At 43.7% G+C, this 57,671-nt stretch carries 38 protein-coding genes, 3 tRNA genes and 3 rRNA genes (1 of these 44 only partly in view); 24 read left to right on the top strand and 20 right to left on the bottom strand.

Going from position 1 to position 57,671, the window contains the following annotated elements:
• Positions 1 to 858 carry the 5' portion of an AAA family ATPase gene (locus DP114_RS05005; RefSeq protein WP_171975601.1) on the bottom strand. The gene continues 144 nt to the left of window position 1, outside the view, so 858 of the gene's 1,002 nt are visible here — the first part of the coding sequence; its start codon is at positions 856 to 858; its stop codon lies beyond the left edge, outside the window.
• Between the two features lies 1 nt (position 859).
• Positions 860 to 1,825: an effector-associated domain EAD1-containing protein gene (locus DP114_RS05000; protein ID WP_169265041.1), complete on the bottom strand. Its 966-nt coding sequence runs from the start codon at positions 1,823 to 1,825 to the stop codon at positions 860 to 862.
• Between the two features lie 129 nt (positions 1,826 to 1,954).
• Between DP114_RS05000 and DP114_RS04995 the strand changes: the two genes are divergently transcribed.
• Both DP114_RS04995 and DP114_RS04990 read left to right on the top strand, forming a co-directional pair.
• Positions 1,955 to 2,161 (top strand): hypothetical protein, encoded by a 207-nt coding sequence (locus DP114_RS04995; RefSeq protein WP_171975600.1) that lies wholly within the window; start codon positions 1,955 to 1,957, stop codon positions 2,159 to 2,161.
• A 75-nt stretch (positions 2,162 to 2,236) separates the two neighbouring features.
• A complete protein-coding gene (locus DP114_RS04990) occupies positions 2,237 to 3,061 on the top strand; it encodes a DUF4351 domain-containing protein (RefSeq protein WP_171975599.1) in 825 nt (274 codons plus the stop codon).
• Positions 3,062 to 3,279: 218 nt separating this feature from the next.
• Here the strand turns inward: DP114_RS04990 and DP114_RS04985 are convergent, their stop codons facing one another.
• From DP114_RS04985 to DP114_RS04975, 3 genes are all read right to left on the bottom strand, one after another.
• Entirely contained in the window at positions 3,280 to 3,420 is a 141-nt protein-coding gene (locus tag DP114_RS04985) for a hypothetical protein (RefSeq protein WP_169265038.1), read from the bottom strand.
• Between the two features lie 11 nt (positions 3,421 to 3,431).
• Entirely contained in the window at positions 3,432 to 4,076 is a 645-nt protein-coding gene (locus tag DP114_RS04980; protein WP_169265037.1) for a Uma2 family endonuclease, read from the bottom strand.
• A gap of 214 nt (positions 4,077 to 4,290) precedes the next feature.
• On the bottom strand, positions 4,291 to 5,688 hold the full coding sequence (locus tag DP114_RS04975; RefSeq protein WP_171975598.1) for a TldD/PmbA family protein: 1,398 nt from the start codon (positions 5,686 to 5,688) through the stop codon (positions 4,291 to 4,293).
• Positions 5,689 to 5,866: 178 nt separating this feature from the next.
• On the opposite strand from DP114_RS04975, the gene DP114_RS04970 reads away from it, so the two are divergent.
• Positions 5,867 to 6,223, top strand: a complete 357-nt coding sequence (locus DP114_RS04970; protein ID WP_171975597.1) for a Dethiobiotin synthetase — start codon at positions 5,867 to 5,869, stop codon at positions 6,221 to 6,223.
• 107 nt (positions 6,224 to 6,330) lie between these two features.
• On the opposite strand, the gene DP114_RS04965 is transcribed toward DP114_RS04970, so the two are convergent.
• The 7 genes from DP114_RS04965 to glyQ form a co-directional block, all read right to left on the bottom strand.
• Positions 6,331 to 7,359, bottom strand: a complete 1,029-nt coding sequence (locus DP114_RS04965; RefSeq protein WP_171975596.1) for a 1-acyl-sn-glycerol-3-phosphate acyltransferase — start codon at positions 7,357 to 7,359, stop codon at positions 6,331 to 6,333.
• Between the two features lie 106 nt (positions 7,360 to 7,465).
• The gene (locus DP114_RS04960; protein ID WP_171975595.1) at positions 7,466 to 8,650 is read right to left on the bottom strand and encodes an aspartate aminotransferase; all 1,185 of its coding nucleotides are present in this window, start codon (positions 8,648 to 8,650) and stop codon (positions 7,466 to 7,468) included.
• Between the two features lie 168 nt (positions 8,651 to 8,818).
• Positions 8,819 to 9,994 carry an iron-containing alcohol dehydrogenase family protein gene (locus DP114_RS04955; RefSeq protein WP_171975594.1) on the bottom strand — a complete coding sequence of 392 codons (1,176 nt, stop codon included), beginning with the start codon at positions 9,992 to 9,994 and terminating at the stop codon, positions 8,819 to 8,821.
• 66 nt (positions 9,995 to 10,060) lie between these two features.
• Positions 10,061 to 10,582 carry a Ycf51 family protein gene (locus tag DP114_RS04950; protein ID WP_171975593.1) on the bottom strand — a complete coding sequence of 174 codons (522 nt, stop codon included), beginning with the start codon at positions 10,580 to 10,582 and terminating at the stop codon, positions 10,061 to 10,063.
• Positions 10,583 to 10,666: 84 nt separating this feature from the next.
• Positions 10,667 to 10,751: transfer RNA gene (locus DP114_RS04945), tRNA-Ser, on the bottom strand.
• Positions 10,752 to 10,802: 51 nt separating this feature from the next.
• A complete protein-coding gene (locus DP114_RS04940) occupies positions 10,803 to 13,160 on the bottom strand; it encodes a ComEC/Rec2 family competence protein (RefSeq protein ID WP_171975592.1) in 2,358 nt (785 codons plus the stop codon).
• 292 nt (positions 13,161 to 13,452) lie between these two features.
• Entirely contained in the window at positions 13,453 to 14,346 is an 894-nt protein-coding gene (gene glyQ, locus DP114_RS04935) for a glycine--tRNA ligase subunit alpha (RefSeq protein ID WP_169265029.1), read from the bottom strand.
• Positions 14,347 to 14,679: 333 nt separating this feature from the next.
• On the opposite strand from glyQ, the gene DP114_RS04930 reads away from it, so the two are divergent.
• The 6 genes from DP114_RS04930 (at position 14,680) to DP114_RS04905 (ending at position 22,043) form a co-directional block, all read left to right on the top strand.
• A 16S ribosomal RNA gene (locus tag DP114_RS04930) occupies positions 14,680 to 16,170 on the top strand.
• A 158-nt stretch (positions 16,171 to 16,328) separates the two neighbouring features.
• A tRNA-Ile gene (locus DP114_RS04925) sits at positions 16,329 to 16,402 on the top strand.
• 84 nt (positions 16,403 to 16,486) lie between these two features.
• A tRNA-Ala gene (locus DP114_RS04920) sits at positions 16,487 to 16,559 on the top strand.
• A 274-nt stretch (positions 16,560 to 16,833) separates the two neighbouring features.
• Positions 16,834 to 19,720 (top strand): 23S ribosomal RNA (locus tag DP114_RS04915).
• Positions 19,721 to 19,815: 95 nt separating this feature from the next.
• Positions 19,816 to 19,933, top strand: a 5S ribosomal RNA gene (rrf, locus tag DP114_RS04910).
• The 16S, 23S and 5S rRNA genes sit together here with 2 tRNA genes alongside, the layout of an rRNA operon.
• Positions 19,934 to 20,162: 229 nt before the next feature.
• Positions 20,163 to 22,043, top strand: coding sequence for an ABC transporter ATP-binding protein (locus tag DP114_RS04905; RefSeq protein ID WP_169265049.1), 1,881 nt, complete (start codon positions 20,163 to 20,165; stop codon positions 22,041 to 22,043).
• Between the two features lie 68 nt (positions 22,044 to 22,111).
• On the opposite strand, the gene DP114_RS04900 is transcribed toward DP114_RS04905, so the two are convergent.
• From DP114_RS04900 to DP114_RS04885, 4 genes are all read right to left on the bottom strand, one after another.
• Positions 22,112 to 22,321, bottom strand: coding sequence for a hypothetical protein (locus tag DP114_RS04900; protein WP_169265028.1), 210 nt, complete (start codon positions 22,319 to 22,321; stop codon positions 22,112 to 22,114).
• 54 nt (positions 22,322 to 22,375) lie between these two features.
• Positions 22,376 to 23,530, bottom strand: coding sequence for a hypothetical protein (locus tag DP114_RS04895; protein ID WP_169265048.1), 1,155 nt, complete (start codon positions 23,528 to 23,530; stop codon positions 22,376 to 22,378).
• 101 nt (positions 23,531 to 23,631) lie between these two features.
• A complete protein-coding gene (locus DP114_RS04890; RefSeq protein ID WP_171975591.1) occupies positions 23,632 to 27,048 on the bottom strand; it encodes an acetate and sugar kinases/Hsc70/actin family protein in 3,417 nt (1,138 codons plus the stop codon).
• A 360-nt stretch (positions 27,049 to 27,408) separates the two neighbouring features.
• The gene (locus DP114_RS04885; RefSeq protein WP_171975590.1) at positions 27,409 to 29,979 is read right to left on the bottom strand and encodes a dynamin family protein; all 2,571 of its coding nucleotides are present in this window, start codon (positions 29,977 to 29,979) and stop codon (positions 27,409 to 27,411) included.
• A 394-nt stretch (positions 29,980 to 30,373) separates the two neighbouring features.
• Here DP114_RS04885 and DP114_RS04880 point away from each other — a divergent pair, with 394 nt between their 5' ends.
• From DP114_RS04880 to DP114_RS04855, 6 genes are all read left to right on the top strand, one after another.
• Positions 30,374 to 31,813 (top strand): response regulator, encoded by a 1,440-nt coding sequence (locus tag DP114_RS04880; protein ID WP_171975589.1) that lies wholly within the window; start codon positions 30,374 to 30,376, stop codon positions 31,811 to 31,813.
• Positions 31,814 to 32,160: 347 nt separating this feature from the next.
• Positions 32,161 to 32,553: a response regulator transcription factor gene (locus DP114_RS04875; protein ID WP_169265024.1), complete on the top strand. Its 393-nt coding sequence runs from the start codon at positions 32,161 to 32,163 to the stop codon at positions 32,551 to 32,553.
• A 71-nt stretch (positions 32,554 to 32,624) separates the two neighbouring features.
• Positions 32,625 to 33,158, top strand: coding sequence for a chemotaxis protein CheW (locus tag DP114_RS04870; protein WP_171975588.1), 534 nt, complete (start codon positions 32,625 to 32,627; stop codon positions 33,156 to 33,158).
• Positions 33,100 to 37,311 carry a GAF domain-containing protein gene (locus DP114_RS04865; RefSeq protein ID WP_246163057.1) on the top strand — a complete coding sequence of 1,404 codons (4,212 nt, stop codon included), beginning with the start codon at positions 33,100 to 33,102 and terminating at the stop codon, positions 37,309 to 37,311. The genes DP114_RS04870 and DP114_RS04865 overlap by 59 nt, the downstream gene beginning before the upstream one ends.
• A gap of 359 nt (positions 37,312 to 37,670) precedes the next feature.
• Positions 37,671 to 40,826, top strand: coding sequence for a hybrid sensor histidine kinase/response regulator (locus tag DP114_RS04860; protein WP_171975586.1), 3,156 nt, complete (start codon positions 37,671 to 37,673; stop codon positions 40,824 to 40,826).
• Positions 40,826 to 41,284, top strand: a complete 459-nt coding sequence (locus DP114_RS04855) for a chemotaxis protein CheW (protein ID WP_171975585.1) — start codon at positions 40,826 to 40,828, stop codon at positions 41,282 to 41,284. Before DP114_RS04860 ends, DP114_RS04855 begins: the two co-directional genes overlap by 1 nt.
• Before the next feature lie 88 nt (positions 41,285 to 41,372).
• Here DP114_RS04855 and DP114_RS04850 read toward each other — a convergent pair whose 3' ends face one another.
• Entirely contained in the window at positions 41,373 to 41,618 is a 246-nt protein-coding gene (locus DP114_RS04850; RefSeq protein ID WP_169265020.1) for a peptidoglycan-binding domain-containing protein, read from the bottom strand.
• Between the two features lie 135 nt (positions 41,619 to 41,753).
• Positions 41,754 to 42,578, bottom strand: a complete 825-nt coding sequence (locus tag DP114_RS04845) for a SirB1 family protein (RefSeq protein WP_171975584.1) — start codon at positions 42,576 to 42,578, stop codon at positions 41,754 to 41,756.
• Between the two features lie 497 nt (positions 42,579 to 43,075).
• Between DP114_RS04845 and DP114_RS04840 the strand changes: the two genes are divergently transcribed.
• The 7 genes from DP114_RS04840 to recF all read left to right on the top strand — a co-directional run bounded on the left by DP114_RS04840 (position 43,076) and on the right by recF (position 51,464).
• Positions 43,076 to 43,657, top strand: coding sequence for a (2Fe-2S)-binding protein (locus tag DP114_RS04840; protein ID WP_171975583.1), 582 nt, complete (start codon positions 43,076 to 43,078; stop codon positions 43,655 to 43,657).
• Positions 43,658 to 43,689: 32 nt separating this feature from the next.
• The gene (locus DP114_RS04835) at positions 43,690 to 44,688 is read left to right on the top strand and encodes an FAD binding domain-containing protein (RefSeq protein ID WP_171975582.1); all 999 of its coding nucleotides are present in this window, start codon (positions 43,690 to 43,692) and stop codon (positions 44,686 to 44,688) included.
• A complete protein-coding gene (locus DP114_RS04830) occupies positions 44,685 to 46,997 on the top strand; it encodes a xanthine dehydrogenase family protein molybdopterin-binding subunit (RefSeq protein WP_171975581.1) in 2,313 nt (770 codons plus the stop codon). The genes DP114_RS04835 and DP114_RS04830 overlap by 4 nt, the downstream gene beginning before the upstream one ends.
• A 377-nt stretch (positions 46,998 to 47,374) precedes the next feature.
• A complete protein-coding gene (locus DP114_RS04825) occupies positions 47,375 to 47,626 on the top strand; it encodes a hypothetical protein (protein ID WP_171975580.1) in 252 nt (83 codons plus the stop codon).
• Positions 47,627 to 47,956: 330 nt separating this feature from the next.
• Positions 47,957 to 49,405: a F0F1 ATP synthase subunit beta gene (gene atpD, locus DP114_RS04820; protein ID WP_169265014.1), complete on the top strand. Its 1,449-nt coding sequence runs from the start codon at positions 47,957 to 47,959 to the stop codon at positions 49,403 to 49,405.
• A gap of 166 nt (positions 49,406 to 49,571) precedes the next feature.
• Positions 49,572 to 49,985 (top strand): ATP synthase F1 subunit epsilon, encoded by a 414-nt coding sequence (gene atpC, locus DP114_RS04815; protein WP_171975579.1) that lies wholly within the window; start codon positions 49,572 to 49,574, stop codon positions 49,983 to 49,985.
• Positions 49,986 to 50,264: 279 nt separating this feature from the next.
• Positions 50,265 to 51,464 (top strand): DNA replication/repair protein RecF, encoded by a 1,200-nt coding sequence (gene recF / locus DP114_RS04810; protein WP_171975578.1) that lies wholly within the window; start codon positions 50,265 to 50,267, stop codon positions 51,462 to 51,464.
• A 71-nt stretch (positions 51,465 to 51,535) separates the two neighbouring features.
• Here recF and DP114_RS04805 read toward each other — a convergent pair whose 3' ends face one another.
• Positions 51,536 to 52,234, bottom strand: coding sequence for a hypothetical protein (locus tag DP114_RS04805; protein WP_171975577.1), 699 nt, complete (start codon positions 52,232 to 52,234; stop codon positions 51,536 to 51,538).
• 448 nt (positions 52,235 to 52,682) lie between these two features.
• Positions 52,683 to 53,153, bottom strand: coding sequence for an MgtC/SapB family protein (locus tag DP114_RS04800; RefSeq protein ID WP_246163056.1), 471 nt, complete (start codon positions 53,151 to 53,153; stop codon positions 52,683 to 52,685).
• A 295-nt stretch (positions 53,154 to 53,448) separates the two neighbouring features.
• Here DP114_RS04800 and DP114_RS04795 point away from each other — a divergent pair, with 295 nt between their 5' ends.
• Positions 53,449 to 53,919 (top strand): hypothetical protein, encoded by a 471-nt coding sequence (locus DP114_RS04795; RefSeq protein ID WP_171975576.1) that lies wholly within the window; start codon positions 53,449 to 53,451, stop codon positions 53,917 to 53,919.
• Positions 53,920 to 53,991: 72 nt separating this feature from the next.
• Positions 53,992 to 56,793: a putative PEP-binding protein gene (locus tag DP114_RS34705; RefSeq protein ID WP_246163055.1), complete on the top strand. Its 2,802-nt coding sequence runs from the start codon at positions 53,992 to 53,994 to the stop codon at positions 56,791 to 56,793.
• Positions 56,794 to 57,671: the final 878 nt, after the last annotated feature.

The raw sequence follows: 57,671 nt of genomic DNA, 5'->3' as shown, positions 1-57,671 counted from the left end.
TACCGCTTCCAAATAACCCACCCAGTCCAGCAGTTCACTTAAACCTGGTCGCTTGCTAAGATCAAGTTTGCGAAGTTCTAACAAAACTTTGATAGCTTTTTTGCTCAATTCTTGGTTAGAAATCTGGTGAGTTGCTAAAACCTGTTGCAAATCCTCCTCTGTTTCGGGAAATTCCACGTAGTGAAAAATGCATCGACGCAGAAACGCAGTTGGTAATGCTTTTTCTTCATTGTGCGTGACAAACACAATTGGACGTAATGCTGGGTTGTCGCCAACAGTGTAAGATATCTCTGGAGCTTCAGTAACGCGAAATTCCAACCGATCCAACTCCCATAACAAATCGTTGGGAAAGTCGAGATCAGCTTTGTCGATTTCATCAATTAGCACCACAGAACGACGCCCATATTGAGCGCGTGCGATCGCTCTTCCCAATGAACCTAAATGAATATAATTGCGAATGTCTCGACTACGCGATCCTTCAGTCCCTAACTGAGCATCATAAAGGCGATTGACAGCATCGTAAGTGTAAAGTAAATCCTGAGCACGACTGGTAGACTTGATATAACTGACTTCCAAAGGTAAGCCCAAGGCATAAGCGACAGCATAGGCTAACCGTGTTTTACCACAACCAGGTTCGCCTTGTAATAGTAAGGGGCGACCAAGGGCGATCGCCAAATTAACTGCTTCAACTAACTTGTCATCAGGTAAGTAGGGTTCCTTATATATTGTTATCGTCTTTTTTGCAGGGTTTTCTTCAGATACTGCGATTTCCAGAGTTTCGATTTCACGAGAGTCCTCCAAGGATTCGTAAGCGATGGTAGAGAAGCTGGTAGAGGTATCAATAGAGCGTTTAGACATCTCAAATCTCAAGTTCTTGTAGAAAAGCTTCTGCTGTATGGTTTTGTTGCAAAAGTTTAATAGCGTGGTCTAAATGCTCATAAACTGACCTAATATTTAAGCATTCACTCTCAAGACATTCATCAATCATATATCGCTTCCACTTATTTCTATCTTCTTCTCTCCATCCCAAATTATCTGTCACCTCAAGAATCCATTCATGAGCATCCGCTTTCGTGAACTGTGGAGGTGTTAGCTGAGTGACACCTTGTGGAAAAAATTTGTATTCACTGCTCACCATAATTATGATGAAGCGGTGTTCAAAAGAATTTTGAGGATCTTGAAATTCAGCCGAAATTTTTTTCCAGAATTCATGACTTGAATTGGGGTCAGAGACAGCAACTCGAATTGGACAAATGACATCGCCTTTTTGTAGAAGTTTTTTGTATCGTTTCATTGTCGTTACTGCTGTGTCTACAGAAGTGCGATAATTATCCAATGTCAAAGGCTGTTTGTTGTCAGTGTGACTTTTACCAATTCTTTCCTTCAGACGTTCGCAGAAGTATATCAAAAAAGGATCTTGGTTATAGGGAACAGCGAGTCCAACAAGTCCTTGTTTGTCTTCTAATATGTTCAAACAGCTTCTAATTAATTCGCCCAAGTCAAATGTGCATGGATTCATCAATCTATAAGATTGTTTTGTTGTAGCTTGCTGTTGTCGCAGTTGTTCACAAAATAACATTAACTGAGAATTCCCAGGCTTTTCACTACATCCCGCAGAAATCAGTTCTCTCAACTTGCCTTCAGATTCAGCCCATGTAATAAGCTTGAATATAACATAAGAATAATTCGCGCCATTAGCAACCGCAATTGTGTTAAGACTTTCATTCAGTTTGAATCTAACTAGCTGTTCTAATTCTCCTTGGTCAGGAAAAGCGCTGAGTAAGGCATCTTGTAACTGTTTTAACTTTTCACCATCTAACTGCATTGTGCCTGAGTCAGGTTAGTCTGTATATACATTCATAAACTAAAACACATCCAAATTGCATATTTTCGGTTATGTACAAGTGTGAATTCTTTGTCTAGCCCTTAAGACTCGGGGCTTCAGTTGAAACCAATGAGCATGTTGTGCCCCTACCTTGTGGTGTATGCTTCCATTTTAGAACTCGAAACTTCCACTTCAGAACTTCAAACTTCCACTCTTCAACCTCAGTCTTGGGTTTTGTTGGGTTGGGCTATCTGCTTACGCAAACGCAGTGGCGATGCTCCTGAAGCAGCCGCCAAGGGCGATCGCTTAACCCAACCAACGATTCTTCTGAACTAGGTTATTTCTATTGAAAAATCTTGTTGATAGCAACTAAGTAATAAAATTATATCAGTGTAAATTAGATTTTAATTTGTGAGCTACGACAACGTTTGTAAAATCTTAGCTGAAAAGTATCCAACCGATTTTGCGCGTTGGTTGCTAGCGGTTGAACCACGAAGCATCGAAGTCTTAAAAACAGAATTGAGCATTGAACCAATTCGCGCTGATTCCTTGACATTTCTGCAAACAGAAAACCGCATTTTACACATTGAATTTCAAACCATAACAAGATCTAAAACACCGATTTCTTTTCGGATGTTGGATTATTCTGTCAGATTGATACGTCAGTATAAAGTCCCTGTAACCCAAGTCGTCATTTTTTTACAACAAACAAATGACGAAATTGCCTTCACCGAAGAATATCGCAGTGAGACGACAACTCATCGCTATCGCGTTTTGCGGATGTGGGAACAAGATTCCGTGCAATTTCTCAATAATCCTGCACTCTTACCGTTAGCACCCTTAACGCAAACAAACTCACCCCAAGGATTATTATCGCAGGTTGCCCAGAGCGTTGCTAGAATTTCGGATAGGGAGACGAGGCAGAATATTGCAGCTTACACAGAGATATTAGCGGGTTTGAAATTTGAGAAAAACTTGATTCGTCAATTTTTGAGCGAGGATATTATGCAAGAGTCAGTTATTTATCAGGATATTTTCCAGAAGGGAGAACAGAAGGGAGAACTTAGATTGTGTCTGTCTTTACTTAATGAACGCTTTGGTGAAATTGATTCGTCAATTCTTGAGCGAGTTCAAGTTTTCAACAAAGAACAGTTAGAAGCTTTAGCTAGAGCGCTTTTTAGAATGTCATCAATCGCTGATTTAGTGACTTGGTTAGACGAGCGGGCAAGCAATTAACTTCTAGATAGTTAAATTATAGGAGGCAGAGCCTCCTTTTAGGCACTCCCACGCAGAGCATGGGAGCGAGACAATCGTGTTTAAATATACTCAAACCTTAGCTCCAATTTTAGTCCATTTTAATGGACTTCGCCTATTAGCCTGGGACTTTCAGTCCTAGGCGGATGAGAACGGAGTGAAATCAAATGTAATTATTTTGACATTTGATTCTTCTGAGGTCACGAAACCTCAGCATTTTTCCAGAAGTCTTCATCAAGCGGTGCAATATCAGAGTAATCGATTTCTTCCTCCGACATTTCAACGAGCTTTCTATGACGTTCCTCAGGGGAGATATCAGCTGAGAAGTTTGTTTTGCTCATAGTACGCCCTTTTATGGATGTATGATAGCAATCTGCTGTTTGACCCAAGCACGAAAAGCGCGTGTTGTTGCCATTTCTCCATTCTTTTTAGTTTCTTGAATAAACCGGGGAATTTCCTTTACTGGTACGGATGCAAAAGTCGGGCTAGTTTCAACTTCTGTGTATTGCCCATCATTAAGTATATAAATTCGCAATGCACTGCCGTTGTACCGCCAGAATTCTGGCACACCAATTGCTGTATAAATTTTTGACTTATCAACTTTGGGTTTGGAGTATTCAACTTCCAACACTAAGTCTGGCGGTGGATCAATTGCTAAATCTATGTTTTCTCTGTTCCTGACTCTAGATTCATTCTGAATATAGTAGCTGCTATCTGGTTCACTTGCTCGTTCTAAATTGTCTCGTATTAAAGTTAGTGAACCAGCACGTTTAAACTCCAAGCCAAACTCTTCACACAACGCAACAACAAAACCTTCGATCACACGGTTGGAGTTTTCGTGCGGCATCAGTGGTGTCATAATTTCTAATATTCCATTGTCGTAAGCAAGTCGGTTTTTTCGCTCCGAACCCATTTCCGCCAGCATAATTTTAAATGTTTGCCAGCTGATATTCGATAGTATTGTCCTAGTTTCTGCTGGTATTGCCGTTGTAACCATAATTCACCTTCCTCATTCCCTGGTTCTGTCAAGGGATGCTTAACTGTGGGCTGCTACCTTAATATAATTATGAAAGGCAGCCTCGTATATGGCACTCCCACGCAGAGCATGGGAGCGAGATAACCTACCCTTTAAATGACTTTTACCCCCCTTTTTAACCAGTAGGGGGGATCTAAATGATCTAATGATTAAAACAATACTTCTGAAACATCCTCTAAGCCGCTTCTCCTCCCACCACCACATCACGTATCCTTAAACTAGGACCACCGCAACCTACAGGCAAACCATTTTGTCCACCTTTACCGCAACCGCCCGACTCATCCCAGTAAAAGTCATCGCCGATCGCCTCAATATCTGCCAAAGTTTGAAAAACGTTCCCTGAAAGCGTCACATCTTTAACAGGTTCAGCAATCTTCCCGTTTCTAATCATCCACGCTTCCCCAGCGCTGAAGGTGAACATTTCTCCATTCGTCATTCCACCCAACCAGTTACGGGCATAAACTCCTTCTTTTATACCATTGAATAAGTCCAAAACCGGTGTTTTTCCCGGTTTTATCCAGGTATTTGTCATCCGTACAATAGGAGGATAGTGATAACTAAGACAGCGTGCATTACCTGTCGGCGCTTCGTCCAATTTGCCAGCCGTTTCGCGCGAATGTAAACGTCCTGTCAAAATCCCATCTTCTATAAGTTGAGTTGTGGTTGCAGGTGTGCCTTCATCGTCGTAAAAATAGCTACCTCGATGTCCTTGGGGCGCTGCACCATCAAAAATCTGTAGTTCTTGTGGTCCAAATCGCCGCCCAATCGTCATCACTTCCAACAAATCTGGGTTTTCGTACGCCATATCTGCTTCGGAAAGATGCCCAAAGGCTTCGTGAACAAATAACCCGGAAAGAATCGGATCTATCACCACAGTATAAGTATTACCTTTCACCGATGGCAGATATAAAGCTGCAACTGCTCTTTGTGCAGCTTCTTTGACTTGTTCATCCAAAGTCGTCAAATCTTCAAAAGCTTTGCGCGAACCTGTGGTTTCTCTTCCAGTTTGCACAGTTTCGCCGTTTCTGGCTGTGGCGGCGAAGCGCATTTCCATATCTACCCAAGATTGCTCAATCAAAGTTCCTTCACTGGTGGCGAGGATAACTCTTTGGGCACTGTCTCCATAACGAACAGAAGTGGTGGTAATCCGGCTGTCAACGCTTTTGAGTAATTCGGTGTAGCGATCGCACAATTCTTTTTTCTTTTTCAACGAGATTTGCCGGGGGTCGCTTCCAGTTAGTGGCATGTCGCACACTGCTTGCACAATGTCAATGGGAGCTAAGATAGTTTCTTCTTCACCAACGATTTTGGCGGCGGTGATGGCTTCTTCAATGCGATCGCTAATTGTCGACAGTTGGTTAAAGCTGCTAAACCCCCATCCACCTTTGTGACAGGCGCGAATCTGTCCACCAATGGAAATACCTTCGCTAAGGGTTTCTACCTGGTCGCCACGTAAGAAAATATCCGTTCCTTCAGCTTCTTCAAGACGAATCATCAAATAATCTACACGGGATGAGTAGCGCTTGAGTAAGTCAGAGAGTAAGTTTTGAGCGTCAGCAAGTAAAGTCGGCATTTGTCGGACAACAACAATCAGGAACTGCCTTCATTGTGCAATTATGCCAGTATTACTTGCCACTGAATCAGGGAATTCTTTTTATATGACACGTTTGTAGAGCTATCAAGGTAAAATGTTAATCCACGAGTCAAATGTTGCAATAGGTAGGCAAAGGTGTAATGGATGCCCCTCGAACATGAATTACCAAACCGCTTGCAAATTTTTGATTGACCAAACACTTTATAACGAGGAAAACCCTGATGCCTTGTTGATACGTCTACAGCGGGGACAATCACCAATACCAGGTCAGATTACCTCGATTTTGTTGGCATTGAAAGTGGTGTTTGAAGCTGTAAAAGATACTGCTGTTGTAGACAAAAAATTAGCTTACGCCTTGTATCTATTGAGCATAAAGACTCAACAACTTTTTGCCGCAGGGCGCAAGGCGGGCGTTCAATGGTCGCCTTTACTACTGCAAGATTTGCTGAGAATCGCGACTGCAACTGAGTCTATCTTTTCTGGTGAGTGGCAAAATTTACATTCAGACTTATGATCTGTCATACCCAAAACGTAAAGGAGAAATGTGAACATACTCAGCAACTTGAAAAATAAGTGAGCGCACAGCCCAATGTTTTGGGCTTAACCGAACCATATTGCATGCTACCCCTGACTTAACAACTGGTTAATTTGATTTTGCAACTTTTCTCGTAACTGTTGTGCTTGACGATAAATTTCTGTTCTTTTCGTCTTTTCACCATTTAACTCAGTTGTACACAAAGGTTGAATAAAGTAACGCAGGCGAGTTCTCATCGCCCAGACTCCCATTGATGGAAACAGAATAAATAATGGCATCAGAGGTGATATTGGCAAAAATGGTAAATTAAATAACCTCTGCAATGTTTTTATATTTAAAGTCCAAGGATGTAAATTCTCACTACCAATGCAAATAACAGGTAAGATCGGAATTTGATAACGTTGGCTTAATTGAATGAAACTCAAATCAAACCTTTCTAGTTGATAGCGTTGTACCCAACCTTTTCTAGGTCCGCGTAAACCTTCTGGTGCATACAAAAGAATTTTACGTTCTTGCATTACACTCTTAAAATCATTTAATTCTGCTCTCACACCACCCAAAACTTTTGACCATCCAGGTGGTAACCACCAGGTGATCCAAAGATGATCAAATAAAGAAACTCCAGCTAACGGTTGCACCAACCATTCTTGTGTTTTACTTAACAAGTAACCTAACGTTAAAAAGTCCCATGGGAAACACATTCCTGCATGATTTATTGCCACAATCATTGGACCTGTTTGTGGCAAATTCTCAATTTTCTGTAACTCACCTCGAAAATAATATTTAACAATAGGAGCAATTATTTCGTCTCGAAAAGCTTTTTGATAATTTGGATCAAATTCACCTATTTCCCGACGAGGTGAACGACAGCCAAGTCGCAACCAACGAATCAAAAGTGCCAAGTAAAATCCGCACGGAATCAAAAATAACCCGTATTCTAACCAATTCCAACCATCTGGATCTTTGTGATAATGCTGCCAGTGTCGGTTGAATAAAATCAGCCAGCCAGGAGGATACCAAAGACAAAACCAATCAAACCAGCTAAATTTATAACCCTCAACTGATGTTTTTTTTAGTTGAAGGTTTAACAGGTTATCAGAGTGTTGATTAATCACAATAGCTGAGTAGCTTCCCAAAGAATTGGATTAATCGGTAATTATAGCTTTAGAACTTTTAGTTGCCATCTTACTCTGGACTCATAGAGTTTGGATGATTAGTCTGTCAATCGAAGCGGATATTAGCTTGCTTTAAACGGTGCAAAGCTTCACCCAAGCGATCGCACTCCGCAATTAAGCTAATTCGTACATACCCTTCACCCCCAACCCCGAAAGCATTACCTGGAGTAAACACAACACCAGTTTGCTGTAGGACTTTGAGAGCAAATTCTGTAGAACTCACGCCAACAGGACAAGGAATCCACAAATACATCGTCGCTTTGGTTTTACTCAGATTCCAGCCTAACTCGGTTAAGCCTTGAATGACAAAATCACGGCGAGTACGGTAACGTTCTTGTACCTCATGTAAATAATCATCGCTCAGCTGCAATGCGGTTTCGGCTGCGGTTTGCAATGCTGCAAAAATGCCATAATCCAAATTCGTTTTTAGTGTCCGCAAACCTTGAATGATATGGCGGTTACCAACTACAAAACCGACGCGCCAACCTGCCATATTGTAGGTTTTGGAAAGAGTATGAAATTCAAGGCCAATGTCTTTCGCCCCAGGAATTTCTAACAAACTCGTTGGTTGATAGCCATCAAAAGCTAACTCAGCGTAACACAAGTCATGTACGAGCAGAATCTCATATTTACGCGCGAAAGCAACAATTTCTTCAAAAAATTCACGGGGTGCAGTCGCAGCTGTCGGATTACTGGGATAATTAAAATAGAGAATCTTTGCTTGTTCGGCAACAGCATCAGGAATTGCAGCCAAATCAATCAGCCAGTCATTTTCGGGTTTGAGAATTAAGCTGTGAACTTTGCCTCCAGCAATAATTGGACCACGAAAATGGACAGGATAGGCAGGAGAAGGTACTAAAATCAAGTCACCAGGATTAATATAGGCTATGGCAAGATGAGCCAATCCTTCTTTAGAACCAAGAAGCGGTAATGCTTCACTATCTGGATCTAAATCGACTCCATAACGACGACGATACCAGTTCGTGATAGCTTGGCGAAAATTAGCTGTACCTTCAAAAGGAGGGTAGCCATGATTTGCTGGATTTTGCAAAGCTTTGATCGCCGCTTCTATAACGGGTTGCGGTGTTGCACCATCTGGGTTTCCCATGCCCAAATCAATCAAATCTAGCCCTTGCTCTCGTGCTTTCGCTTTGAGTTCATCTAGACGAGCAAACACGTAGGGTGGTAATTTCTGTATCCGTTCCGCTGGAGCAATCCAATCTGATCTCATCGAAGGAATTATGGTTTACAAATAATAAATTATAAAAGCTGAAAAACAAAGAGTCATAACTCGTCATTTATCTTTTGCATTCTGGATTTTATGCCATTCAGCAGTTATCAGTTATCAGTTCTCAGTTCTCAGTTTCTGTTCAGTGTTTACTGTTCACTGATTTGATCATTACTCATCCTTATTCATAGTTGACGTTAAACCCGTATGGGTTCGTCCTTCCACTGGTGCAGTGGTGGAAACCATAGCCGCCATCAACTGTTCTAGTGCAACTTTAAATGGAAGTCGGTGAATGTCAGAATGAGTTTCTAAGGCAATTTCAGCGGCTTTTTGTAATTCATTTAAGGTAATATTGCCTAATCCTAAATCACTCAATTTTTGGGGTAATCCGATCTCTGCATAAAACTTTAATAATTGTTGTCGTGCAGCTGCTGCGAGCTGATTGCCCTGTATTATTTCTTCTAAACGCAGTTGCACCAAAATACCATAGGCGACTTTTTCACCATGAATGCTGCCACTTTCACAAATGTGAGTTAACCCATTGTGTACAGCATGAGCTGCAACGGTACGACACTGTGCGCCTCCTAATCCTCCGATGACTCCTGCAAGGAGAACTGTTGCATCTACAACTTGTTGCCAAGCTTCGCTACCAGGTTCTTTAAGAGCTATACTAGATTTTTGGAAAAGGATATCCCGTAAAACTCGCGCCTGTTGTACTGCAGCGATAATTAGGGTTTGTTCCGAGTGTCCGCTACTGACTGAAGCTTCGTACCACTTAGCGATCGCATCCCCAATTCCCGCTACAAGTGTTCGTTGTGGTGCTGTTTTCACTAACTCGTAATCGAGTATCAGTAAATCAGGACACTTTGCCAATCCGACATCATAGAGAAATGCCCCTTCATCAGAATAGACATTCGAGAGGGCTGTCCAAGCCGCACACGTAGAGGCTGAAGTGGGAATTGTGACTACTGGTAACTCCAACTTGTAAGCAACTAACTTAGCTGTATCCAGTGCTTTACCGCCACCAACTCCAATTATCACATCCGCTTTGTGCTCTTTTGCCGCTTTGTGTAAAGTTTTCAAGCTGGCTTCACTACAATCGGGACTATAACAGGCTTGGGCAACATGCAACCGTTGCTGTTTGAGAAGTTCTTGTAGACTTTCCTGGGTGACAGCAAGAGTACGTTCACCTCCTATAATTAGAGGACGACTTCCCAACTGAGAAATTGCATCACTTGCCTGTGTCAATATATCCGAGCCACGGATAACCCTTGCTGGAGCTACAGAAACAGTGAGTAACGGACTAGAGGTTTGAGTAGACAAAGTTTTAGTCGATTGATGATACATACAACTAATTAATAAGTTAACACTACCACTTTTCTATGTGTTGGAGAACCTCTTCACCCTCACTTTTCAAGATGTCGTTTGTGGTAATTGAGCAAATTTCTCCCGGTAAATCTCGATAGTCATTTGAGAATCTTCACGACTAGCAAGCGATCGCTTCACTTTACCTAGGTAAAGTGGCACAGAAATTTCTGGTTCTGGGTGGATAATGGTGCGTGCTCGAATTGTCAACTGATTGTCTGTTAGTGCACCCAAACGACCATAAGAATACAAATCACTAGCCGCTTGACGCAAGGTTGCTTCTAATTGTGTGGTGGTAATTTGTTTTGGGATGGCTATAACTGTTTGAGCTCCTCCGTTGTCATAAACCAGATTATACCGTACAGCACCTGGAATCACAGTGCGAGACAAAGGAGCCAATGATAAAGCAAATAGACCACCTGTCAGTACTACCATAAAGCCAGTTGAGCCAACAAGCCGAAAGCGAATGCCCCATTTGAAAACAAAACTCGCAATCGCCAAGGCAGCAAATACTAATGTTGCAATACCCGACCACTGGGTGTATTTGAGAAATTCAGCAGGTGTGAGCATAAAGGTTAGCTACTAGGCGTGTTTTCTTTTTTCGTTTTTGCTACACCTATTTTAGTGAGTTGTGTCCACATTATTACTATTAAACGGAGAAGGGGGGATTCGAACCCCCGTTAGGTTGCCCTAAAACGCATTTCGAGTGCGCCGCATTCAACCACTCTGCCACCTCTCCAGAGGCATAACAAGCCTATTATAAGGAGTTTATCATGGATGTGCGAATTTTTTACAAAATAGATGTTTTGTTTTCACCTGCTGGGATAAAAGTCTCAAACTGTCCGTTGGGTGTCCACTGGATAGCGCCATCTTTACTTGTAAAGAATAATTTTGTCTGAGTTTTGCTCAATTCAGATAGTGTTTTTTGGTCAACATTGGTGGTGGTTGCGATCGCCACCTGCGGTTGCAGGACAGGAATTAATTCTTTTAAAGATTCACCAGGACACCATAAGACTTGCGGACGCACTACACGTCCACTATTCAGAAGTTCAAGCACTTGAGTTGTTTTGGTCTGACCGACCAACAGCCAATTTTGCCCGAAAATTTGCAACTGTAAGATGGGCAATTGGTTGTTGGTTAATTGCGCGACTACCGAACCAGTAGTGATAGTTTGACCAACTGACAAAGGTTGGTAAATTCCTTTACTGTTTTGCACTTCCTTTTTAATGACTTGATTGGTTGTGTCATTGTCAGACGTGGGAGAATAGTCATAGAAAGTTCCAATTGGCAAACGTTGCAATACCTCCAACCAAGCATTATTGCCATTGTGTTGAAAATCAGAAGCGATCGCCCAATCTACTTTATTCACAGCTTGCTGTTGTAAAAACGGCAGTATAGTGAAGCGTCCCGTACCTTCATCTCCACTATTTATCAGTATGACCTTTCCTTTGTCTTGAATCACTAAAACTGGTTCCTCGCCTGCTGCTAACACTGTTACCCGAAACAGGGTGTTTGCAGAATGCCAAACAGGAACAACAACCAAACCCAATGCAATTATGGCAGAAAACCACCACCGCTGTTGCCACCAACGCACCACCCATGCCAGGATAATCAATATATACATTGCTAGCATTTGACCAAGGGATATGCTACCTACAGCAACTGTACTTCCTGGTAAGCTCCCAAAAAACTCCACCAAGTTAAGCAACCAGTGGGTTGGATGATATAACAAATTAGCCAAGCTGCTTCCAAGCTCTGGTGAAATTAAGCTGACTAGAGCGCTTATCATTCCACCGATACTGATGATAGAAATAAATGGTGTGGAGATAATGTTGGCTGGTAGAGTGTAAATCGCTACTACATTAAAGACGTACAATAAAAGAGGTAATGTCCAAATTGCAGCGGCTAGTGGAACTGCAATTGAAGATGTGATCATAAGTGGCAACCAATCAAAACGTTTTGTGATTGGGGATCCTGTCACAATTAACCCCAGTGTTGCCAGAAAACTGAGTTGAAATCCCAAATCCCAAATCCACAGAGGATTAAAGAGCAATAATAAAACTGCTGCAACCAATAATGAACCTAATTGTTTGACTGTGCGCCTTAATCCTATTCCAATAAGCGCGGCAAAGCCCATAATTACGGCTCGAAGTACCGATGCTTGTAAACCTGTTAAAGTTAAGAAAAGAAGCAGAGCTATGCTCCCGAGTATAATTTGGGTTCCCTTTTTGGCTTTTGATGTCAATCCTAGAATGACACCTAAAATTAACGATGTTTGAAACCCTGAGGCGGCTAAAGCATGAGCAAGTCCCACCTGCACAAAACGGTCTTGGGTTTCGTAAGGTAAATCAACGACTTTGCTACCCAAAACCATTGCACTTACAAGTGGACCTTCTGGAACACCTAACGAACGAACTTGCGATCGCACAATTCGTTCTCGAATTTTCCACCATCCCCAACTTTTTCCTTCATCCAGAATATTGACTTGCCGTCCACTCAAACCAGCAAACGCACCTTCTTGCTGGAGAAATTTTTGAAAATCAAAACCACCGGGATTTAATGGTGGTTTTGGTTTGTACAAAACCCCAGTCACAGCAATTTGTTGACTGGGATGCAACCCAGTCGTTTGAAGTAAAGGCATAGTCACATATAACTTTCCTGTCACTCCTTTACTTGTACCAGCTGGGCCATTCTCATTTTTAACCTCATTAAGCTCAGTTGCTTGTAACCACAACTGTCCACGCTGACTCCGAGTCATGCGGGGTTTAGTAAGCACCTTACCCCGAACAATAAAAAGTTGTTCTTGATTATTGGCATTTTCTAACGGGAGGAATTTACTGATATCGTTGGCTTCTGGTATCGGAACTCGCGATTGAAAATAGAAACTAGCGAATAATCCTACTACGCCAGCAATAAGCCACACTCTAGGGTGAGGAGTGGTTTGCGATAATTGTGGCGCTGTCTTAGTCTTTGCTTGGGAATTATCCTTTTTTGGCAGATGTTTCCGTATGTTTTGGCGTTGTCTTCCAAAAAAGATAGCTCCCACTATGCCCAAAGCGAATACCCAAAAGCCACCCCACGGAATTGCTGTAAACAGTAATCCTAGAATGTAGCCAAGACAGATTATGACACCACTTACCTGATTCATCAGAGTTTTTGGACAAACACCTGGCAGATACAATTTGTAGCTATGTAGACTAGAAGCCAAAAAGTTTTCTACGCAAGAAAACTACTATGTTAAGCCTGCGTAGATAAACTTTCTTTGTATAGCCCCAGACTTCCAGTCTGCAAGTGCATCACAATTTTGGCAATAGGTTTACCAAAAACTCATACCAGCAGTGCATCTAGTCTGAAATGTTGGGTTTTTCTAGATTTTTCACAAAAGAAGCACGGGACAACCTTTATCCGTGAGTTAGGTTTTAAGGTTTTCTTTGAGGTCATTAGTGAGCATGCACTATACTTGCTGACTTATTCAAAAGCGGAAAACCCAGCTTTTCTCGCTGTTCCACATATAATTGTGCGACCTTCCGCGCTAAAACTCGAATTCTTGCAATGTAGCGAACTCGCTCTGTCACAGAAATAACTCCTCTGGCATCTAGTAAATTGAAAGTGTGTGAACATTTCAAAACATAATCCAACGTAGGTAAGACAAGTCCACGTTCGGTTAATTGCTGCGCTTCCTGCTCGTACAGATTAAATAATGTAAGCAGCATTTCCGGATTTGAGGCTTCAAAGTTGTAAACACACTGCTCAATTTCTCCTTGCAGGTGAACATCTCCATATGTGATGTTGTCCGTCCATTGAATATTGGTGATTGCTTCTACTCCTTGAAGATACATCGTCAATCTTTCCAAGCCATAAGTCATTTCAATAGACACTGGACGGCAATCAATGCCTCCGCATTGCTGGAAGTATGTAAATTGAGTGATTTCCATTCCATCTAACCAAACTTCCCAGCCAGTTCCCCAAGCTCCTACCGTTGCATCTTCCCAATTATCTTCTACAAACCGAATATCGTGGTCTTCAGGACGAATTCCCAAAGCTCTTAAGGAATCAAGATAAATTTCTTGAATATTATTTGGCGAAGGCTTAATCAGAACTTGGTACTGGTAATAGTGTTGGAAGCGATTGGGGTTTTCGCCGTAACGTCCATCAGTAGGACGGCGACAAGGTTCAACATAAGCGACAGCCCACGGTTCTGGTCCCAAAGCTCTTAAAAAAGTGTGAGGGTTTTTAGTGCCTGCTCCCTTTTCAATGTCGTAGGGTTGGGCAATTAGGCAACCGCGATCGCTCCAGAACTTATGCAATATAGCTATAACTGACTGAAAATTCACAACGACTTTTCCTTAATAGAGTGAAAGTGCATCTCCCATTTTTGCCTAAACCCGTCACAGTGAGGAGTTTTGAGCACTCTCAAAAAAAATCTCAAAAAAGTTTCAGAAAATAGTTGACAGGCAAGAGTAGGTTCGCTATATTGAATAAGTGCCTGAAGCGCGGACACAAAAACAAGTCACCGCCGAGGGCGACGAACCTTGAAAATCCTATAGTTTGAAAGCTAGTATACACTAAAAGCCTTGCGATAGTAAAGAATAAACCGAGGCTGACGGTAAAATCAGCTAAAAGAGCAAGTAGATGAGTGATTAGTTCACTTATCTACAGACAGAATCAAAACGGAGAGTTTGATCCTGGCTCAGGATGAACGCTGGCGGTATGCTTAACACATGCAAGTCGAACGGAGTTCTTCGGAACTTAGTGGCGGACGGGTGAGTAACGCGTGAGAATCTGGCTTCAGGTTCGGGACAACAGTCGGAAACGATTGCTAATACCGGATGTGCCTAACGGTGAAAGATTTATCACCTGAAGATGAGCTCGCGTCTGATTAGCTAGTTGGTGTGGTAAGAGCGCACCAAGGCACCGATCAGTAGCTGGTCTGAGAGGATGACCAGCCACACTGGGACTGAGACACGGCCCAGACTCCTACGGGAGGCAGCAGTGGGGAATTTTCCGCAATGGGCGAAAGCCTGACGGAGCAATACCGCGTGAGGGAGGAAGGCTCTTGGGTTGTAAACCTCTTTTCTCAGGGAATAAGTACTGAAGGTACCTGAGGAATCAGCATCGGCTAACTCCGTGCCAGCAGCCGCGGTAATACGGAGGATGCAAGCGTTATCCGGAATGATTGGGCGTAAAGCGTCCGCAGGTGGTTATTCAAGTCTGCTGTCAAAGAATCTGGCTCAACCAGATAAAGGCAGTGGAAACTGAGTGACTAGAGTATGGTAGGGGTAGAGGGAATTCCTGGTGTAGCGGTGAAATGCGTAGAGATCAGGAAGAACACCGGTGGCGAAAGCGCTCTGCTGGACCATAACTGACACTGAGGGACGAAAGCTAGGGGAGCGAATGGGATTAGATACCCCAGTAGTCCTAGCCGTAAACGATGGATACTAGGCGTTGCCCGTATCGACCCGGGCAGTGTCGTAGCCAACGCGTTAAGTATCCCGCCTGGGGAGTACGCACGCAAGTGTGAAACTCAAAGGAATTGACGGGGGCCCGCACAAGCGGTGGAGTATGTGGTTTAATTCGATGCAACGCGAAGAACCTTACCAGGGCTTGACATGTCCGGAATCTTCTGGAAACGGAAGAGTGCCTACGGGAGCCGGAACACAGGTGGTGCATGGCTGTCGTCAGCTCGTGTCGTGAGATGTTGGGTTAAGTCCCGCAACGAGCGCAACCCTCGTTCTTAGTTGCCAGCAATTCGGTTGGGCACTCTAGGGAGACTGCCGGTGACAAACCGGAGGAAGGTGGGGATGACGTCAAGTCAGCATGCCCCTTACGTCCTGGGCTACACACGTACTACAATGCTGTGGACAAAGGGCAGCAAGCTAGCAATAGCAAGCAAATCCCATAAACCACGGCTCAGTTCAGATCGCAGGCTGCAACTCGCCTGCGTGAAGGAGGAATCGCTAGTAATTGCAGGTCAGCATACTGCAGTGAATTCGTTCCCGGGCCTTGTACACACCGCCCGTCACACCATGGAAGCTGGTCACGCCCGAAGTCGTTACCCTAACCTTTCGAGGAGGGGGACGCCGAAGGTAGGACTGGTGACTGGGGTGAAGTCGTAACAAGGTAGCCGTACCGGAAGGTGTGGCTGGATCACCTCCTTTTTAGGGAGACCCGACTCAATTCAAAAGTAAAAATTCAAAGTTCAAAAACAAGAAAGAGTTTTTGGAAATTTAGAATTATAAAACTTTGAATTGGTTTTATCCCGAGGTCGGTCGTAAGGTAAGTGTAAGCTTTCAAACTATAAGTTAGGTTCGGATATGGGCTATTAGCTCAGGTGGTTAGAGCGCACCCCTGATAAGGGTGAGGTCCCTGGTTCGAGTCCAGGATGGCCCACCTGAAAACAGTGAACAGTGTGCAGTAAACAGTGGTCACGAAAAAATGATAACTGTGAACTGATAACTGTGAACTGAAATTTAGGGGGGTATAGCTCAGTTGGTAGAGCGCCTGCTTTGCAAGCAGGATGTCAGGAGTTCGAGTCTCCTTACCTCCACCTGCGCCCTAAGTAATTAACTTTTGTGATTCCATCTTTGTTGAGTGTACTCAAATAGCAGCAAAGGCTAGAGTGCAGGCAAGTGAGAAAAGCAAAAGCAAAATTATCATCCGATAATTAATTGGATAAGATTCAGCATCTTGTGATTGAAAGCAAGAATGCTGGGGCATTTCCAGCAAAAGAACCTTGAAAACTGCATAGAAACGCGAAAAATGTCAGGTAGTTAACTGTTATTAACAGTTAAAACTCCAAGCAAAAAGCAATGATTGTTTGTAGTCAAGCAATGAAAGGCGAATGGTGGATACCTAGGCACACAGAGGCGAAGAAGGACGTGGTGACCGACGAAACGCTCCGGGGAGCTGGAAGCAAGCATAGATCCGGAGATGTCCGAATGGGGCAACCCCAAGAACTGCCTGTTGAATATATAGACAGGAAAGAGCCAACCCAGCGAATTGAAACATCTTAGTAGCTGGAGGAAGAGAAATCAAAAGAGATTCCCTAAGTAGTGGTGAGCGAAAGGGGAAAAGCCTAAACCAAAAAGCTTGCTTTTTGGGGTAGTGGGACAGCAACAAGGAATCCTTATGTTAGACGAAGCAGCGAAAAACTGTACCAGAGAAGGTGAGAGTCCTGTAGTCAAAAACAAAAAGATACTAGCTGTATCCCGAGTAGCATGGGGCACGTGAAATCCCATGTGAATCAGCGAGGACCATCTCGTAAGGCTAAATACTACTGTGTGACCGATAGCGAAACAGTACCGCGAGGGAAAGGTGAAAAGAACCCCAATGAGGGGAGTGAAATAGAACATGAAACCATTCGCCCACAAGCAGTGGAAGTCCGATTCAACGGATGACCGCGTGCCTGTTGAAGAATGAGCCGGCGAGTTAAAGGCACTGGTAGGTTAAGGTGAAAAACTGTAGCCAAAGCGAAAGCGAGTCTGAAGAGGGCGCGAATCAGTGTTTTTAGACCCGAACCCGGGTGATCTAACCATGTCCAGGATGAAGCTTGGGTAACACCAAGTGGAGGTCCGAACCGACCGATGTTGAAAAATCGGCGGATGAGGTGTGGTTAGGGGTGAAATGCCAATCGAACCCGGAGCTAGCTGGTTCTCCCCGAAATGTGTTGAGGCGCAGCGGTTGTGATTATAGTCTGGGGGTAAAGCACTGTTTCGGTGCGGGCGGCGAAAGCTGTACCAAATCGAGACAAACTCAGAATACCAGATGTACACACAACCAGTGAGACGGTGGGGGATAAGCTTCATCGTCAAGAGGGAAACAGCCCAGACCACCAGCTAAGGTCCCCAAATCATCGCTAAGTGGCAAAGGAGGTGGGAGTGCACAGACAACCAGGAGGTTTGCCTAGAAGCAGCCACCCTTAAAAGAGTGCGTAATAGCTCACTGGTCAAGCGCTCCTGCGCCGAAAATGAACGGGACTAAGCGATGTACCGAAGCTGTGGATTTTAGTAAAAAGTTATCAGTTATCAGTTATGAATGAACCAAAAGTTTGTAATAACTGTTAACTGGTAACTGAGAACTGAACTGGTAGGGGAGCGTTCCGTATTAGGAAGAAGCACTAGCGGCGAGCAGGTGTGGACGAAACGGAAGTGAGAATGTCGGCTTGAGTAGCGAAAATATTGGTGAGAATCCAATACCCCGAAACCCCAAGGGTTCCAGAGCCAGGTTCGTCCACTCTGGGTTAGTCGGGACCTAAGGCGAGGCGGAAACGCGTAGTCGATGGACACAGGGTCAACAATCCCTGACTATTGAGTGGGAGCATTTGCAGTGCGCATGAAAGTAAGCTACGCCCTGACTGGATTGGGAGACTTCTACGGAGGTCGTGTAGTTATGTTAGTGCCAAGAAAAGCTGTGAATGTGATGAAAGCTCAGTACCCGTACCCGAAACCGACACAGGTGGGGGAGTAGAGAATACTAAGGGGAGCGAGATAACTCTCTCTAAGGAACTCGGCAAAATAGCCCCGTAACTTCGGAAGAAGGGGTGCCCACGTGAGTGGGTTGCAGTGAAGAGGCCCAGGCGACTGTTTACCAAAAACACAGGTCTCCGCCAACTCGTAAGAGGAAGTATGGGGGCTGACGCCTGCCCAGTGCCGGAAGGTTAAGGAAGCTGGTCAGCCGAAAGGTAAAGCTGGCGACCGAAGCCCCGGTGAACGGCGGCCGTAACTATAACGGTCCTAAGGTAGCGAAATTCCTTGTCGGGTAAGTTCCGACCCGCACGAAAGGCGTAACGATCTGGGCACTGTCTCGGAGAGAGACTCGGCGAAATAGGAGTGTCTGTGAAGATACGGACTACCTGCACCTGGACAGAAAGACCCTATGAAGCTTTACTGTAGCCTGGAATTGGGTCCGGGCTTGGCTTGCGCAGGATAGGTGGGAGGCATTGAAGCATTCCTTGTGGGGAGTGTGGAGCCAACAGTGAGATACCACTCTGGCGAAGCTAGGATTCTAACCCGTTTCCGTGATCCGGAAAGGAGACAATTTCAGGTGGGCAGTTTGACTGGGGCGGTCGCCTCCTAAAAGGTAACGGAGGCGCACAAAGGTTCCCTCAGCACGGTTGGAAATCGTGCTTTGAGTGTAAAGGCAATAAGGGAGCTTGACTGCAAGAGCAACAACTCGAGCAGGGTGGAAACACGGTCTTAGTGATCCGACGGCACAGAATGGAATGGCCGTCGCTCAACGGATAAAAGTTACTCTAGGGATAACAGGCTGATCTCCCCCAAGAGTCCACATCGACGGGGAGGTTTGGCACCTCGATGTCGGCTCATCGCAACCTGGGGCGGAAGTACGTCCCAAGGGTTGGGCTGTTCGCCCATTAAAGCGGTACGTGAGCTGGGTTCAGAACGTCGTGAGACAGTTCGGTCCATATCCGGTGCAGGCGTAAGAGTATTGAGAGGAGCCCTCCTTAGTACGAGAGGACCGGGAGGGACGCACCGCTGGTGTACCAGTTATCGTGCCAACGGTAAACGCTGGGTAGCCATGTGCGGAGCGGATAACCGCTGAAAGCATCTAAGTGGGAAGCCCACCTCAAGATGAGTACTCTCATGGCATTAGCCAGTAAGGTCACAGGCAGAACACCTGTTAATAGGTGGGAGGTGTACACGCAGTAATGTGTTCAGCCGACCCATGCTAATAGACCGAGGGCTTGACTTCAACAACAATTGCTAATCGCGTTTCTGTGCAGTCTTCAGGGTTTGAAAAAATTCAAAATCAACTAGATTTGAATTTTGAATTTCCCCCAAGGTTTTCCTGGTGTCAATGGCGCGGTGGAACCACTCTGATTCTATCCCGAACTCAGGTGTGAAACGCTGCAGCGGCGACGATAGTAGGTGGGTAGCTGTCTGCGACAATAGCTCGATGCCAGGATTTGATTTCAACTAACAACAAAAGGGTGTTGCGCTATATCGCAACACCCTTTTGTTCGTTGACATCCAAACCTCTATCCACAAAATTTCTCTAAATAACCGCTACATTCTTTCTTTAGTGCGTTGACATCGTTCAATCCAGACGAGATCTAAAGGTAAAGTATCTCTAAAGTATTGAGGGTAGAAATGCGAACACTTTAGGTTGTAAAAATTAATATAATGCTCTTATGATGAGCACCTCCAAACCTCGGAAAAAATCTGACACAGGTTACCGTCGGCGTGAAAATGACTGGCGGTTATTTTTGCGTCTACTACCTTATGCCCGCCGTCGTGGGCGATTGCTAGCGCTTGCTATGTTACTGTTGGTGCCAATAGCGGTTGCTAATGCTGTGCAACCACTGCTTATTGGACAAGTTATCTCCCTGATTCGCCAAGAACCAAGCACCTATGAGTTTCTCAGAAATCGTCCGTTGTCACAAGGGCTAAATATCATCGAAGTCTTGTTGCTGATAACGGTAAGTGTACGACTGATATTTACAGGTTTTCAGGGTTATTTGGTACAAAAGCTAGGTCAGCAAATCACTGCTGAAATTCGTCGAGACTTGTTTCATCATGTCACATCCTTGGCGGTGCGTTTTTTTGATAGAACACCCGTAGGAAAATTAATCACCAGGCTCACCAGTGATGTGGAAGTATTAGGAGATGTCTTTTCCACTGGAGCTATAGGGATTGTGTCAGATTTATTTTCTATGCTGGTGATTCTCAGCTTTATGTTTTCTATGCAGTGGCAACTTGCTTTTTTGCTATTGATGGTTCTCGTACCAATAACAGGTATTATAGTCTACTTACAAAAGCAGTACCGCAAAGCAAACTATAAGGCAAGAGAAGAACTTTCTGGACTGAATTCTCAGTTACAAGAAAATATTATTGGCATCAATGTCGTACAATTGTTTCGACGAGAAAAATTCAATGCAGGGTTGTTTCGTTTTGAAAATGAACGTTACATCAACGATGTAGATCAGACTATCTTTTATGAGTCAGCAGTTTCCGCAACCCTTGAATGGATTGCCCTGATAGGTATCGCAGGCGTTTTGTGGGTGGGCGGTTATTTACTACTGCAACAAAGCTTGACTTTTGGAACCTTATCTGCATTCATCTTATATGCCCAGCGCTTATTCGATCCATTACAACAGTTTGCGGAAAAATTCACTGTTATTCAAGCTGGTTTCACCGCGATAGAACGCGTGAGTGAAGTTTTGGATGAACCGATAGAAATACGGGATCGCGCTAATCCCAGATTCTCAATTTTGGATTCTCGCTTGGGTTACATAAACGAAATAACTGATAATTCGGAATTCCCAATCGAAAATTCCCAACCTGAATTGGGAGAAATCCGGTTTGAACACGTCTGGTTTGCGTACAAAGATGATGATTATATTATCAAAGATTTGGACTTTACCATTCATCCTGGTGAGAAAGTCGCGTTAGTAGGTCCCACAGGTGCGGGCAAAAGTTCTATTATCCGTCTTTTGTGTCGCCTTTACGAACCCAACCAAGGACGCATTTTGGTAGATGGTATAGATATCCGAGAAATCCCTCAAGCAGAACTGCGGCGTTACATGGCGGTGATTTTGCAAGAAGGCTTTTTGTTCGCAGGTGATGTCAAAAGCAACATTACCTTAGGAGATAGCTACAGTTTTGAGCAAATTCAACAAGCAGCAGAGAAAACTAACATTGCTGAGTTTATTGAACAACTGCCTCAAGGTTATGATACTCAACTTAGAGAACGAGGTACAAACCTTTCTAGCGGTCAAAAGCAACTCTTAGCATTTGCTCGTGCTAGTATTCGCAAACCAGAAATTTTGGTACTGGATGAAGCAACAGCTAGTCTGGATGTAGGAACGGAAGCTTTGATCCAAGAAGCTTTAGACAAACTGTTAGTAAAACGTACTGCGATCATTATTGCTCACCGCTTGTCCACCATTCGTGATGTGGATCGAATTTTCGTACTCAAGCGCGGAGAATTAATAGAACAGGGAAGTCATGAACAGTTGCTGGAACAAGGAGGAATGTACGCGACTTTGCACAATTTGCAGATGTTAGGAACTTGACGTCTGTGGCTATGTGTAAACACGCCTTCGTTATCCAAAGAACCTAATAAATCGCTTACTATTCCAACTCATGTCACCAAATCAAGTGTAAACACGCCTTCGTTATCCAAAGAACCTAATATTTTTATACCCAGGGAAGCCTGATTTTTTGGAAAGGAAGCGATGGTTAGCTGAGAATGGGGCGACAAGTTATTACTTTTAGGAATTCGGGGAGTGGTGCGATGGTAGGGAGTGCGCGCCCCTTTGGGGCGATCGCGCAAAGCAAGAGATGCAATCATGCGTATCGCTTTTCATATCACATCCAGCAATAGCCTAACAAGAAAATCCCTTACTCAAGAAGAACGAAAAAGAACTCTTCCTGGAAGCACCTCATCATTAATCTTGGCATAAACCCGCAAACATGCAGACACCTCGCCGCGCACTCCACCAATATCTAATTGCAAGTCGTCCTTTGACCAATTAAAAACATCAGCATAGGTTCCCCATAATGGACGAATTTGCACATGATAGCCAGCATGACGAGTTTTCTCAACCATTGAGTCCAGAGTACGCCGTGCTTCTTGTTGCAATTTACCCCACCAAGAATAACGTTCAGCACATGGCAAATACACCAAAGAGTGTATTGCTTCATCTAAATCTAGTCTGGCACGCAAAGCAACAACTGGATCGACATTATCAGCAGTGGTTTGTACCCGGCGAAAACGGTCTATCAGTGCTGTAATATATTTAGACTTTTCTCGTTCATCGTTTAAAGACCTCACACCGAATCTATCAACACTTTTGAGCGCATGGTACAAAGATGAATCGAGTTCAAGAAATTTCAGATAAATAGAAACTACTGCAGCTAACAAATCAAGTTCACCATCGTGTCTTTGCACCATTAATCGTGGATCAAAATCAACTTGGTCTGATAAGTATAAGCCAGTCGCTTCTACCTTCCCTTTCAAACCAGGATAGATATATTCATTGCGGATCAAAGGTAGTGATAAGTGCGATCGCCTATCTTCTGTTGCGCCCAGTTGACTTGCTTGTGTTAACATTTGCTCTTGCCAAATATGAGCTATCTTCTCAGGAACGCGTAAAAGCAAACGTTGCATCTCGTTCCACAAATCACTATCATGAGTGCTGAGAATTTGGTAATCCCCGATATAATTTGATATTTCTCGGTCAGATAGCAAAACTTCACTCAGTTGTCTTAATTTGAGTTCGTCTTTTACTTCACTGCTGACTGGTTCTAACACATCTTCCCAACAAGAATTCTCCTGTGAGGACAAGACAGTTTTCTCACTCAAAGTCTCCTGTTGAAATGCTTCTTGCAAAAGTATATCTAATTCCCTCAGCAATTCTTGACAAGCAGTGCTTCCTGGATCTGTAGTTGCTGTTTTTAAAGCTTCCTGTAATTGAGTCCGCAATCCGTGCAAACTCAACCGCAGTACCCAAGCTAAATTTGAGTTGTCAATTTTTAATAACTTGCTGAGGTGCTGCATATATCCTCCGTTTTGAGTTTCAAATTTCTCTCGTTCCCAAGTTCTCCACACTGAACAGTGAACAGGGACTGATAACTGTTCACTGTTCACTGATAACTGTTTCAATGTTCTCCAGAAAACGGATCACGTTCTGCCTTTACATCGTTAGGCTGTGGTTGGAGATTATCTCGAAAAACACATCCTTCTTGCTGAAGACATTCTGGATTTTTTGAGGTCAAATAAGGTACTTCAAATGCATGTACTTTCAGGATACCTTTTTGATTGAGAGAGACATAATATCGGCAAGGATATTCACTTTTGACTTCTGGTTCGGGTAATTCGCCAATCAATTCCCATTTATTAGATTTGGGATTGTGAAATTGAAAGTAGAATGTATGTTTACCACTCGTAGGAAAGGGAGGTAATTCACTAATTAACCCCATCATTTGTGGTTGTATAGCACCATCATCATATCGAAACACTCGCAAATTACTGCTATAGTTTTTATCCGCTTCAAATACGACAGTATGAGCATCTGTTTTGAGAGCATTTGCCGATTCAGCGACATTTACAGCAATATCACATACCACCTGAGCATCATCAGAAATAACATTTGGTATTCCTATAACTTTCGCCGCATCAAGACAGGGAATATTTACAGGAATTAAATAGTGAGGATTTCCCCGACAAAGTAGTAAATCAATATCAAGCTTTTGATTAATTTCAAACTGGACTTTGATAGAGTTTTTAAAATCTTCCTCACTCATTTCTAGTTTCTTTCTCAAAGCATCGCCGTTATAACTACCCCAAAGTTGAGGTTTGATATTCTCAAAATCCTGACGAATGATGTTGTTAGTTAACTGCATACCTTGCCAACTACTGCGGTATTTCGCCATTGCATCGTCAACTTTGAGTTGATAAAGTTCTTGACCTGACTGAAAAATTGGATCTAAAGTTCCTCCAATAACCTCTCTTTTAAAAGAACATGGTAAAAAATAAAAGAGATTTTTGACATCAATATAGAGTTGATTAGCTCCTCTACGTAGCAATTCTTTAGATTCTTTCGGCGCAAAACCCAATTGTCTTAGTTTTTCTGCAAAGCAGGCTCCAGCCGAGGTTGCAAGCTTTGTATATTCGGGTTCAAAGGTGACTCTATCTTCATTCCAAACAAAATAGTCAGACTTGCTAAAAACTCGATAAAGTTCACGTTCAACTAATTCAAGGTTGCAAGTTTTTCCAGACAGAATCAACCAGTCAACTTGCTCTTTGCTGGTTTGAGAATTTAGGGAATGGGAAAGCTTGTTTTCTAAAGCATTTTCGAGCAATCCTTGACCAATACCAACTGCTTCTCGAATCACAGGAGATACTGATCTTTCAAATTGCTGTACTGTGAGTGTTACACTTAGGTTATCAACAACTTCAGTTGATAACTCAATATCGTTTTGTTGCAGCAGTTCAGAGATTTTTTGTCCATCAAGAATGAAGATAGGTTCGGGTGCATCTTGTTGGCGTTTTTGACCTAGTGCTATTTTTGCATTTTCTGCTTGTTCCCAAAGAGTGTAGAAAGTTTGTGCGCGAGATGATGAATATTTCCAGCGAGTGGGAAGTACTTTTTCGGCTGCATTTAAAGCATCTTTGTAAGCATCGCCTTCTCGAATTTCTTTATCTACACAACCCAACAAGCTACCGGGTAAGAATTTGCTGTTATTAAGAAAGCGATCGCTCAACTCTTCTGGCTGCACTTTCAACGCATCTTTTGGCAAACGTTCTTCAGTTACGGCTGTGAGTAAACAGTCTGCGATCGCCGCCTTCAACAACAAAAACAACCGCAAAGTAATCAACTCCCCTCCCAACTGCAAATGTCCGGAAGAACCTAATAATTTAGGAGTTAATTTATAATACCGTCCACCGTCGCCTCGGTCTTCCCCAGGTTCAAAAGGATTAATTTCTTCCAACGTCAGGCGAATAAGTGCTAAATCAGTGGTTCCGCCACCAATATCCAAAACAAGGACATTTTGCCACCATTTATCCCCATTGTAACGGCAACGGGTTTTGAAAGATTCAATCCCCACATTCAAATCACCGCCAAACTCTCGCCATAAAAAGAAGATGGCGACCGAAATCGCTTCGTCATAAGCCATCTGCACATCTTCGATATCCAGTTGTTTCACCAGCTTCTCAATCTCGCGGCGCACAAATGGTGAGGCGATCGTTGGGTAAGTCACCACTGCACGGTAAAATTTACCCTCAGAACACTTACCTGGGTAACGTTGACGATAATTCTGCGTCAGCGAAATCAGCTCAGCATAAGCAGCTTGAAGGAGCTTGTTAACCTCAATTGTATCTTCTTGATCATCTAGTGTAATTTTAAAAGAACGTTCTTGACCAAAATAGCGCTTGGGTGAGTGGAGGAACCTCCCTTCAATTTCCTCCCCATTTCCAATCGTGTCTAATCTGTGCTGTCTAGATTGTTCACCCAAGACAACTTTCACCTTTGCGGAGTCATCTTTTGACAAAGAAGGTTCCAGATTAACAACTTCTAACTCACTAGGAATTTCATTAAGACGACGGTCTTTATCCAATTCTACTGGAATCAAACTTTGCCATTCCAGGGGTGGTACGCGGAAAACTTCGTGATATATTTGATTCAACCGTTGACTAGCAGCCCGACGAAACCAACCGAGGCGTTTACTCAAACAAATTTCTATCTGTCGGATAGCTTCCAACAACTTAATACTCTCAACACCTCGAAAAAGTTGTTCTCCTAAATTCTTGTTCACAGAATGAGGAACTGAAACAAAATCCTTACTCAATTCAGTTAAAAACTTTTGCCATTCCTGTTCCCAAGCACTCCGACTGATACCCGGTACATCATCCACAGGACGCTGATTTAACCATAGTGCCATACGTTCCCGTAGGCGAACCTCTTGCTCGCTAGGTAAACTATCTGGAGTGACAATGACTTTGGGATCGTAGAGTGTAACTGTAGAATTAGAGGTGCCGAAATCGATAGCAAACCAGCCTGGATAGGTAATTTCTGGCTTTTTGCTTTCTTGAGGTGATTGGGGTTTGTAAAAAGGTTCTGGTAGTGGCAATGGTAGCGTATCTCTCACTGACATTTGTATTACGGTATCTTCAATACCTGCATAAGTCCATATATTGCACTCAGCCGTAGAGTTTTTGCTCGTAGATAAATTAGGATTACCTATTTCATCCGAATCAAAATACTCAACAATGACTTGCAAAGTGCAATTCACACCTGCTGGTAGTGGTTCATTCCACCTACACTCAGTTTGCTTTAATCGCTGTGGTGTAGAAAGTCTCAGAAATCTACTAGCGCTAAAGTTAACACTTTTATAAGCAGATTGTAATTGTGCTGCTAACTTTTCTGGCGTTCCACTGACAACAATATCAATTTTGGAGATATGAGGTAAATTAAAACTCTCAGTAGGTTTTATTTCAATAACTGGCAGAAGTAATAACTCATCATCTTTCGTACGCAGTTGGTAGCGGTTTAAAAGCTCAATTTTTACACCCATCTCATGTATTCCCTGAAATTTAAATATAGTTAGTCGTTAGCAATTAAACCTCAAGCAATCTTGAAAAACATGTAATTAGAAACATCCCTTCTCATATCTTTAGCCAGAAGTCTATTAAAAAATTACTACAGCTTCTTCCTCTTTTCTTTCTTCGCGACCTACCCTATGGCTGACGCCACGCCTTACGGCTATCGGGAAGCCACTGAGTCCCAAGGGGACACGCTGGGCGTTCGCCCTCTGGGCGTGCGCTTGCGCTTACGTGTCTATGCGCTCTTTGCGGTTTGTTTTTATCTTTTTTGTTCACTAGCTATCTGGAATTGCTGTAGTATTATTGTTAACAACTAACAACTAACCAATTAACTAATGACTCATCTCCTGTGGATAAGAAATTGTTGGAATTTGAGAAAGAGTTTCTAACCACGGTGGAACAGGAGTCGAGGTTTCCTCTTGTGCAGATGCTATGTATCTGAGTAAAGGTTCATTTTTCGACTTTAAAAGTTCTTGCAAATTATCTACAATTTCTTTCAACGCTCTCGAAAAAGAAGATTTTACCTGTTTAGTTAACTGACTCACATACTGCACAAGATGCAACCCTGCACTAGCAGTTATTTCATCTCGCAGTCGCAAAACGGCAATTTGGTGATTGAATGGTCTAGGGGGAACACGAAACTGTTTATCAGGACTCCAGTCAAAGATTTGACCATTTTGATGCTTGTCGTCCTTGCGTGCTAAAGGGAATAAAATGTCAGCATTAATAGGAGCAGCACTACTAGCCAGTCCACTGTGTTGAATGATCAGATTTTGCCATTTCTTAGCAGGATCAACACCACGCAAGAGATTTCTGAAAAAGCGGACTTGACTTTTTCCAAATTTTTGTTCAATTTGCTTTTCCTTTTCTGGTAGCAAAATTGAACTGAGTTTTTCGCGTTCTAGTTGTACATCAGTAGATAATTTATTGAATAAGTCTGTTACAGCCTCTGTGGTTTGCTCATGGGCAAAACCTTGCATCTCTTTAACAGTGTTGACAAATGCTGCATAAAAATCATCGCTTTTTGTCGGAATAGTATCGTCCACTTCATCTTCATCAAAAATGCTTTCACTTTTGCTTAGAGATATTGTGCCATTTTGGGTTCGATCAAAAAGCAAAGTCCATTCGCTCCAATCAAAGAAGATTTTATTTGTTAATTCATTTTTTACAACTTCGCTCACCGCTATACTATGACGGTTTTTTAAAATCGGCTGCTTCTCTAAATCTTCTTGAAATCGTCTGTAGGTTGTGACAACATTCTCAATTGCTTCCCGCAGGGTGAAAAAAGTAGAACTTTCCTCAACTGGTATGTAAGCGGGGATTTCTTCAAGCAAATTGTTGAGATTATTCTGCTCTTTGCGCAAAGCCTCAGCAGCTCTTTGAGTGTCTTCTAGAAGTTGCTTCATACCATGAAGAGCAACATGTTCTTTCAGTAATGAACGTAATCTTCCAATACCACCATCTTCGGCATAGTCACTCAATTGTTTGTGTAATATACTAGAAGAAGGTAGCATTTCACTTAATTGCTGCCATTTCTGCCGCAGTTCAGTTTCCTCTGGTTTGTTGGGTTTGTCCAGTTCGCTTAAGAATTCTTTTGAGCAAACTTGTACAAGAGAAGAAAGTTCTGCGAGTTTTGTTAATCCATAAAGTTGGGACAACAAAACAATATTCTTTTTTTCTGTCGTCAAATTGTTGGCGCTGGCGATCGCCAATTTCAGAATACCGAGTTCATCAAGAACAACTTCTTCTGAAAGTAGCATCTCATACAAAAGCTCATCAATAATCCGTTCATCGCTGCTTGTCAGGGGAAGTTGATTAAAGCGCCCTACACCTACAATAATACGGTCTCTCAGGTCTTGTCCCTTATCCCGTTCTAGCATACTGCGGATTTTCGCTGCGGTTGCACCACCAGGATATCTACCGTTAAGCAGCAACAGAATAGTTTGTACATCTGTGAGTTCTCGTAAAGATAAAAAAGCATCTCGCACACCAGAGTCAGCAGATCCCAATCCTGGAAAATCTAAAAGAATAAATTCATTAGTCCCTTGTAAAGAAGACAAATCCCAAATTTCTTTTGATATTTCAACCGTCACATCTACACGACGAATCAGCGAGAAGCTATTTTGCAAATCTTGAGCTGATGGCTGTGCTAAATTCTCCCAGCGTTTGGGAGCAGGCGGCAAATGGTCAAAGCTAAGTTCTAAAATATTTATCGGCGCTTGTGCAAGTCTTAGTCCTTTGTGAGCAGTCGTGTTGTCAATTTGGTAACTTTTACCACAGATATCTTCTTTATAAGCGCTGTAGGTACGGACAAAAGCAACCAGTTCCTTAAGCACAGAGCGTAGTTCCAAACTTTGCAGCTTCCACGCTTGCTCGCACCATCTTAGGATACCGTTAATGTCAACTTCTCGCGTGGGGTGTAAACTTTTTAAAGCATCAAGCTGTGAGTCAGGAAGTTCTGTAGCTTTTGCTCGTTGCTGCGCTTCCTCTAAGATAAAGCGCAGACACTCTTTTACTCCTTCATTAGAAAGATATTCAACTGTAAACTTGCCAAGTTTCGTTGTTTGAAAGTTTGGTTGTTGAACAAGGTGGATAGCAGTCACATTTCCTGTCGTGGGGGTTTCACTGACTGGTAAAGCATCTGCGTAACCAATCAAACTGCCTAAAAGTAAAGTTTTTCCACTACTGAATTCCCCCATGATACCGATTTTGACTGGCGAGGATGCAAGTTGCACCGTTCTTTGAGCAGACTGCTGAAGGCGCTGGATACTTTCATGAAGATTACTAGGAACCCAACTTTCTTGAGGAGGTGGGTTTTGTGAAACCAACTCAAGGCTTTGGATGACAGATTCCCCATACTCTTTGTAGCGGCGCAATTTTTCTACTGCTATATCGCTGTTCATATAATTTGCTGATTCCGAACTCAAATAATTTTTCTGTTGTATCTTATGTTTTTACATAAAAATTTCCAGTTTACCAATTTCAGCAATTTGTTCCTTCTATCATGGCAGTAGTATAGCGAGCTTATGTAGCTGAGCGACTGCTTGTGATCCAAAATCACACTCATTCTAAGAGTGAAATGAGTTAATTTGCTTAAGACTTTCTTCATAATTCTTTAAAATTTGATTGTTTTTACGTAATATTGCTGATCTATCATTGGAATAACATTTGTCTACCACAAGTATTGAGCCGAAGTATTGCTGTTTAGCAGTAAAAACCGAAACCTAATATATTAAAAACCACTGGGTGCAACTTCCAAGAGAAAATAAGTAACTTTTCATGAAGGAAAATTGCCTAATGCAACCAGTCCCTCCAAGCTTCACGAATATTGCTCAAAGCTTAGCAGCGTTAAGTCAGCAACGAGCTAGTGGAGAACTAATTTTTTCATCAGGGGCTAACGAGTGGCATCTGTATTTCTTCTTAGGACGTTTGCTATATGCTACGGGAGGAGTTCACCGTGTTCGACGTTGGTATAGAGCACTAAAGCAAGATTGCCCTAACTTGATATTTGATGCTCGTAATTTGAAAGAGAATGAACTGTGGGAATATCACTTACTGAACGAAAGTATTAATAAAAACCAGATAAGTCTGACGAGTGCAAAAAGTATTATTGAAAAAATAGTTGAAGAGGTTTTATTTAGCTTAGTAGCTCATTCAGACTTGAAAAGCGTTTGGTTGCCTAAAAAACTGTATCCTATTGCCCTAATAGAAGTAAATCAATCGTTATACACAGCCCTTGATCTGTGCAAGCAATGGCGAAACATGGGTTTAGGAACACTTTGCCCTGACATGGCACCGATTTTTAAACAATTTACTTCTGAACAAAATTTAAAAATCTCTAAAACTCTCTTCCGTCTCAGGCAACTCATTAATGGTGAAAACACAATTTGGGATATCGCCTTACACACCAGACAAAGTGTGACAACTGCGGCAACAATTGTACAGGATTTAGCCCATCAGGGTGTTATAGAACTCTTAAACGTCCCAGACTTAAGAGTTCCCAGAGCAACGATATCAGCGCCCTCCAGGCAAAAACAAACCCAAGCTTCAGCTGTTTTAGTTGGGAACAAAACACATACTTCATCGTCTCAAATCTTACCCAACCCCTCAACAAAAACTGACTCCCATCAAACTCCAAAGTTAATGGGACTGAGTACGGATAACACTACTCCTGACTCTATCTTTGACTCTCCAAAAATAGACTTGATTCAACCTAAAGAGATTACCTCCTTTCAAACTCCAGAGTTAACGGAACCGAGTAAGGAGAACAATCGCCCTCAGTCAACCTTTGACTCTCCAAAAATAGAATTGATTCAACCTAAAGAGACTGCCTCAATAGTCGCCTACATAGATGATAGCCAAAGCGAGAATCTCATAATGAGCGAGATTCTAAAGCTAGCTGGCTATAGGTATGTCAATATTCAAGACCCAGTCACAGCACTGCCAATTTTGCTAGAGTACAAACCAAATCTCATTTTCTTAGACTTAATCATGCCGATCGCCAACGGGTATGAAATCTGTACTCAAATTCGCCGCGTATCAGCTTTCAAAAATACGCCAGTAGTTATTGTTACTAGCAGTGACGGTATAATTGATAGAGTGAGATCAAAGATAGTTGGCTCCTCTGGCTTTTTAGCAAAGCCCATTACCAAAGAAAAGGTACTAAAAGTTTTACAGAAGCATCTACCAACTCCTCTGGCTGTGCAATCAACTCATCTACAAACAGTTCAAGTTTAGTTTTTAGATAAGTAGATTTCTATCCAATTAAATTCACTAGTCATTAGTCATTAGTCATTAGTCATTAGTCACTGGTCATTAGTCACTGGTCATTAATCACTGGTCATTAGTGAGCCAGCGCTATGCAGTCCTTGTTTTCCACTGGCTCAAGCGACTGGCGCTCATCGCAAAGCGCAGGCTACGCATGAACGTTTACGACGTTTTGCAGGCATACCCGATAGCCTTTTGGCGTGGCGGAGCGCCACAGGATCATTAGTTATTAATAGACCTTTTGCAAAAGTGAGATTTTACGAGGTTCTGTTAAGAGTTAACAGTTCCCTATTCCCGAGTATACAGGAACGTTTTTTATGACCACAGTGCTTTTAGTTGAAGATAGCTTGACAGAAACTCAAGTGTTAACTAGTTATCTCAAGCAAGCAGGTTTAACGGTCGTCACTGCTATCAGCAGTGAAGAAGCACAGCTAAAATTGCAATTTCAGACGCCTGATTTGGTTATTATTGATGTCATTTTACCAGGACAAAGTGGGTTTGAATTATGCCGTGAACTGAAGACCAATGCTAATACCCAAGGAATCCCAGTCGTGATGTGTTCAACCAAAGGAACAGAAGCTGATAAACTTTGGGGTTCGATGTTGGGAGCTGATGCTTATATACCTAAACCAGTAAACCACCAACACTTAGTTCAAACAATTCAGCAATTAACTTCACAGCTTCAATATTGGCGTAGAAAAATCACTTAGTTATTCGCAATTTGGGATTAAAAAATTAATCGAATAGCAATTTGTAACGATAATTTAGAACTAAACAAATTATGCAGACAGAACCGAAATCTGTACTCGCAGTGACTAGTTTTGAGCCACTGGAACTAAATCCACTCCTCCCAGAAATTAACCTTTCTAAATTGCTTCGCTTTCCCCTTGGACTTCAGGATAGTGGACTATTACCTCTAGAACAAATTGGCGAAATATCGCGGGTTAATTTAGCATCCATTCTACCTATTCCTGAAATGCCAAGTTGTATTTTGGGAATTTGTCACTGGCGAGGAGAAATGCTGTGGCTTTTAGACTTAAACCATCTTATTGGATATCCTCATCTGACGATGCAGGCAACTCCTGTGGCAATAGTCGTTAAGGTCAACGAACAAGCTATAGGTCTAGTAGTACCACAAGTTGATGACATTGAATCATACGACTTGCAACAACTGCAAAAAGCAGCACCTGGCTTATTTCCTCCTAAACTCCTACCTTTTGTTCTAGGAGCTTTGCCAAATGGCAATATTGTGTTAGATGTCACAGCAATTACTCAGTATCCCCTGTGGCAAATACACCGAACAACAGTTTCTTAGCAATCATCAAACGATAATCTTCAAGGATGTAAACATGGTTTTACAGGATTTTGAGCAAACCAAGCAGATATTTGATTCCCAGTCCCAAAATGGTAATGTAAAAACAGCAGAGTTCATCGGTTATTCTGAGTTACATCAAGCTTCTGAATTAGTGAATGCTATTAAAGCAGATCTTCTAGGAGATTCACTAAAACCTGAAGCTCAGCAAAAAGTTCTTCTGCTGGAAAAGTGCGTTCAACAGTTGCAAACAGAATATCAAACTCATCTGGCTGTCGCTTGTGAGCAACATACGAAGCAGACTCGGCAAAAATTATTCAGCATTTTCGCTCAGATGCGTCAAGCAGAAAATGTTGACACCTTGTTAAGAACTACAGTCATTGAGGTTCGTAAGCTTTTACAGGTAGATCGGGCGCTCATTTACCGTTTTCAGTCTGAAAGGCATGGCATCGTAGCAACAGAATCAATGGTAGCAGGATATACTCCAAGCCTGGGGGAATCTCTGAGTGCGATCGCCTTTGGCAGTGAAAATCAACACAGCTACCAACAACAGCAAGTCGTTATCCAAGACGATGTTTACGAAAACGTCAAGAGTGCTTATCAACTCCAACTACTCAAACATTACCAAGTCCAAGCCAGTCTGAGTTTGCCCATTGTCATAGATGAACAAGTCTGGGGCTTGCTTGTAATGCAGCAATGTTCAGCTTCTCGTCAATGGCAAGAAGCTGAAGTTAGCCTGCTTTACCAAATTGTCACTGAACTGAGGCTAAATTTACAAACAGTAGAACTTCTTAGCCAACAAAAAGAGGAGGCTAAGCAAGAAAAGGTTTTAGCTCAAATCTTGGAACAAATACCACTATCTTCTGATACAAGCGTTATCCTTGGCAACATCACCCAAGAACTGCGACAGTTTCTCAAGGCTGACCGAGTCGTTGTTTATCGCTTATACCCTGATTGGAGTGGCGCATTTATTGCTGAATCTCTCGCCTCGGGCTGGGTTGCTTTGATGCAAGAGCAAGAGAAAGACGTCAGTTTGAAATCAAAAGATACATTGGATTATGACCGCTGCACGGTGAAGATGTTTGGCAATGTTGCTAGGTTTGACAGTGACACCTACCTGAAGGATACACAAGGAAGATATTTTGTCAAGGGCAAGATAATTAATCGTGTGGACGACATCTATGCTGCTGGTTTTTCTGAGTGCTACATCAAAACTCTAGAGAAATACCAGAGTAAAGCCTACATCATTGCCCCAATATTTGAAGGGGAACAACTCTGGGGTTTACTAGGTGTGTATCAGAACTCTGGACCTCGACGCTGGCAAGATTCTGAGGTTGCTTTGTTGTCACTAGTCAGTAGTCGTCTCAGCATTATTCTCAGGCAGATTAAAGCAGCAGCTCAACTAAAACTGAAATCAGAGCAACTGGCGGCCCAGCGGGAGCAAATCGTGGCGAATGCGATCGATAGAATTCGTCAATTATCTGACATTAACACCATTTTCAAGACGACAACTTATGAAGTCCGAAATATCCTCAAGGCAGAGCGTGTCGTTATTTATCGCTTTAATTTAGATTGGAGCGGTGAGTTTGTTGCTGAGTCGGTATCGAGTGAATGGAAATCTGTAATGCAGGAGCAATTTGACAACCCCATCCTGCTAGAAAACATTAGCGAGTGCAGTGCCAAAATTCTTGGTGGAGGAAAAGCCAGTATTACAGACACCTATCTCCAACAAACTCAAGGGGGACGATTTTCCACTAAAACAAACTTTCGGGTTGTCAGCGATATTTACCAAGCAGGATTTTTACCTTGTTACATTGACACTTTGGAGCGGTTGCAAACAAGAGCTTACGTCATTACTCCGATTGTCAAAGGAGACAGGCTTTGGGGTTTATTAGCGGCATATCAAAACTCTAGTCCGCGTGATTGGCAAGAGCATGAAATTAAGGCGATGACCCAAATTAGCAATCAACTAGGGATAGCCATACAGCAGGCAGAGTACCTCAAACAACTACAGGAGCAAGCCACTCACATAGCCAGAACTGCAGAGCGAGAACGAGGCGCAGCCAAGGTTATTGAAAAGATTCGTCAAACATCGGATATAGACACCATTTTTAAAACAGCAACACAGGAAATCAGGAAACTTCTGGGTGTAGAGCGATTGGCTATCTACAAATTTCGTCCAGATTATTTCGGTGACTTTATCGTTGAGTCTGAGTCCGGCGGATGGCCTAAATTAGTTGGTAGCGGTTGGGAAGATAGCTATGTGCAAGAACATCAAGGTGGTAGATTACGTGACAATGAACCTTATTTTGCGGATGATATCTACAAAGCCAATCTATCTGATTGCCATATAGAAACCTTAGAGGGATTTGGGGTTAAATCGTTCTTAGTGGTTGCTATCTTCCAAGGACAAAAACTCTGGGGCTTGTTGTCAGCGTTTCAACACAGTGGACCAAGGCACTGGGAAGAAGCTGAAATTAAGGTACTGATGCAGATTGCCTCGCAACTGGGAGTCGCTTTACAACAGGCAGAGTATATTAAAGAACTGCGTGTGCAATCACAGAAGTTAGCCAAGTCAGTTGAACAGGAAACACTTTACAGCAAACTGGTGTATAGACTCGGCTTAGCTCTGATTCAAGAGAATTTTTCACTTGACAACCTGCTCAAGATGGCTGTCTCGGAATTACGGAGACTGCTTAAAGCTGACCGAATCGCTATCTTCCGCTTTGATCCTGACTGGAATGGTGAATTTATCGTTGAGGATGTTGGCAGCGATTGGGTTAAAGTTGTGGGAACTGAGCTAGCTCGAGCTGACGATACTTGTCTTCAAGAAACAAAAGGTGGTCGGTTTCGCCGTAGAGAAACTCTCAGCATTGATAATCTCAGAGCTTCTGGATGCGATGAATGCTACATTGAACTCATAGAAAGGTGGGGAACAAAGGCTTCTATAGTTGCTCCTGTCTTTAAGGGCGACCAACTTTGGGGATTATTGGGAGCTTATCAGAATGATGCACCACGTCATTGGGAGCAAATAGATCTCAACTTGGTAGCTCACGTAGGGGTGCAAGTTGGTCTTGCTTTACAACAAGCAGAATACTTGGAGCAACTAAAAACTCAAGCACAGCAATTGGTTCAAGCAAGCGAAAGGGAAAGAGCAGCTAAAGAGCAACTTCAACGAGAAGTTATGCAGTTGCTGTCAGCAGTGCAACCAGCATTACAAGGGAACCTGACTATTCGCTTACCTGTGACCGAAGGTGAAGTAGGTACGATCGCCGACGTTTATAATGTCACCCTGCAAAGCCTGCGAAAAATCGTCATGCAGGTGCAGACAGCATCGAGACAACTCGCTCAAACCTCTCAAGCAAACGAATCTTCTATCGTTGGTTTAGCCACCCAAGCGCAGCAGCAGTTTCAATTCTTAACTCATGCTTCGGAGCAAATCCAAACGATGGTCAATTCCACAAAAGCCGTAACCACAAACGCCCAACAGGTGGAACAAGCAGTGCAGGTGGCAAACCAGACCATCCAGCAAGGGGATGCAGCGATGAACCGCACTGTGGATGGAATTCTTGACATTCGGGAAACAGTGGCAGAAACCAGTAAGCGCCTTAAGCGCTTCTCGGAATCTTCTCAAAAGGTTTCCAAAGTCGTGAATTTGATTAGTAACTTTACAACTCAGACTCAACTGCTTGCCTTAAATGCAGCGATTGAAGCAACCAGAGCCGGACAGTATGGACGTGGTTTTGCTGTTGTCGCCGATGAAGTGCGTTCTTTAGCGCGTCAGTCTGCGGAAGCAGCAACTGAAATAGAGCAGCTGGTTCAAGAAATCCAAAAGGGCACAGCAGAGGTTTCTGTAGCTATGGAAAATGCGATTCAGCAAGTTGCAACAGGAACAACGCAGGTACACGAAGCTCGCCAAAATCTAAACGCCATTGTTGCAGCCACGACTCAAATCAGCCAACTTGTGGAAGGTATTACGCAAACAACACAAGTACAAAGTCAGCAAATCCAATCAGTCACACAAACTATGACAGAAGTGGCAGATATTGCCAACAATACAAAGGAGGATTCGATGGAAATTTCCACATCCTTTAAGGAAATCCTAGCAATGGCTCAAAATCTCCAAGCCAGCGCTGACCAGTTCAAGGTCGATTGATGAATAAATATTAGTCATTTGTTGCTTTTTGAAAAGAATACAGTGGTCAGAATCACCAACTCAAAATCAAGGAGATGCTACGTTTTTGCGTAGGGTACCTGTAGGGTATATTCCTACTCTGCGGAGTTCTTTCTTGGTTATTTATTCTTTTGTGTAAGTACTTATGACTAATAATACCAAGTTGCAATCAAAAGTATCACCTGTCATTGCGAGTGAAACGAAGTGAGACCAGCGCTGCAGGAGGGTTTCCCGACAGAGGCGACTGGCGAACCCGAAGGGTGGAACGAAGCAATCTCCCCTAAAGCGCTACTACAAGAGAACGCAACTTGGTATCACTAATAACTAACGACTAACCACTAATGACTAACGACCCAAACATTCAAGAGCAAAGCTACCGCTACTTTCTCCAAGAAGCACCAGAACTGCTGCAAGTGATAGAACAAGAATTGTTCAGTCTAAGAGTTGACTTCAGTGTCAATAAAGTTTATACGCTGATGCGTGCTACTCATACCCTCAAAGGAGCAGCAGCCAGCATCTGTTTGGAAGCGATTACAACCGTAGCTCACACGTTGGAAGATATTTTTAGAGCAATTTGCAAACCTGACTTATCGATTGACCAAGAAGTTGAAGCTTTACTATTCGAGAGTTATGAGTGTTTGCGCTTACTCCTAACTGCTGAACTGACAGCAGGGTGGGTGAATGATGTTGATATTCTCGACCGAATCGCCAGTATTTTTGCCCAACTGCAAGAAAAGTTAGGAGACTGTTTTAGTCAAGAAGTTTACCTTCCCAGTTCACAAGAATTGGGCTTTGATTTAACGCAGTCCATCTTTGAAGTTGGAGTTACTCAACGCTTAGATCTGCTAGCGACAGCCATAAGCAGTGGTCACTCCGAACAAGTTGCTACTACGCTGAGGGTACAAGCAGAGGTTTTCTTTGGTTTAGCTGAGTCGCTAAATTTACCAGGGTTTGGAGCTATAGCTCAAACGGCGCTGACTGCTTTGGACAACTATCCCGAGCAAGCGATGGTTGTTGGCTACATTGCTTTGGCAAACTTCCAAGAAGCACGAAAAGCCGTGCTAAACGGTGACAGAAGTCAAGGCGGTCAAGTATCCTTAGCGTTAGAAAAACTGGGGGAACGACTCCAGCATTTACCTCAAGCGTCCCGAAATGAACCAGTCCATGCTCAAGAGGAGGTGAGGCAGTCCAACAGAGAGGAGCTCCCCCAGGAGCAACTGTCGTTGGGCCAGCGTCTGCACAGGAGATACACCGAACGAGTAACTCAAACGACACCTGAGACTGAACCAGATACTGAGGAATCAGCGTCTGATTATCAAAATACTCATCAACTCGACTCTTTTCCTTCATGTCCTGTGGAATTTGAAGCCAAGCCTCACCAGGAGGTGACGCTAACGCAGGAACAAGAACCAGTGCGGACTTCTTCCCACCTTCTGATCTCCTCACCTACCGAACCTGCCATATCCTCCTCAAATCGTACTGTGCGGGTTAATGTTGGGGAGTTAGAACAACTGAATTACCTCATAGGAGAATTGCTAACAAACCAAAATCGCCAATTTCTCCAGAAGGAACAACTGTCGGCTGCTGTTCGAGTACTTCTTTTAAAACTACAACAACATCAGCAGTTGCTTCATCAGTTACAAGATTTGTCGCAACGCCAGTTCAGTGTTCCAGAACAAAAGTGGTTATTTCGCAATGGGCAAGACAAAGGATATTTCGATTCTCTGGAACTAACGACTAGTTACAGCGAGTTTCATAATCTTGTTCAATCACTTCTAGAAGACATGGTGCAATTGGGAGAAACAACCGATGCTATTGAAATGTTTAATCGTCAGTCCCAGGAGACTTTGGAAAAACAACGTCGGTTATTAACTCATACCCATGATTCTTTCATGGAAGCCCGGATGTTGCCCTTGGGACACTTATTTGAACGCTTTCCCAGTATCTTGCGTCAGCTAGAAGTTATACACAAAAAGCAGGTAACACTGAATTTATCTGGAAGTGACACCTTAGTTGACAAAGCAGTGGTTGACAAACTGTATGACCCCCTGTTGCATCTAGTTCGCAATGCTTTTGACCACGGAATTGAATTGAACTCAATCCGACAAAAACGGGGCAAGCCAGAGAAAGGTCAGATTGAAATCTCTGCTTATCATCAGGGTAAGTACTTAGTGATTGAAATTAGGGATGATGGTCAAGGATTAGATTTTGAAAAGATTCGCGCCAAAGCGGTAGAACGTCAACTTGTCTCACCAGAACAAGCTAGCAGTCTAAATGAAGCTCAGCTAACAGAGTTCATTTTTCAACCAGGCTTTTCTACAGCTTCTAGTATCAATGACCTCTCTGGACGAGGAATTGGTCTGGATGTTGTTCGCATTCATTTGCAAAAAATTAAAGGTTCTGTTGAAATATTTTCTCAACAGACTCGAGGTACAATGTTCAGACTGCAAATTCCTCTGAGCTTAACGCTGGCCAACTTACTGCTTTTTCAAGCTGGCGACCAAATCTACGCCTTATTTACTAATTCTATCGAGGAAGTTCTTATTCCTAAAGCAGACCAGATTCGCTCCTGGGAAGAAGGCAAAGTCCTGCGGTGGGGTCAGGGTGCTTCTATGAAACTGATTCCTTGTTACCAACTCACCAAAGTCCTGAATTATTTCTCATCTGTCAGTCAACCTGAAGTATTTAATACCAAGCCGAATGGTGTTTCTCAGAAGCTTGAGTTGCCAATTATTCTGATTCGTTCTCAAGATAAACTTTTCGGTTTGGAAGTAGATCAGCTCATCGGTGATCAGGAATTGGTTATCCGTCCATTAGGAGCAATGATTGTCCCTCCCCCTTACATCTACGGGAGTAGTATTCTACCTGATGGTCGGCTAACGCTAGTACTTGATGGGTTAGCATTGATGGAATGTTTGTCGCAACGGCAAAAACAGGATAATAGTCATTGGGCAAGGAACAGCGCTTTTAGGGGCGAACGGCTGGGCGTGAGTTCAACGCCCCTGATGTTCACCTCCAGGATAGAACAGCCGCGATTACTATCCCAAGCGAGTACTGCCCTGCCAGAAGCACCAACTCTAAGTCACCACAAACCAAGACCAAAAAAAACTATTCTCGTAGTGGACGATTCCATTACCGTCCGCCAAACTGTAGCTTTGACCTTAGAAAAAGCAGACTATCAAGTACTTCAGGCAAAAGACGGTTACGAAGCAATTGAACGACTCCAAGCTCACACAGATATTCATCTAGTATTGTGTGATATCGAGATGCCACGAATGAATGGGTTTGAGTTTCTCAAAGATCGTCAGCAAGACCCAACTTTGGCAAATATTCCTGTTGTGATGCTAACTTCCAGAAGTAGTGAGAAGCACCGCCAACTTGCTTTAAAGTTGGGAGCTAACGCTTATATTATCAAACCTTATCTGGAGCATATACTGTTGAGCACACTGACAGATGTCCTTGAGAAAAATACTGGAGTTCTTGCTAGGAGAGATTAATGCACAACAACGAGTCACAGTTAGACAAGTTTCTTGTTTTTAACATTGCAGATTATCTCTTTGCGCTCCCGATGAGTGATGTGCTCAAGGTAGTGAATTTATCATCTGCAAATAGCAAAAGCCTGCCAACAATGGGGCTAGTGCAGATCGGTAAGTACATGATTAAGATTTTGGATCTACATCAATACTTAGGCGAAGATAATTTCCTTTACTCATCTGATCACCCATCTTTTTTGCTGGTTGCACACAATTCACAACGGGAACTCTACGGAATTTTGGTAGATGAACCACCCGATATAGTGGAATTATCTAAAGAAACGATTCGCTTTTTACCAAGGTCTAGCAATTATCGTAAACCTATTATTGAGATGGTCAGTCATGTCGCTGTTTTATCCGAAGAAGAAGTTGTAAAAACAATCTTTCTGCTCGATTTGAAGCGTATCGCAGAACCGGTTTAACTAATACACAGGTACTAAAGTATGAAAAAATTCCCACTATTCTAGTCGAAAGACAAAGGTGGGATGATCCACCTTTTGTAAACACTAATTATTCTCTATTAGCTAAAGCCTCCCAAGTTTGATAACCCACAACTCCTGGAGGATCATTAATAAAGTCACGAGAATTTTGAAAGTCTTTGACAGCATTTTCTGTATTTGAACCAAAAATGCCGTCAACACCAATAGAGTATCCATGAAAGTTGTCTAAAAGTAGTTGTAAAATCTTGACAGCTTCACCTTGACTATTTTTGCTTAATTTGGGCATGTTTACAGTACCTAGAGCTTGTCCTGACATAAGTTTTAACTCCGTGAAAAAAAGGTCATTCCGTCAAAAAGTTCTTTCTAGTTTTAATAGATGTCAGTAAAATTTACTTATGCAGTGTAATTAAAATTTAAATATTTCTACCCCCTTCCAATGGTGGAGTATAACTTAAGACATTCTTTTAAGCAAACTCAGTATCTGTCGAATTGTAACAGCATCCTCGGCTTGGGGAGCTTTTATCAGATAAGTTTCCAAGTCGTTAGCAGCTTGAGCAAATAGACGGAGTTCATAGCACAAAAGACCGCGATCGCGCAATTCTAATGCCGCGCCAGGAAACAGTAGTAAAATCCGTTCAACGGCTGCTAAAGCTTTTTCCAACTCCTGCTGATTCAGGTAAATATATTTCAAATTCGCCAATATCCGTGCTAAAAACTGCTTCTTACTCACTGTTGCCAAAAATTCCGGTTGCAGCGGCACGGGTTGTTGATAAACTTGATTGAGGCGTTCTTGACAATCTTGTGGAAACATGACTTCCCCAAAATTGAACGCATCAATGAAAATCTCCGTATCTGGAATATCAGGACGAATCAGAAAATGTCCTGGCATTCCTACTCCTACTGTAGGAAAGTCTATTCTTCGGGAGACCTCCATATAAACAAGTGCTAAGGTAATAGGAATTCCCAAGCGACGATCAATGACATTATTTAAAAAGCTGTTGCGAGGGTCATAGTAATCTTTTTGATTTCCAGCAAATCCCAGATCATCATAGAGATACTGATTGATACTTTGAATAACTCGCAGGGGATATCTCTGGGATGGTAAGCGTTCTTCTAGCTCCACAGCCATTGTATCAAAAGCATTAAGATATTCCTCTGGGTCGATGTTGGGATATTCTTCCTGTGCAATATATAAAGCTGCCTTTGCTAAGTCAATATGCTCATCAGGCTGCTGAATTTGTTGCTCAAAATATTGCCGCGCTGACGAGAAGTTCATAAGCAGATGTTCTTGAATATACGTTCAAAAAAAAGACGAAAACGCGTATAAAGCTTTTTTCTAGTTCTATATTAAACTTGCTATTGCGATTTAAAAAATGGAAATTCAAAATTCAGCCGACAGTCAAGTCAAAAGTGGAACTGACAGTAGCTTTAGCACACTCCCGCTAGATTTACCTCTATCTTTTTCATCACTTTTACAGAAAAGTTAAATTTTTTAGAGATTATACTAAATCTGCTTTGAATACTATCTAAAAAGTATAAAGAAGTTGCTTGTCTGTGGTAGCTCATGTTAATGATACAGAGCTTAATATACGTTACCAATTATGTTGGACAAGCTGCTGTCGGTTATAAGTAAAAACAATCATTCACAAAATTAAACTTTTAATACGGTTAAATTGATGAAAATAAAACCATAGATGTACATAAATAGACTAATGTATCTATGTTCATCTGTGGTTATAAAATACCCAAGAGCCTTCTTAAAGGAGCGAGAACATGGAGAACACGAGCACAACTACTTCAAAACGCGTCTCAATACTCGACCAAATACCACAGTCAAATGCGCCCTCTCCCTCTTCTGTACCTTCTACTAGTACCATCCCAGTAACATTACATATCAACGGTACAGAATACAATTTGCAGATTGACCCGCGTGTCACTCTACTGGATGTCCTACGAGAATATATTGGACTAACAGGTACGAAAAAGGGCTGTGACCACGGACAGTGCGGTGCGTGTACTGTACTTAGTGACGGATATCGTATCAACTCATGCCTGACGCTTGCTGTCTCATATGATGGTGAGCAAATCACGACTATCGAGGGTTTAGCCGAGGGTGAAGATTTGCACCCAGTACAAGAAGCATTTCTCCACCACGATGCTTTTCAGTGCGGTTACTGCACTCCAGGGCAGATTATGTCTGCTGTGGGACTGCTCTTAGAAGGACACGCAAAAACTGACGCTGACATTCGCGAACAAATGAGCGGCAATATTTGCCGATGTGGCGCTTATGCAAATATTTTTGCAGCCGTTCGTGAATTGTGCGACGGCGAGGACAATTCTAACGCAAACGCCTGAGCACCTCAAGCAAAACAACGGAGGCAAAACGGATGAATCCATTTACTTATGTACGCGCCGCTAACTCAGACGACGCGATCGCAACACTCACTCGCGAGCCACAAGCAATGTTCATTGCAGGTGGTACCAACATACTTGACTTGATGAAAGAAGGTGTACATACACCAAGTCAACTTGTAGATATTCGCAAATTACCGTCTACAGAAATTGTCACTAAAGATAACGGTGGTATCAGAATTGGAGCGACATTGCGCAACAGCGATGCTGCATACAATTCGTTAGTTCAGGAGCGCTATCCTGTGCTGTCAGAAGCCATTCTTGCAGGAGCCAGCGCCCAACTACGGAACATGGCAACAGTTGGCGGGAACTTAATGCAGCGAACACGCTGCTCTTACTTTCATGACACAGCCTTCGCCTGCAACAAACGTCAGCCGGGTTCAGGCTGCGCCGCATTAGAAGGTTTCAACCGGATGCATGCAGTCTTAGGTACCAGTGAACACTGTATCGCCGCACATCCCAGTGATATGTGTGTTGCGCTAGTTGCGCTGGATGCAGTTGTGCAAACACAAGGACCAAGAGGCGAGCGGAGTATTCCCATCACCGACTTTCACCTGTTACCTGGTGAGACACCGCATTTGGAAACGGTACTGGAACACGGTGAGATTATTACAGCAGTTGATTTGCCAGAAATGCCATTAGCTTGGCGATCGCACTACCTAAAAATACGAGACAGAGCGTCTTACGCCTTTGCGCTCGTATCCGCAGCCGTAGTCCTCGAAATAGATGAGGAAGTGATTCGCAACGCGCGTATTGCTCTTGGTGGTGTAGGAACAAAGCCGTGGCGTTCATTAGAAGCAGAGCAAGTATTAGTCGGTGCACCAGCTACACAAGAGACTTTCACAGCAGCTGCTGATGCAGCGATGCAGGAAGCTAGACCATATCGACACAATCAATTCAAAATTGAGTTAGCAAAACGAACTTTGGAAGAAGCACTCAAGACCGTAGCAGCAATCTCAGGAGGTCAAGCATGAGTACAGGTATCATTTCCCCCCCAAAACAAAGAGAGCCGATTGTCGGTAAACCAATTGACCGTGTTGATGGACGACTCAAAGTTATGGGTGCGGCTCGCTATGCAGCCGAGATTCCGCAAGATAACATCGCTCATGCTGTTCTGATCCAGAGTACTATTGCCAAAGGTCGGATTCAAAACATTAATACGGATGAGGCAGAGAAAGCACCAGGCATACTGGCTGTGCTCACCCATCTCAACGCGCCAAAACTCAATTTAATGAAAGAAGGAAGTATAGTCAAAGGCAAGCTGGGTGAGAGTTTTGTGCCATTGCAATCAGACGAAGTCTTCTATGACGGACAACATATCGGCGTAGTTGTCGCTGAAACGTTAGAGCAAGCTAAATACGCCGCATCGCTCGTTCGTGTTAGTTATGAGGAAGAAAAGCCAAGCATTGAAATAGAATCAGAATCACCCAAGGCATATCAACCAAAACAGTTCTTTGGTTCAGAACTGCAAGTACAACGAGGTGATGTTGCCAAAGGTTTTGCCGAAGCGCAAGTGAAGATTGAACAGACTTACACAACGCCAATTGAACATCATAACCCAATGGAGTCGTCGGCTTCCATTGCCGTGTGGAATGGTGAGCAACTGACAGTTTACGATGCGACACAGTGGGTGATTGGTACCCGCAATATTGTCGCCGACGCACTTGGCATACCTGAGGAAAATGTTTGTATCATATCGCACTATGTGGGTGGTGGATTTGGTTGCAAAGGTTTTACATGGTGGCACACTATCTTGGCAGCAGTCGCCGCACGTGTAGTCGGTCGTCCGGTCAAACTTATGGTCACGCGTCAGCAGATGTTTACCTCCTGTGGTCATCGTTCGCGCACTATTCAACAACTAGCATTTGGGGCGACAAGAGACGGAAAACTTACTGCCATTAAGCATGTGACAACAATGCAAACTGCCGAGGTAGATGAATTTATTGAGCCGTGCGGGTTGACAAGCATAGTATTTTATGATATCCCAAACTTAGAGGTGGCACATAATTTAGTTCGAGTCAACACTGGCACTCCAACAGCTATGCGGGCACCTGGAGAAGCACCAGGTATGTTCGCCTTAGAATCTGCGCTAGATGAATTAGCGTATGAGTTAGGAATCGACCCTGTAGAACTCCGCATTATTAACCATGCCGATGTGCATCCCCATACAGGCAAGCCGTGGTCAAGCAAATATCTCAAGGAGTGTTACCAACTGGGTGCAGAAAGATTTGGCTGGTCACACCGTAACCCCAAACCACGTTCTATGCGCGACTCTGACTATCTTATTGGTTGGGGAATGGCCAGTGCAACCTATCCGGGGCTGCGTTCTCCAGCGTCAGCAAAAGCGCAACTTTTCGCCGATGGACGCGTTATCGTATCGAGTGCAACACATGATCTTGGTACAGGTACTTACACTATCATGACGCAAATCGTCGCTGATGTTCTTGGGCTAGGTGTCGAACGAATTGAATTTAAGCTGGGTGAATCATCCATGCCTGTAGCACCTGTTGCTGGTGGTTCGCAGTCAGCTGCAAGTGTTGCACCCGCTGTGCAAGGAGCCGCACAAGAATTACGTAGTCGGGTGATTCGCCTTGCGATTGATGACGAGTTGTCACCATTGTATGGAGTCGCCCAAGAGGCAATTTCAACCGAGAACGGACGTGTTTTCCTCAACAACGAGCCATCAAGAGGTGAAACTTACGCGGAACTTTTACAGCGTAATAATTTGCCGATAGTAGAAGTTGAAGCGATCGCAAACACTGCTGCCTCGGAGTCACAACAAGGAACGGACAACAAAGTCGTAAGAATCTGCGTTGGCAAAGATGAAAACTCCGACATGCAACAGTATGCATTTCAATCTTTTGGTGCACACTTCGTGGAGGTGCGCGTTCATCCACGTTTGGGACAGGTACGCGTAACCCGCTTTGTGAGCGCTATTGATGTTGGACGCATCCTCAACCACAAAACAGCACGGAGCCAAATTCTAGGCGGTATCACTTTTGGGTTAGGCATGGCATTAATGGAAGAGACAGTACTCGACCAACAAAGCGGTCGTTTCGTTGTGCGTAACTTGGCAGATTACCACGTTCCTGTGCAAGCAGATGTCTCTGACATTGACGTGCTATTCATTGATAAACCCGACCCACACATTAGTAAGATGGGCGTGCGCGGTGTTGGCGAAATCGGGATTACTGGCGTTGCAGCAGCAGTTGCCAATGCTATCTATCATGCAACAGGAAAGCGCATTCGCGAGTTGCCAATCACTCCTGACAAGCTGCTGTAAAGGCAATACAGTTGGTGATAAGCAATACAGTAGAGACGTTTTGCCAAAACATCTTTGTTTCTCGCCCCTCGTCCCCTGGCTACAGCCATATATATTCAACAGCGCTCATCTAATTATATGTCCTAACGTACATGGCTATTGCTGTATAAGCTTGAACCGTTGAAGTAATCTCTGACACCAACATGGATTTAGCTGATGGAAACCGTCAGCTAAATCCATGTTTTGGTCATTTCTTTTTATGCAAAACCACGGGCTATCAACTTTACCTTCTACCAACGACTTTTGACCACACCCCTAAACGACACACACTAACCTGTAGACAGTTGTTGGTAACAGTTCAGAAATTGTAACCTTCTATGACTAGATTTAACTTAAACATGAAAATTGAGGATAAAAACAAATACAAAAAAGTTAAAGTTATAGTCTTATCTACAACTGCAACTGCTGCCATAGTCCTTGGTGTAATTGCATTGGTGTTGAGAAAGACTTCTTTTTTACCTTCATCAAGACAACCAACTACAGCGCCTACATCAACTGTACAGCCAACCACAACGCCTACATCGTTGCCTGGTACTAGATATGATCATAACGATGATGACGATGATAACGATGATAACGATGATGACTGATAAGGTATTGTATGCCTTTTTGTTGTACGCTTATTTACGCTGTAATCAGTAGGCATGGTCGCGCCAAAATTCTTACACAGCAAGAAATACAGTTAGTTTTCACGATTGGATTTAACTGTGACCGTGATAAAACCTTCTTTGTTCAATCTGAACTTTTTTTAGACGCGGATATTGAGCATAACCTAATTACCGCTCAACAGCCTGATTCTTAAGGAGAAATTTAAGCGCAATAGAGGGGATCGTTCAGTGCTAATCTTGAAGAGACAAGAGCAAAATCTTATGTCCTTGAGGACCCGATCCCAAATATAGCTTCAATCATTAAGGCTCAGCATGGTCACCACAGCAGAAAAAACAAACATTGGTTACATTACCCAAGTTATTGGTCCGGTTGTTGATGTCAAGTTCCCCAACGGGAAAATGCCTCAAATCTACAACGCTTTGACTATCAAAGGCACTAACGAAGCAGGACAAGAAATTTCAGTTACTACCGAAGTGCAGCAGCTGCTAGGTGACAACCAAGTCCGAACTGTCGCCATGAGTACTACCGATGGCTTAGTGCGTGGTCTTGAAGTTACTGATACTGGCGCTCCTATCAGTGTGCCTGTTGGTAAAGTCACGCTGGGTCGGATTTTCAACGTTTTGGGCGAACCTGTGGACAATAGGGGACCTGTCGATTCTGAGGAAAAATTGCCCATCCACCGGGATGCTCCCAAATTCACAGACTTGGAAACCAAACCTTCCGTGTTTGAAACCGGGATTAAAGTTGTTGACCTGCTAACTCCCTATCGGCGCGGTGGTAAGATTGGTCTATTTGGCGGTGCTGGCGTAGGCAAAACCGTCATTATGATGGAGTTGATTAACAACATCGCACAACAACACGGTGGAGTGTCAGTGTTCGCGGGAGTAGGTGAGCGCACCCGTGAGGGCAATGACCTTTATAATGAAATGATTGAATCTGGGGTAATCAACAAAGATAACCTCAACGAATCGAAGATTGCCCTAGTGTACGGTCAGATGAACGAGCCACCCGGAGCAAGAATGCGGGTAGGTCTATCTGGGTTGACAATAGCAGAGTACTTCCGCGATGTGAACAAGCAAGACGTGCTGCTGTTTGTTGACAATATCTTCCGATTTGTGCAAGCAGGTTCAGAAGTGTCAGCTCTGTTGGGACGGATGCCTTCTGCTGTAGGATATCAGCCAACATTAGGAACCGACGTCGGTGCACTGCAAGAGCGGATCACTTCCACCAACGAAGGGTCAATTACCTCAATTCAAGCGGTATACGTACCAGCCGACGACTTAACCGACCCCGCACCCGCTACCACATTCGCTCACTTGGATGGAACAACTGTACTATCTCGGGGTTTGGCATCTAAGGGAATTTATCCAGCGGTAGACCCCCTAGATTCTACTTCCACCATGTTGCAACCCAACATTGTTGGCGAAGAACACTACAACACTGCTCGTGCTGTACAATCAACACTACAGCGTTACAAGGAACTCCAAGACATCATCGCAATTCTCGGTTTGGACGAACTGTCTGAAGATGACCGTCTGACTGTGCAGCGTGCACGCAAAGTTGAGCGTTTCTTGTCCCAGCCGTTCTTTGTGGCAGAAGTGTTCACCGGTTCTCCTGGTAAGTACGTGAAGCTGGAAGAAACCATCAAAGGCTTCCAGAGAATTCTTGCTGGAGAATTCGATAATCTGCCAGAGCAGGCTTTCTACTTGGTCGGCAATATTGACGAGGCAGTCGCCAAAGCCGAAAAACTCAAAGGCTAATATTCAGTGAACAGTTATCAGTGAACAGTTATCATACTAATTCTGATCACTGTTCACTGATACTTGATGACCGATAACCCTTCGGGTTCGCAGTCGCCTAGGTCGGGAGACCCGTCATTCGCGCTGGCTCACTGATAACTGATAATTGATAACTGATAACTGAAATATGACATTGACTGTTCGTGTAATTTCCCCAGATCAAACTGTGTGGGACGCCCCAGCTGAAGAAGTCATTTTGCCCAGCACCACCGGTCAACTCGGTATCCTCAGCGGACACGCACCACTGTTAACAGCCCTAGATACGGGCGTTATGCGAGTGCGTGCTGAGAAAAATCAGGGTTGGACAGCGATCGCCCTGTTGGGTGGCTTTGCCGAAGTTGAAAAAGATGAAGTCACAATTCTAGTAAACAGTGCTGAGCGGGGTGACGCAATTAACATTGAGGAAGCCCGTGCTGCTTTGAATGAAGCTGAAACCCGTTTGAATCAAGTACAAGCAGAAGAGCGCCAAAGCCAAATCCAAGCAAACCAAGCATACAAACGCGCTCGTGCTCGTTTTCAAGCTGCAGGTGGTACAGTCTAGTTACTTGTAGGTAGGTTGCTCTATCTACAAATTGTTCTCTGACAGAAGTTTCCAGTAAGTCTGAAGGAACATGAGGTTACTAGGAGGCTTAGCTTGCTTTCTACCATACTTTAGGCGTGGCTGTAGACTAATGTCTGAGGACAGATACTACCTCGGAGTGCATTATTAGCTTTTGCCAGTTCTGCAGTGCGTTCAAGGGACGGCTTGTCACAGGCGATTCCTAAAGGAAAGCTCCGCTAAAGTCAAAGCAGTAAGCAATCCGGGGAGTCTCAATAGCATATGTACCTGAAAACCCTTCATCTGCGACAATTTCGCAACTATAAACAGCAGCAAGTTGAGTTTAGTGCTCCCAAAACAATTTTGGTAGGCAATAATGCTCAGGGCAAGTCCAATTTGTTGGAGGCGGTGGAATTGCTGGCAACATTGCGATCGCACAGAATGGCACGCGATCGCGATTTAATTCAAGATGGAGAAACCATAGCCATGGTTGTTGGCACTTTAGAGCGACAAACTGGCATCAGTGACCTTGCTCTCACCTTGCGTCGAAATGGTCGCCGTACCGTTGGTTTAAATGGTGAAACTCTGCGGCGTCAAATGGATTTTCTTGGTGTCCTGAATGCAGTACAGTTTTCTAGTTTAGATTTAGATCTTATTCGCGGTGGTCCTGAAGGTCGCCGAAACTGGCTGGATACTCTGTTAATCCAACTTGAACCTGTCTATGCTCATATTCTACAGCAATATAACCAGGTTTTGCGGCAGCGCAATGCCTTCTTGAAAAGCACTTTGCAACACCAGTCGCCATCGTTACGGGAAACGGCTGCGCGTCCACAAGAAAAACCACTGCATCTGACAAGTTCAAAAGCCCAAACTCCACAACATTCTGAGTTAGATATTTGGAATGCACAGTTGGCTACGACAGGAACACGGGTGATTCGACGACGCGATCGTGCCATACAGCGACTAGCCCCTATTGCTAGTGCTTGGCACGCTAGTATCAGTGGTGGTACAGAAATTCTAGAACTTAAGTACTCACCCAATGTTTCATTAGACCAGAACAATCCAGAGCAAGTACAGCAAGCTTTTTTAGAAAAAATAGAGCAGCGTGCTTGGCAAGAGTTACATCAAGGTACAACCCTTGTTGGTCCTCATCGTGACGAAATAGAATTGACAATTAATCAAACACCATGCCGTCAATACGGTTCTCAAGGTCAGCAACGAACCCTAGTACTAGCCTTAAAGCTAGCAGAATTGGAACTTATAGAACAAGTGGTTGGCGAACCACCCCTGCTACTACTTGATGATGTCTTAGCAGAACTTGATCCATCTCGACAGAATCAGCTACTCGATGCCATTCAAGATCGTTTTCAAACCCTGATCACCACAACTCATTTGGGTTCTTTTGATTCACAGTGGCTAAATTCCTCGCAAATTCTTTGTGTGGATTCTGGTAAGATATCAAAAACAGTTATTGGTTATTAGCCAGAATGCTTTCTCTGTCTGTATTCTGGATTTAGCTACAAATTTGGTTCCCTTTCGAATGCATCAGATTTCTAGTTTGAAAGCCGAGTGCCATCCCATGGACAATATTTCCATGACACGTGTGCAGGCTTGCCATTAGGACACATTCTTGGCACAAAAAGCGAATTGAAAGGAAACTCAAATTTTATTTTAGACTTTTGAAGACCCCTTCTATCTCCAAGGGATACCCTTAGTTCTCCGGGTTCATAAGGTGAAACTAGACGTCTACCTGAAGAATCAATATCGCTATACACAAATAACCAAAAATTATCACCCATCTGACCTGCTATTTGTGACAACATTGGGCGAATAGTCTCTTTAAGAACATTCATAAAATTACTATTTTTTTCTACTAACTTTAAAGTTCTTAATTGTCCATCACGACTAACATGTATAACTTTTAGCCCTCTTCGTACCGTTTCTTCAGGAAAAAAATTAAAATTCAAGTTTGTTTGAGGAGATGACTCTGCTTGTACGACGGCAAGGATAAATACTGAACCAAGCTCTGACTGTAGCAATTTTTTTACTTCAGGAGAAACTTGTTTATCATGTGATAATGAAGCTTTCCAATACTCGAATGGCATCCAAAGCACTGCGTTCAAATTGTTACTGCTTATATCAGCCTGATAGATTTCTTTAAATAACTCATTGATAGGTATTTCCTTGTCCATACGCCGTTCCAAAGCACTTGCCGCAGTAGCACTAACACCAAATAGTGTTGCTAGAATCATTAAACTTATACACTGTTTTTTTGATATCATTAACTAAATTTTCCATGTAATTATTGCATCTTAATATCTTACCTCGTTACCGTTCGATAGATCAATACGGTTCAGTTAAGCCTGTGTTATAATATGCAAAAAAATCATCATAAGCTAACTATATTTAATGAGTTAAGTAAGTCGGCGTTTAAAAATGAATCTATATAACGAAACGTCAAGTAAGCAAATAGTTTAGAAATAGCTCATTTGACAGTTTTTTACCAAACGAAACATACATACATAGATAGATAGGTTTTCTCGTGCCGACTTACTTATAAATTAGAAATCATCAATTAATAAGTAAGTGGACATAAATAATCGTAAACATGTCCGCCGCGTATGCCCAGAGGGCACGTTAAGGGCGAATGCTTCACTCGCTGCAGACATTAAACACATCTGTCCACTTATTTCACTAATCCTACTTCTCAAATCGTTTAAAAACGTTTAGAACTAACAAAGACAAGGAAGCTGCTATTAATCCTAATTGCCACAAACCACATCCAGCAGCAATACCCAAAGCCGCACAAACCCAAATAGCTGCTGCTGAGGTGAGTCCCTTAATTTCAGTTCGCCCTGATTCTTGGGAAGATGGACGTACAATTTCTCCTGCACCAAGGAATCCTACACCAGCAGCAATACCCTGAATCACTCGCGAGAGAGCATCACCATTTGGTTTATCTGCACCTGTCAACAAAGATACGAGAGTGAACACAGCTGCACCAAAACTCACTAGCATATGAGTTCGCAAACCACCTGGTTTGTGTCTAATTTGGCGTTCTATGCCAATTATTCCCCCAACGAGTAAAGCAAGGCACAACCTAAAGGTGATGTTTAACCAATCATTAGCCGGAAGATAGTAGATGCTGCGCAATGGGAAATCCTTGTCCATTCTTGATAAAGATTAATATACAATCACTGGTGTACTTACTTGATTTTAGCGAAGCTAAGCACACCTCAAAGAGCTTTCTTGAGAGCGCCCGACGGGCGGCGCGCCACCCGCAACGAATGAAAGAAACACCTTTTTCCCTAACACCCCTACACCGTTCGGCGCTCGCGCTCTAGGCGTTGCCCTTACACCCTTACACACGCCAGATACCTAGGTCGGGAGACCCTCCTGCAGTACTGGCTCCCCTACACCCCTGTGTTTCTTCAAAGTTCCTTCCCTACGCAAGTAATTTGACCCTATGGCTAACGCCACGCCTTACGGTGAGTCCAGCGCTGCGGGAGGGTCTCCCTCATGTGCCACTTCTGTGCGGAGAGCAGCGCCTTGCGGGGGTTCCCCCAAAGTCTGCCGGGGGAAGCAACCCAAGCGGCGAGCTTTGACCGTTGTGGCGACTGGCTGTCGGGTTCCCAAGGCACGTTTTCGGGGGAAGCTTCCCCCGAAAAGCTGCCGCCCCGTTGTAGGCGGAACGCCTTCCCGCAGGGTAGAATGTGGCGTCAGGCGACGGGCGTTCCCGGAGGGCTATCGGGTATGCCCAAAGCGCACGCCTGGAGGGCGAACGCCAGATGCCTCTGTCGGGAAAACGCCACATCCTTCTCCCAAGGGGAGACGCAATCATGCGAACAAGTCGGCAGAGCCGCCCAACGGAGTGGCTCCCCTCCAGCAGCACTGGTCTGACCAAATCAAACCGGATTCCCATATTTACCATTCGTAAAGCGGTCGCTACTTATATGATCAGAGTAATTCCGTTAGCGTAGCAACTGGCAACAGATAACAAAGTAATTGAGTGGACAAACTCTACTGGCTTGAGCAAATTAAACTACAAGACCGCGCCAAAGTTGGTGACAAAGCATTTTATTTAAGCAGAATTATGCAGCGCGGTTATCCTGTAGTGCCTGGTTTTGTCGTTTCAGCGGAAGTTTTGCGAGAATTTCTAGAAACTCTCAACAGTTCGGAGGCGTTAGTCGCTGACTTACCTTATTCTTCACTACACTTAGATGTCAAAAATTGGCGTCAACTTCAGCAGGTTGCTAGACGCTTGCGCCAAGAGATCAGTGCTGCTCATCTGCCACAACACCTACTGAGTCAAATTGTCAATGCAGCTAAAGAATTAAAATCTGCATATCTGATTTTTCGACCAACTTTTGTACTGCCTACTATAAAGCATGGGGTGACTAAGACATCTGGATTGCTAGAGTCTGTGGTGTGTGAATGTGATGAAGAGGCAATTGCTCTGGCATTGAAGCGCACCTGGAGCCAGATGTTTCGTGCTAAAAGTTTATCGTACTGGCAATGGGCAGGAATAGACCTGCAACAAATTAATTTGGGAGTTTTGGTACAACCTTTTAGGAATGCGATCGCCAGCGGCTTACTCAATGCCAACTCTTCTGAATGGGAAATTTTAGCGACATCGGGATTAGGAGTGGCAATGACTCAAGGTGAAGTCTTGCCAGATGTTTACTACATCCAGCCGGAAACTGGTACTGTCAAAGAGCGGCAACTGGGCAATAAGATGGTAGCTTACCGCGTTAATGATAAAGCGCCTGTAGCAGCTTTGCAAACGGTGCCAGCTTCAGGTGCGCTGGTTTCAAATGACTCAAGTCTTGTTCCTTACCTGTTGGAAGAAGACCAACAAAAACAGTATGCTTTGCCAGAAGAACATCTGCAACAACTGATTCAATTAGCAACTCAAATTGTCAAAGAAACTGGCGTCAATTTTACCTTTGAGTGGACTATCTCTTGTGAGGCAACGAGTACGCTTTACCTAACGCAAATGAGTACACCCTTGGCAATTTATAATTTCCACTCCATCAAAGGATTAGGAGCATCAGCGGGACGTGTGACAGCAACTGCTCATATTATTGTGAATGCACAACAAAAACCAGAACAATTACCCAAGGGAGTCATTTTAGTTACACCAACAATAGCACCTGATTGGTTACCGCTACTGCAACAAGCTGCTGGCATTATTACTGATAAAGGAGGTATCACAAGTCATGCTGCTATCCTTGCGAGAGAATTGGGAATACCAGCAGTCGTGAGCGTAGCAGATGCCACAGCAATTATTCAAACAGGCGAGAAATTACTGATTGATGGCGACAAGGGGGAAGTTTATCGTTTAACAAGAGAAGCTAGGGAGATAGGACAAGGGGAAGAAGACACGGGGACAAAAGGAACTCAGGGTTCCTACAGAGGAACCAGCCCTGTGGGTGGGTTTTCTGTAAAGTCGAGCCAGCGCCCTTCGGGTATCTCCTTCGGAGACGCTGAGTCCTTCGGACACGCTACGCGAACGCGAACGCAGTCGCCTAGGTCGGGAGACCCTCACTTCGACAAGCTCAGTGCACAGCCTGCAGCGCTGTCTCACCGTGCAGGGGTTCCCCAACGCCAGACGCCTGCGGAGGGAAACCCTCCTATGCCCTACGGGCAGGCTAGCCCCGAAGGGGCAAAGCTCGCCGGGGGGAGTATCCCCCCGGCAGACTTTGGCGCTACGCAAACGCCAACAGCGCTGGCTCTCGTTGAGGAAAGTGTCCATCGACAAGGGGAAGATAATACGGGGACAAGCGAACTAACAGAGGACACCAAAGCACCCGGCTGGTTCCCGTTGAGGAAAGTGTCCGTAGACAAGGGGACATATTTATTCTCCGCGTCTTCGAGTTCTTCATCACGCCTAAGTTTGCCGATGATCACTACAAAACTGTTGGTTAACTTGAGCCAGCCTAGTTTGATCGAACAAGCGCAAAGTTTACCTGTGGATGGTGTGGGATTATTGCGCTCAGAACTGATGGCTCTGAATATACTCGAAGGGAAACACCCGAGTGCTTGGCTGTTGGAGGGACACCGAACCAAATTGTTAGAACGTTGGTACGAGCAGATCATCCACTTCGCCCAAGCTTTTGCACCAAGACCAGTTTTTTATCGGTCTTTGGATTGGCGTTCCCATGAGCTACCATCTTTGAATGATAATGTAGAATCTTCCACGCAATCGATGCTGGGAGAACGTGGTACCTTCAGCTATTTGAAAAATCCCGCAGTTTTTGAGTTAGAACTGGCTGCTTTAGCCGGCGTACAAAACGCAGGATACAGCAATATCCATCTACTGTTACCTTTTGTTCGTACAGTGGAAGAGTTTTCCTTTTGCCGTCAAAAAGTTGAGCAAGCAAGGTTAACCCAAGTACCACAGTTTCAATTGTGGATTATGGCAGAAGTGCCAAGCGTCCTGTTTTTACTGCCAGAATACGTCAAAGCAGGTGTACAGGGAATTTCAATTGGTACGAATGATCTGACTCAACTGCTCTTGGCAGTGGATAGAGAACAAGGACAACTCGCAAAAGTGTTTGATGAACGTCATCCAGTTGTTATGGGTGCTGTTGCTCAACTCATTCAAATGGCAAACAGTGCAGGAATTCCTTGTTCTATTTGCGGTCAAGCACCAGCGCTGTATCCTGAAATTATTGATCAGCTGGTACAATGGGGCATCACTTCTATTTCTGTTGAACAGGAAGCTGTTGAACGGACATATTTGGCGATCGCCCGTGCTGAACAAAAGATCATTTTAGAAGCAGCACGGCGTCAACGAAATCAGCAGTAGTTTAGATTAGATCTGTCTTGAAAGTCTACCTCTCAAGTATTGCTGATGTTATTGCCAACCAAAAAAAAACCCCTTGCGCTACTTTATAAGGTATTGCAAGGGATAAAAAATCAACTGGGAAAAACTGAATATTGAATACTATATGTTGCTTTTTCAGCTACAAGCTGGAAATAGTTACTTAATACTTAGTTGTATTTTGTTATAAGGCACATTGCTTTGCTGCGCCCTAGTAGCGTAAGGCCGAATTCACGCATGCCATGCGTCCCGCTGCACTAACAAAATTCACTTAGGAATACAGCACAAGCGTTTCATTGATTTGGAATGGTGAGGCAGTCCGGTCTTGGGGAGCCAGTTCTGCAGGAGGGTTTCCCTCCGTAGGAATCTGGCGTGGTTCCCCGCATGAGGAACTGCCGAACCCGAAGGGGTGGTTTATTTACGCGTGTGGTGTACTAGTGGGAACGGTCTCGCTACGATAATGGCGTGCCGCAGGCATAGATCGCAGTCGTCCTGAGAGCGGGAAATCCATCATTCACGCTGTTTCACCGCCCAGAGGGCGTCTACAAGTCGCTTAAAGAGCACTTGAAGGAGTGCCGAACCAGTCGCGAGCGTCGCGGAAAACTCTCCTAAAGCTTACGCAAGGGTTCGTTTCGTATGCCCAGAGGGCACGCTACTTTGAACCCAAGTAACTTGTGCTACCAGGGAATTGCAACTTGGTATGAACAGCTGCTGTTTCAAATAGCCGTTAAGTGCCACGGGCAGCGATTGCAACCCGTTACGAAAGAAACAACTCTTTCCCCTTCGGGTTCGCCCTAGTGGGAACGGCCACGCCTTACGGTGAGTCCAGCGCTGCGGGAGGGTCTCCCGACAGCCAGGCGACT

Origin of the sequence: Brasilonema sennae CENA114, from assembly GCF_006968745.1 — a bacterium.
Taxonomy (GTDB): Bacteria; Cyanobacteriota; Cyanobacteriia; order Cyanobacteriales; family Nostocaceae; genus Brasilonema; species Brasilonema sennae.
This window is presented reverse-complemented; position numbering and strand designations above follow the sequence as displayed.

Coding starts and splice junctions, on each gene's coding strand:
- DP114_RS05000 (WP_169265041.1), bottom strand. CDS start 1,825: ATGCAGTTAGATGGTGAAAAGTTAAAACAGTTACAAGATGCCTTACTC.
- DP114_RS04995 (WP_171975600.1), top strand. CDS start 1,955: ATGAGCATGTTGTGCCCCTACCTTGTGGTGTATGCTTCCATTTTAGAA.
- DP114_RS04985 (WP_169265038.1), bottom strand. CDS start 3,420: ATGAGCAAAACAAACTTCTCAGCTGATATCTCCCCTGAGGAACGTCAT.
- DP114_RS04980 (WP_169265037.1), bottom strand. CDS start 4,076: ATGGTTACAACGGCAATACCAGCAGAAACTAGGACAATACTATCGAAT.
- DP114_RS04975 (WP_171975598.1), bottom strand. CDS start 5,688: ATGCCGACTTTACTTGCTGACGCTCAAAACTTACTCTCTGACTTACTC.
- DP114_RS04970 (WP_171975597.1), top strand. CDS start 5,867: ATGAATTACCAAACCGCTTGCAAATTTTTGATTGACCAAACACTTTAT.
- DP114_RS04960 (WP_171975595.1), bottom strand. CDS start 8,650: ATGAGATCAGATTGGATTGCTCCAGCGGAACGGATACAGAAATTACCA.
- DP114_RS04955 (WP_171975594.1), bottom strand. CDS start 9,994: ATGTATCATCAATCGACTAAAACTTTGTCTACTCAAACCTCTAGTCCG.
- DP114_RS04950 (WP_171975593.1), bottom strand. CDS start 10,582: ATGCTCACACCTGCTGAATTTCTCAAATACACCCAGTGGTCGGGTATT.
- DP114_RS04940 (WP_171975592.1), bottom strand. CDS start 13,160: ATGAATCAGGTAAGTGGTGTCATAATCTGTCTTGGCTACATTCTAGGA.
- DP114_RS04905 (WP_169265049.1), top strand. CDS start 20,163: ATGAGCACCTCCAAACCTCGGAAAAAATCTGACACAGGTTACCGTCGG.
- DP114_RS04900 (WP_169265028.1), bottom strand. CDS start 22,321: ATGATTGCATCTCTTGCTTTGCGCGATCGCCCCAAAGGGGCGCGCACT.
- DP114_RS04895 (WP_169265048.1), bottom strand. CDS start 23,530: ATGCAGCACCTCAGCAAGTTATTAAAAATTGACAACTCAAATTTAGCT.
- DP114_RS04890 (WP_171975591.1), bottom strand. CDS start 27,048: ATGGGTGTAAAAATTGAGCTTTTAAACCGCTACCAACTGCGTACGAAA.
- DP114_RS04885 (WP_171975590.1), bottom strand. CDS start 29,979: ATGAACAGCGATATAGCAGTAGAAAAATTGCGCCGCTACAAAGAGTAT.
- DP114_RS04880 (WP_171975589.1), top strand. CDS start 30,374: ATGCAACCAGTCCCTCCAAGCTTCACGAATATTGCTCAAAGCTTAGCA.
- DP114_RS04875 (WP_169265024.1), top strand. CDS start 32,161: ATGACCACAGTGCTTTTAGTTGAAGATAGCTTGACAGAAACTCAAGTG.
- DP114_RS04870 (WP_171975588.1), top strand. CDS start 32,625: ATGCAGACAGAACCGAAATCTGTACTCGCAGTGACTAGTTTTGAGCCA.
- DP114_RS04865 (WP_246163057.1), top strand. CDS start 33,100: ATGTCACAGCAATTACTCAGTATCCCCTGTGGCAAATACACCGAACAA.
- DP114_RS04860 (WP_171975586.1), top strand. CDS start 37,671: ATGACTAACGACCCAAACATTCAAGAGCAAAGCTACCGCTACTTTCTC.
- DP114_RS04855 (WP_171975585.1), top strand. CDS start 40,826: ATGCACAACAACGAGTCACAGTTAGACAAGTTTCTTGTTTTTAACATT.
- DP114_RS04850 (WP_169265020.1), bottom strand. CDS start 41,618: ATGTCAGGACAAGCTCTAGGTACTGTAAACATGCCCAAATTAAGCAAA.
- DP114_RS04845 (WP_171975584.1), bottom strand. CDS start 42,578: ATGAACTTCTCGTCAGCGCGGCAATATTTTGAGCAACAAATTCAGCAG.
- DP114_RS04840 (WP_171975583.1), top strand. CDS start 43,076: ATGGAGAACACGAGCACAACTACTTCAAAACGCGTCTCAATACTCGAC.
- DP114_RS04835 (WP_171975582.1), top strand. CDS start 43,690: ATGAATCCATTTACTTATGTACGCGCCGCTAACTCAGACGACGCGATC.
- DP114_RS04830 (WP_171975581.1), top strand. CDS start 44,685: ATGAGTACAGGTATCATTTCCCCCCCAAAACAAAGAGAGCCGATTGTC.
- DP114_RS04825 (WP_171975580.1), top strand. CDS start 47,375: ATGAAAATTGAGGATAAAAACAAATACAAAAAAGTTAAAGTTATAGTC.
- atpD (WP_169265014.1), top strand. CDS start 47,957: ATGGTCACCACAGCAGAAAAAACAAACATTGGTTACATTACCCAAGTT.
- atpC (WP_171975579.1), top strand. CDS start 49,572: ATGACATTGACTGTTCGTGTAATTTCCCCAGATCAAACTGTGTGGGAC.
- recF (WP_171975578.1), top strand. CDS start 50,265: ATGTACCTGAAAACCCTTCATCTGCGACAATTTCGCAACTATAAACAG.
- DP114_RS04805 (WP_171975577.1), bottom strand. CDS start 52,234: ATGATTCTAGCAACACTATTTGGTGTTAGTGCTACTGCGGCAAGTGCT.
- DP114_RS04800 (WP_246163056.1), bottom strand. CDS start 53,153: ATGGACAAGGATTTCCCATTGCGCAGCATCTACTATCTTCCGGCTAAT.
- DP114_RS04795 (WP_171975576.1), top strand. CDS start 53,449: ATGGCTAACGCCACGCCTTACGGTGAGTCCAGCGCTGCGGGAGGGTCT.